Raw genomic sequence first — 57434 nt, forward strand, 5'->3', positions numbered from 1 at the left:
GACGGTCGTGGTGGGTCGCGGGTCCGTGAGGACGATGGTCGCCGCCGTTGGGTTCTCGGCCAGGTGGACTGGGCGCGCGATCACGGCGGGTACGCACACTTGGTGCAGGTTGACGGTCGTGGTGGGTCGCGGGTCCGTGAGGACGATGGTCGCCGCCGTTGGGTTCTCGGCCAGGTGGACTGGGCGCGCGATCACGGCGGGTACGCGCACCTGGTGCAGGTCGACGGTCGTGGTGGGTCGTGGGTCCGTGAGGACGATGGTCGCCGCCGTTGGGTTCTCGGCCAGGTGGACTGGGCGCGCGGCCACGGCGGGTACGCATACCGCTGAGACGGCGGCGTCCATTACTGGGATGACGGCCGCTGGGTCCAGGGCTGACCCTGGCCTCGCGCAACGCTTCGGCCGGGTCCGCGAGTCTTCGGCGCCATGCCGTTCCGGCAGGGCCCCGGCGCACTCCGTGTTCGACAGGGGACCAGGTCCGGGTTCCGACTTCTGACCACCTCGCGGTGCCGGCCGGGTCCACCGGGTCGGGGAGCCTGTCGGGTCCCCTCGGCGGACGAGGTGCGGGCGAGCCAGGTTCGCGCCTCGTCGTCGGACAGGATGCGGGTCAGCTTGGCCGTACCCGGGAGATGGGGAAAGAACCGGTCGGCGTTCCAACTGCGCCGGTAGAGCGGTTCGTCCAGCACGAGCAGGCGGTATCCCTCCACCACGGGGATGTCGGCGGGCAGCCCCTCGTTCCAGATCCGCTTCCCGTCAGGGGCGAGGAGTTCGAAGGCCCCGGTCGCGACGGCCTCGGTGCGTCCTCCGGCGGGCTCGGGGTCCGTGGCCAGGCGGACGCTCTCAGCCGAAGGGGCGGTGCCGGGCACGTGGCCGCCACCGACGAGCACGTGCGCGAGCAGCGTGTGCAACTGGAAGTTGTCCCCGATGCCGCTGATGCGCACCTCGAACCCGCTCCCGGTGGGCCGGTGCAGCACCATCAAGGGCTCGTCGTCCAGGACTGCCAGTGCGTAGGTCAGGCACTTGAGGTCATGCCGCTCCAGGGCCGCCAGCTCGCGGCAGGTGGGGAGGAGCGTGGATGCGTGCAGATGGCGTACGTCTGCGCTGCGGCACAGTACGGCCAGCGCGGGCGGCTGCCATTCCTCGACCGAGCACCAGGCCAGCGCCAACCGCGTGGCCTCGTGAGCGTCGTCGCCCAAGCGGGCCAGCAGCGCATCATCGATGATCTTCCCGTCGGGCTCCGGCAGTTCGTCCTCGGCTCCGCCGACAGCGGTCCAACGGCGGGCGAACTCCAGGGCGTCGAGCAGGTCCCGGTGGACTCCGCCGAGGACTGGCTCCGCGCAGGCCGCCGCATCGGCGCCGCTCTCGACACAGAAGCCGGCCGCCGAAGCCAGGAGCGGGCGCGGGCCGGTGGGCGGGAAGGAGGGGAGCAGTGCGGCCAACCGGGGTCCCGCCAGGACGAGTTCAATGTCCGTCGCCTGCCGCAGGCTCTTCAGCGCGGCGGTGAAGGCACGTTCGGTGCGGGCACCGTCGCGAGCGTCAACGGCCTGCTCCAGCTCGGATATGACGGTGTCGAGATCCGAGGTCTTCTGCTTCCTCTTGAAGATCACCGGTACACCTTAGTCCTCCGCGTTTGCAGTGGCCGTTCTGGCCATGTCCTGGCCAGAAATCGCATCGCGGCCTCTTCCATCGAGACCGGCGAGGCGACCTCTCACTCTCCCTCCAGCGGGTGCCAGGGGTCGTCGTGTTGCGGTGCGATGCGCGATGGCGTCGGCACCCGCAGGATGTGCAGAACCTGTGGTCCGACGCCGGGCTGCCGGGTGAAGTCGGTCTCCCCGCGCTGCAGGCTCCAGTCGTCACGGGCGCCGCTGTGCTGGGTGTAGAGGAGATCGCCGTCGGCGACACCGGTGATCACCGCTGCATGGTGGAAGGTGCCATCCGGCTTCTGCCAGAAGATGACGTCGCCGGGCCTGGCCTGGGACACCGGAATCTCCTGGGCGTGCACGGTTTGCGTGAGGTACCGGAACAGGTCCGGCGCGAACATCCAGCTCTGCGACCTCTCGTGGGCCGACATCCAGGGCAGGGCAGAGGGGGAGGAGTCATGCCACCAGTAGCTGGGCGTGTTGTCACCCGAGAGCGGCTGGAAGCCGGAGTGGCCCGGCCCTGTGGTCTGCGGCAGTCCTGCGGCGGCCAGCACGTCCGATACGAAGTTCGTGCAGTTGTCGTAGTTTTTGGGATCGTCTGATGTGTCGTTCGCGCGTTGATGCGCGATCTCGGCGATGCGGCGGTGGAAGTCGTCAGGGGGGACGTTGTTGGCGGAGGAGGTGTCGAAGAGGGAGCCGCCGCCCGCGAACCGGGTGGGCGACCCGGGTGCGCCGAGGAGAGGCGAGTCGTCACCGCGTGGGCCGGAGTCGGTTGTCATCGGCAGAGCTGCCGCCGTCTGGATCAGCGGCCCGGCGGTGGTATCGGTGGCAGCGGCGGCATCCGGTGCATCGGGAATCTGCCCGGTGCCCTGACGGTCCGTCTCCTCGATCGCCTGGATGACGGCCTGTGCCGCCTGTCCTATGCGGGACAGCGCCTGCCGCATGGCGGTCATCCGTTGCGTGAACTGTTGGCGCTCGCGGGCGAAGAGCTGCGCCGTCTGGCCTTGCCAACTGCCGGAGGACGACAGACGCTCAGCCAGGCTCTCCACACTCTTCGCCGCTACCTCGAAACGCGACACCGCCGCGGCGAACTCACGCGCACTGTTCGGGGCGCTTGCGCCTACCAGGACCTTCTCTGCCATTTCGCACCACCGTTCCGCTGAGTCACGCCCGCAGCGAGTGCCAGGTGTTCATGCCGGCGACGCCGTCCACGCGCAGGCCGTGGGCACGTTGGAACGGCTCCACCGCCGTGCGGCCCGTGTCCGCGATGTTCGCTGCCGACAAGCCGTCGTCCTCGCCTCCTTCCGTGCCGTTCCCCGGAGGGAGGCGAGGGCACGCGGTCGGCAGCTTCAGCCGCTGAAGCTGCCGATCTGCGCGGCACCCTGCGCGTCGGTGTTGTCGATGTTGGTGATGACCGTCTTCGCGCCCGTCGCCATCTTCTGCAGCGACTGCTCCATCAGGGCGGCCGCCTTGGCGAACGCCTGGAAGTCGGCGTCGAACTTCTGCGCCGACTTGCCCTGCCACTCGCTGGAGCTCGCCAACTTCTGCCCGGCCGAACGAACCTTGTTGACCTCCTGCGTGAAGGTCTGCACCGCCGAGAGGAACTGCTGCGCGTCGCTCTGCGCGTTCGCTCCGACCAGAACCTGAACCGCCATGGCGCTCTCCCTCTTCCTGTCGCCGGCCTCCCGAAGTCCGGTGCCGGTCGCCGTTGTCGATGGCTCGAAGGTAGGCGCAGGAGCGGTGCCGGCAGTAGCGTGCAGGGCGTCGGACGTATGCCGGACAGGGTGTGTGGTGCGAGGCACCACACACCCTGTCCGCCTGTCAGTCGTCAGGCACGGCGACCTGGACGGCGGTGAAGGAGCCGTCCGAGACGAGATATCCGCGCCCGGGCCGCATGGTGAGCGCGGGACGGCGCGGCAGGCCGACGCCCAGCAGGTCACCGTCGAGCGAGTCGGGCATCAGCAGCACCCCCGACCTGCTGCGCCGCACCGACGTCAGCCAGTGCATGCTGCTGCGCACCTCGCCGTCGTTGCGGGCCGCGGCGATGACGTGGATCCCGGGGTCCTGATGGGACGTCAGAGCAAGGAACACTCCGCTGAAGTCGTCGAACGCGTCCGCGTCGTCGATCAGCACCACAGGCGGCCGGTCGTTCTCCTGGACCAGAGCGGTGAGTTCCGTCAGGTCGGAGGCGAGTCGCACCGGGGCCGGCAGCCGGCGGACCGGTGACTCGCGTGGCGCGTAGGCGAAGACAGGGGCGTCCACGGCACCCCGCAGGCCGAGCGCGATGCTGGCCAGGAGTGTGCTTCGCCCGGAGCGGCGGGGACCGCAGATGAGCACGTGGTCGTGTTCGTGCACGGTCAGGTGAACCGGCTCCAGGCTCTCCTGCGCGACCCCGATGGGGATGGTCCACGGGTGCGCGTCGGCGCGCGCTCTCGCCTTCAGTCCCGCCAGCGGCACGGTCTGCGGCAGCACCTGGATGGCCGGAACATGGTGCGGCCCGGGCCAGGTGGCGCGTACCGCGGCCGCGGCTTCGGCGAGGTCCGCTCCCGGTGCCGCGACCTGCACGACCTGCCGCGTCGCCACGACGACGCCGCGTCCGGGGGCCGCCTCGGGCACCTCGCGCGCGGGCACGCCGAAGTGCCCGTAGTCCGAGACGTCGGCGAGCCGCAGGAGCACCTTCTGCGCCGTACGGCTCAGCCAGTTGCCCGGTATGCCGCCGGCCCGGTCGACGGTCCCGGCGAAAGCGATGCCGACGGCCGGGCCATCGGCGTAGACCTGCCCGAGCCGCCCCATCAGCTCGTCCAGCAGCAGGTCGTCCCCGGCCCCGGTGAGCAGTGCGCCGAGCCCGTCGACGGCCACCAGCCAGCGCGGGAAGTCCGCGCCGCCGCTGGCCTTGCGTCGCTCCAGTTCCTTGCCGAGCAGGCCGACCAGCCGCACCAGCCGCTCGCGGTCGGAGCTGCGGACATGGCCGCCGGTGTGCGGCAGCCGGGCCAGCGGGGCCAGGTCGCCCGCGCCGTGGTCGAGTACGTACAGGTGCAAGCGCTCAGGAGGCAGGACGCGCGCCCAGGCCAGCACCAGCGACGCCAGGGCTGTGGTGGTGCCCGAGCCGACCGCGCCGAAGACCAGGAGGTTACCGGCGTCCGGGTCCCAGCCCAGTGGTACCTGTCGCTGCCGGTCCGGATCGTCGGCGAGCACAAGGGCCGGCAGGCCCGCGGTGGGCGTCTGCAGGCCGGCCTCGGCGACGTCCAGGCCGGCGAGCGGGACGTGCCGCGGCAGCGGATCGGGCCATGGTCGGCGCGGTGCCGCGTACCCGCCTGCCGTGACGGCCGCGCGGGCCAGATCGACCAGGCGCCGCAAGTCGGTGGGGCCCGTCTCGGCATGTGACTCTTCGGTGCCCGGAGCGGTTGGCATACCGGGAGCGAAGACGAATGGGGCGACGCGGAGCCGCTCGCCTGCGGCCTCGGTCGCGGTGACGGTGGTCGCCAGAGCCGTCTGGACGGCCTCCACCTCGCCACCGGAGACCCGCCGGAAGGCCCGGCCCCACTGCCGCGGTCCGATCGCCGCCGCCGCGGGCGAGTCGATGACGGCGCGGGAGTCCTCTGGGGTCTCCACCCGCAGTGAGATCCGCAGCTTGACGTTGGCCTTGATGGCGTCGCTGACCGAACCGTCCGGCCGCTGCGTGGCCATCACCAGGTGGACGCCGAGCGCGCGGCCACGCTGAGCCACGTCCACCAGGGCGTCGACGAAGGCTGGCAGCGTCTTGACGAGCGTCGCGAACTCGTCGATCACCACCACCATGCGCGGCATGGGTTCCAGCTCCGGACGGCCGGTGTCCCGCAGCCGTTGGTACGTACGGAAGTCCGACACGCCGGCGGCCCGCAGCATCCGCTCGCGGTGCCGCAGCTCCGCCTCCAGGCAGCGCATCGCCCTGATGCTCAACTGCTCGTCCAGATCCGTGACCATGCCGACGACGTGCGGCAGGTCGGCGCACTTGTCGAGTCCGCCGCCGCCCTTGTAGTCGATGAGCACGAAGACCAGGTGGTCCGGGTCGTTCCCGACGGCCAGTCCGGTGACCAGGGTGCGCAGCAACTCGCTCTTGCCCGAGCCGGTGGTTCCCGCGATGAGCGCGTGCGGTCCGTCGTCGTCCAGGTCGATCTCGTACCGTCCGTCGTCGGTGACACCGAGCACGGTGCCTGCGCGCAGCGTGCGCGCCGCTGCCTGCCAGCGGTCCAGCAGAGCGCCGGCAGTCAGGTCCGGAAGGCCGAGCAGCGGCAGCAGAGGCGTGCGCGCGGGCAGGCCGGCCCCGGCCAACGCGATTTCGGGGTCCTCGAAGCGGGCCAGCGCCCGGGCGGTCGCGCGTGCGTGCGCCTCGCCGACGCCGGCGGTCAGCATGCTGCCGCGTCGCTCGCCGGTGGCCACGTGGCGCAGCTCCCCGGCGCCACCGGCGCGCACGCTCAGCACCACCTCGCACAGCGCCGGCAGCGGATCGGCGAGCACCACGGCCCGGGTGGCACCGGCCCGGCCGCCGATCAGGTCGCGCAACGGGCAGTTGCGGCCCTCCAGCAGGGCGGCGCCGTCGACGACCACCAGCAGCACACCGCGCTCGGCCTCGGGGAACGGATGGTGGGCCAGGAGATCGGCGGCGAGGCGGTCCGCTGCTGCGCGGCCGACCCCGATCAGCCGGCTCGTGCCCTCGGTCCGGTCGAACAGATGCGGCAGCCACTTCGTCCACTCCCACCGCGCCGACCAGGCCGAGTTGGTGAACACCGCGACCGCCAGGTCGGCCGGGCCCGCCGCCACCGCCGCCTGCAACAGCAGCGCCCGGGCCGCCGCGAGCGCGGCCTCCCGGTGTCCGTCGATCCCGAGCACCCGGGTCACGCCGAGATCCACGTGCACCGGGACGCGCGGCAGTTCCGCGTACCGGGCGAGCACCTCGGCGACTTCGGCGGGCAGTTCCCGGGCGCCGGAGGGCGGTTCGGCGAGCTGCGGCTGCCAGGGCTGGTCACCCACGCCGACCGCGAGCTTCAGGAAGTCCTCGGAACCCGCCCGCCGCTCCCACAGGGACGCGCCCGGTGCTTCGGCGCGGAACGCGACCTCGGCCGGATCGAGCCCCGCGGTCCTGCGGCGGGCGAGTTCCGCCCGATGCTCCCGTGCCACCTCGACCTCGAAGCGCTTCAGCGCGGCGAGGTAGGCACGATGCCCGCTGCGGCGTCCGGTCCGACCGCGCAGCCGCTCCTCGAACCCGGAGGCGAGGTACGCCAGCGGCGACAGCGCGGCGAACACGGCGAACCGCACGTCGTGGAAGAGCCACACCGTCAGGGCGGCCAGACCGATCGGTGCCAGAAGCGACGTGTACAGAAACGGCGAGCGCTGCCGACGCTCCGGCGCCTGGGGCACCGGCAACGGCACGGGTGCCGGCGGCGTCCTGCGGGCATGGCGGTGGAACGGTACGCGCCAGTCGTGCCGCACGCCGTGGACGGTGTCGACGCTCGCCCGTCGGTGTTCCTCCGGCGGGGTCACCACGCGCAGCACCGCGCCACCGCCGACACCGATCACGTCCTGCTCACCGACCGGCGTCGGTTCCGTGATCAACGTCCCGTTGACGTCGATGCCGTTACGGGAACCCTGGTCCGCCACCATGACCGGCCCGGCCGCCGCTACGGTGAGCACGCCGTGGCGACGGGAGACCGCGGGGTGATCGATCCGCACACCGCAGGCGGCGTCCCGGCCGACGGGCGTCTCGCCCGGGCGGAGGGGCAACCGACCGCCGGCGTCCGGACCGGCGATCACCCAGGCCTCACGTGCCGGCGGCTCGGGGCGGCTGTGCGCGACCGCGGTGGCCGGGCCTACGACCGACCCGGCCACCAGCCCGGAGGCGGGCAGCCCGACCGAGCCGGCCACCAGACGTCCGTCGATCACCAGGGCCACGGGCGGCTGCCCGAGCGCCTTCGCCAGGTCGCCGACCTCGGCGGTCGGGTCGGTGATCGTCAGGGCGTACTCGGTCCTGTGTCCGCCGCTGTCGAATACGAATTCCATGGGTGCCTACTCGGGGATCGGAAGCCGTAGTTCCACGGAGGTTCCTTCACCTGCGGCACTCTCGATCAGCACCGCACCGCCGACCTCGGTGAGCCGGCCGATGATCGACCGCCGCAGGCCGGTGCCGGCCGTCGGTTCGCCGTCGAAGCCGCGTCCCGCGTCGACGATCGTGAGCACGAGGCCGTGCGACCCGTGGTTGACGCGGAGGGTGGCGACATCCGTTCCCGCGTGTTTGACGACGTTGGTGAGGGCTTCACGGGTCGCCTCGACCAATGCCGACACGTGGGAGCGCGGCAGCCGGTCGTGCGGATTGCCGGCGGCGGCGAGCCCGGCGGTGTTGACCTCCACCCGCAGATGCTGCAGGGCGAAGGCGCGGGCCAGTGTCTCCAACTCGGCCACCAGATTGCCCGGTTCGCGCTCCCGGCCCGTCTCCACCAGGTCGCGCAGCCACGCCGCCTCCTCGGCGACCTGGCCGCGCACCCCCGTGTCGAACCGACGGTCACCGCGGGCCAGCATCTCCATGATCTGCAGGACCCGGTCGTGCAGGATCCGCTGATGCCGGTCGCGCTCCTGGGAGCGTGCCGCCTCCTCGGCGCAAGTGATCGCCGCCGCCGTCTGCCGGTCGAGTCCCCGTCCGGCCCTGCGAACGGCGCGCGCCGCCACCGCGGTCGGCAACGCGAAGGCGACTGCAGTCGTGCCCGCGGCGGCGCCGCCCCGCACACCGGCACCGGCGAGCCACCACACGAGCGGGCACACCGCCAGGGCCGTCCCCGCCGCGGTGCGCACCCATAAGGCCGCGAGCCGGCCGGCCGCCGTCACCCCCGTATCGGACATTGTCCGCTCTGTCCCGTTCCTCGCCCTTGTTCCGGCCCTTGTCCTGGCCCTTTTCCCGCAGTGTGTCTCAGGTGCGGCGCGCCGCCAGGGCGATCCTGGTCAGCTCCGCCTTGTTGCCTGCCTGCAGCTTGACGCGAATGCGCTCGACGTAGGTGTCGACCGTGGCCTTGGTGACGTTCATGCGCCTGGCGGCCTGGGCGTGGGTGAACCCGGCCGCGATCAGGTCCAGCGCCTCGCGTTCACGCGGCGACAGCAGGTCCGACGGGTCGTCGGGTACCGCCGGTGTCGCGGAGAGCGCGGCGGCCAGCACGTCCGCCAGCTGCGGCGAAAGCGAGAACCCGCCCGCCGCGACCGTCGCGAGGACCGCCAGCAGCGTCTCCTTGCCGGTGTCCTTGGTGACGTAGCCGCTCGCTCCGGACCGGACGACCGCCAGGACGTCGGCCGGGGCACGCGAGGCGGACATCACCAGAACCCGTGCCCAGGTGGCCATCTCGGAGACTGCCGGCGTCGACGGCCTGCCGTCCGCCAGGTACAGGTCGAGGACGACGACGTCGACCGAGCCGTCCCGGGGCACTGCGGCCGGGTCGTCCACCGAGGCCACCACGTCGAAGCCCGGACTGCTCGCCAGCAGTGCCGCGACACCTTCGCGCGTCACGGGATGATCATCGACAATCGCCACCCGTACATCCGCCACCGGACAATGGTCGCAGTGTGCTGATTTGCCGTCAACTCAACCTCCGGCGCAGGGGATTTCACGGGACATGGGGTCCTGGGCCAGGATGGGACCACAGTGCCGCGCGGAGCAGGGCGAGGGGGAATCATGGGCTCCGGACTGACCGATACCGACCTGGCAGTGCTCGGTGCGAGTCCGCTCACACCGGACGACCCGGCCAGAGTCGGGCGGTACCGGCTGGCCGCGCTGCTCGGCGCGGGCGGCATGGGGCGGGTGTACCTGGGGTGGGCGGACGGCCGTTTCGTAGCCGTGAAGGTGGTACGCCCCGAACTGGCGGGCAACGAGCAGTTCCGGCGCCGCTTCGCCCGCGAGCTCACGGCGCTCAGCCGGCTCGACGCCGCGTTCACCTCGGCCCTCGTGGACGCGGAACCCGACGCGAACCGGCCCTGGCTGGCGACGGAGTACGTGCCCGGGGTGCCGCTCGAGGACGCGGTCCGGACGGACGGGCCCCTGCCACCGACGGCGGCGTGGCGCCTGGCGGCCGGTGTGGCCACCGCGCTGGGGGCGATCCACACGGCGGGCATCGTCCACCGTGACCTCAAGCCGTCGAACGTGATCCTGGACCTCGACGGTCCGAAAGTGATCGACTTCGGCGTGGCCCACGCGGCCGATCTGAGCCAGGTGACGGTCACCGGGCAGCACGTCGGCACGCCCTGCTACATGGCGCCGGAACAGGCGCGGACGGGAGCCCTGGGTCCGCCGGCGGACATCTTCGCGCTCGGCGGGCTTCTGACCTTCGCCGTGACCGGCAAGCCGCCCTTCGGTGAGGGCACGGCCACCGAAGTCCTCTTCCGAGTCGTGCACGAGCCTCCCGATCTGACCGATCTGGCAGACGTCGACCGCGAGTTGCACGCGCTGGTCACACGCTGCCTGGAGAAGGATCCCGGACAACGCCCCGACGCCGCCGCCGTGGTCGCTGCGGCAGGGGCCACGCGCGCCACCGCTCCATGGCCGCAGCCCCTGCTGGCCCGCATCGAACGGCGCCGGGCGCTCACCTCACAAGCGCCGGCGGACGAACCGCAGTTACCGGGTGGCGGGCTCACCGGCGCCGACGACGCGGCCGGGTTGCCCCGCAAGGCGCCTGAGCGCGCCGCACGGCCTTCGCACCGGCGGCGCAACATCCTGGCGGCCGCGGCCGCAGTGGCCCTGGTGGCCTCGGCCGCCGTCACCGCCGGTGAGCTCGCTCGGCACAACGGACCGGCCGCCGGCGCCAGGGCCTCCGCGCGCAACTCCGGCGTCGCCCCGGCGGTGAGCTCGGCATCCGCAGGCCCGAGGTCCAGCGGGCCCGCCGCCGGCGGCACGTCATCGGGAGCCACGAGCGGCCACCCCGCGGATCCTGCCGGTGGCGCGAACGGCGCACCGCCGCCCGGCGTGACCGGCGGCCAGAACGGCCCCGGCGCACCACCGTCCGACGTGACCGGCGGTCAGAACGGCACCCACGCACCGCCTGGAGCCACCAGCCCAGCAGGGCAGGGCCCCGGCCCCACCTCGACGCACGCTCAACCAAAGGCCGGCTGGATCCCCGGGTCCGTCGCCTCGTCCAATGGCTGCGAGGCGTGGATGAACTACCGCCCGAGCGACGCCGGTGGATTCACCCAGGCCTTGCTGGAGTCCTGGGGCAACGACTGCAGAATGAACTACTTCCGCGGCCCGGAGTCGAGCAGCCAGAAATTCACCGACGCACGTGAGCAGCAGGGAGCGGGCACCCTCAATACCGACTTCTACTGGGACGGCCCCGGTGTCTACACCTGGGTGTGCGTATGGCGGGTCGGCGAGTACAAGCAGAACAGCTGCGGCGGCAAGTACTACGTGCAGGGTGGCACCTACCACACGGCGTGAACGCGGGCGCGCACTGCGGGTGCGGACAATTCATCGGGGTGGTCAGGCCAGTCGCGCACAGAGATCCCACAAGAACCGTCTCTACGGTGCCTCGGCGGATGTCGGCAACGAGGGGGAACACCGTGGATCGTTCACGTCGTCTGGGCGGACGCTACCGTCTGGAACACGTTCTGGGTCGCGGGGGGATGGCCGAGGTATGGCTGGCGTACGATCTGCTGCTGTTCCGCCAGGTCGCCGTGAAGGCGCTCCGGCCGGACCTGGCGGCCGATGCCGAACACTGGGTGCGTTTCCGCCGTGAGGTCGTCTCGACGGCCCTGCTGGGCCACCCGTCCGTCGTCGCCGTCTACGACGCGGGCGAGGACACGATCGACGGCCGCCTCGTCCCGTACCTCGTGATGGAGTACGTCAAGGGCACCACGTTGCTCCAATTCGTGCGCGAGGCACGGATCACCGGACCCGAGCACGCCCTGGAACTCACCGCCGGCGTGCTGGAGGCGCTCGATCACGCCCACCACCACGGCATCGTGCACCGGGACATCAAACCGGCGAACGTCATGCTCTCCCACGAGGGCAGCGTGAAGGTGACGGATTTCGGCATCGCCCGCTCGGTGGATCAGGCGGGTACGACCCTCACCCGCACCTCGGTGGTCGTGGGCACGGCCGAGTACCTTTCGCCGGAACAGGCCCGGGGCGAGCAGGTGGACGTCCGCACCGACCTGTACTCGACCGGCTGCCTGCTGTACGAGCTGCTCACCCGCCGCCCCCCGTTCACCGGTGACACCCCGTTGGCCGTGGCCATGAAGCACCTCTCGGAACCACCGGTGCCTCCCTCTGCCCACGTCCCGCAGCTGCCTGCCGCCTACGACACTCTGGTGCTGCGCGCGCTGGCCAAGGATCCTGCGGTTCGCTACCAGACCGCCGAAGAGATGCGCGACGCCATCGGGAAGGTACTGGCAGGCCGTGCCACGGCGGTGACCCCGCCCCTGCCCGTTCCACCCGCGACGGTCCGGCACACCCCACCGCCGCCGCCCCGGGATCCCCGGAAACAACGCCTTGTGCGCCGCGGGCGCATCCGCCGGCCGCTTCAGGCGATGGCGGTGCTGCTGGCGGCCGCCGTGGGCACCTACCTGATCATCGGATCCCACGCCCCTGCTCGTCCCCGGGTCGCGGCACCCTCGCTGATCGGCGAGACCATGACCGAAGCCCGGTCGAGTGCCCAGGCAGCCGGCGTACGCGTCCAGCCGATCCGACACCGGGAGTGCCCTCACCCCGGCACGCCCGTCGGCCGAGTATGCGAGCAGACACCTGGGCCCGGCAGCAAGGTGCCACGTCACGCCATCGTGCGGGTCATCCTGTCGCCCGGCACACCGCACCAGAGGTAGAGCGTCCCGCTTCCCTGGCGCATCGTCCGACTCCGTGAACCACCGGTGGAAAACCCTGTGGAAGCGGTGTCGGTGGTGCCGCTTATGCTGCACCGAACGATCACGCGGAACCTGGGGAGGGCGCGGCATGTTCGGCAAGCTGTTCGGCAGAGGTGGGGAGAGACCGGCGGCGGATCCGTACGCCCTTGCCGTCCCGCGCCGGAAGAAGAACGGGATGTACACGCTGCGCGCGCTCGGAGACTCGCGGGTGCTCGCGCTGGTCGAGGCGGCCGGCGCGGGTGACTGGGCGGCGGTCAAGGCGGCGCTGGCCCCCTTCGATCTCGGCCGCCAGGATCAGGTCCTCGGTGAGCTGGCCGACCTGGACGGTGTGCAGGAGTGGATCGGCCGGGCCGTCGAGGAGGACAAGGAGCACCGGGCGACCGCCCTGCTGATATCCGGGGCGCGCCACATCAACTGGGGCTGGGAGGCGCGCACCCGCGCGCGTGCCGCGGATGTCAAGCCGGAGCAGTGGCGGGTTTTCCACGAGCGGCTCCACATCGCCGAGGAGCGGCTGCTGGAGGCCGCCGAGCTGCGGCCGGAATGGGTCACACCATGGCGCCGCCTGCTCACTTCCGGCCGCGGCATGTCGCTGGGCCCCGCCGTCAACGAGACCCGGCTCGACGCCGCTCTGCGCCGCGACCCGCTGGACCTGGAGACCCACATCGAGTGGGTGTCGCAGTTGCAGCCCCGTTGGGGCGGCGAGCCCGGCGAGGCCCTGGCGTTCGCCCGTGAGGCCTTCGCGCGGGCACCCGATGGCCATCGCCTCGGCTGTGTGATCGCCATGGCACACATCGAGGACTGGGTCGAGTCCGACCGTAAGAACTGCCTCATCACCCCCGGCATCCAGGACGAGTTGCTGGAAACGGCCGAGCGCAGCATCCTCCACCCCGCCTACGTGCGTCGCCCGGGCTGGCAGCAGGACTTCAACATCTTCGCCATGGCCCTGTCCCTGGCCTCCGAACGCCTCGTGCTGCCGCGCGTCTTCCGCGAGTTGCAAGGCGCCTACACCTCGTGGCCCTGGAGGTACATGGCGAAGCCGGAAGAGATGTACGCCCGCGCCCGGCGCAACGCCTGAGCCCGCCACCCCACCCGCCGTCGCTCACCTCACCCCGGACTGCCCGATGACTCTCCCCGCGACCCCTTCGAGCCCGGCCGGCGCCGACCGCACCTTCCAGGTGGATCTGCGCGGCCTCGTCGATCTCCTCTCCCACCACCTCTACTCCAGCCCCCGCGTCTACCTGCGTGAACTCCTGCAGAACGCGGTGGACGCGCTGACCGCGCGGCACGGTCTCGAACCGGCCGCCCCCACCGGCGCCTTCGGTATCCGCCTGTACGCCGACGGCTCGGTCGTACGAGTCGAGGACGACGGCGTCGGTCTCACCGAGGCCGACGTGCACACCTTCCTCGCCACGATCGGCCGCAGCAGCAAGCGCGCCGAGCAGGTCGCCGAGCAACGCGCCGACTTCATCGGCCAGTTCGGCATCGGCCTGCTCTCCTGTTTCCTGGTCGCGGACGAGATCCATGTCCTGAGCCGCTGCGCCCGCACTGCCGACGCCCCCGCCGTGGAGTGGCGGGGACGCGGTGACGGCAGCTACTCCGTCCGCACCCTGCCCGCCTCCGCCCGCCCCGGCCCCGGCACCACCGTCACACTGACGCCGCGCGCCGACGCGGGCGAGTGGACCCGGCCGGCACAGGTGCACGCGCTGGCCCGGCACTTCGGCTCCCTGCTGCGCCATCCCGTGACCTTCGACGACGGCACGGGCGGCCCGGGCGCATCCGTCAACCCCGAGCCCGCACCCTGGGCGCGTGCGTACCCCACGCCCGGAGCACGCTCCCGCGCGCTGGCCGCGTACGGCGCGGAGGTGTTCGGGTTCACGCCGCTGGACACCATCGAGCTGGATCTGCCGGCCGTGGGCCTGAAGGGCATCGCGTGCGTGCTGCCGGAGGCGGTGCCGGCCGGGCGCCGCCACGGCCACCGCGTGCACGTCAAGGGCATGCTGCTGTCCGAGCAGGCCCAGGAGATCCTGCCCGAGTGGGCGTTCTTCGTCCGCTGTGTCGTCGATGCCGAGAGCCTGCGCCCGACGGCGTCCCGCGAGTCCCTGTACGAGGACGACACCCTCGCCGCCGTCCGTGACGCCCTCGCCGAACTGCTACGCGCCTGGATCGCCCGGACCGCCGCCGGCGACCCGGACCTCCTCGGCCGTTTCCTCCAGGCCCACCACCTGGCGGTGAAGTCGCTGGCGGTGCACGACGACGAGATCCTGCGGATGCTGCTGCCGTGGCTGCCGTTCGAGACCACCGACGGACACGCCACGCTGGACGAGTTCGCGCGCACCCACCGCACCGTGCTCGTGACCTCAAGCGTGGAGGAGTTCCGGCAGGTCGCGGCGATCGCCTCGGCCGCCGGGCTCGGCGTCGTCAACGGCGGCTACACCTACGACCGTGAACTGGTCCACCGGCTGCCGGAGATCAGGCCGGAGGTCAGCGTCGCAGACCTGGACCCGGCCACGCTCACCGCCCACCTCGACCCCGTCGACCGGGAGACGGAACTGGCCGCCGCGGCCTACCTCGCCCAGGCCCGCGACGCCCTCGCCGTCTTCGACTGCGACGTCGCGCTCCGCACCTTCCAGCCCGCCTCCGCCCCGGCCCTCCTCCTCGACAGCCGCGAGGCCCGGCACGAGCGCACCCGCTCCCAGCTCGCCCGCGAGCAGCAGGGCGGCCTGTGGGGCGACATCCTCGGCCACCTGCGGCAGGAGGCGCCGCGGGCCCAGCTGATCCTCAACCAGCTCAATCCGCTGGTCCGTACGGCCGTCACCATCGACGAACCCGAACTGGCCCGCACCAGCGCCGAAGCCCTCTACGGGCAGGCCGCGATGCTGTCCCGGCGCCCGCTCCGGCCCGCCGAATCGAGCCTCATCAACCGCTCCTTCCTCGACCTTCTCGCCCACGCCCTCCGCAAGGACAGCTGACGATGCCGACCGCACCCCAGAACACTGACGAGCTGTACCATGCGCTTCAGGAGAACGACCGGCGCCCCTACGGCCGTACCCGCACCGTCACGGCCGAGGAACTCGTGGACGCCGCCGAGCAGTTCGCGGAACCCGTCCCGCTCGTCCACGCACTCCTCGAACTCCAGGAGGCGTACACCTACGGCTCAGAACCCAGGAAGTCGCCCGTCGTCTTCGCCCGCCTGCTCACCCTCTTCGACGAGCAGCCCGACGTCTTCGACGAACGACTGCGCCACACGCTGTTCTGGCGGTTCAAGTGGGTGGCCCACGCCCTGCGCCAGCTGCCCGAGATTCCGCTGGCCAGCCTGCGCCAGTGGCTGACGGAGATGCGCGACCGGTACGAGAAGGCCGGACTCGGCCTCCAGCCCTACTACGGGCAGGCGTACCAACTCGCCGCACACGTCGGTGAGGACACCGACCTCGCCTTCGAGCTGTGGGCGGGCCGCACCCGCACCCGGCTCAGCGACTGCGAGGCCTGCGAGATCTGCGAGCGCGCCCGGTACCACCTCGCGGCGGGCGACGACGAGCGGGCCCTGCGCACCTGGGACCCCGTCCTGGCCGGGAAGGAGTCCTGCCAGGAGGAGCCCGCCCGCTCCATCTCGTACGCGCTGCTTCCCCTGCTGCGCACCGGCCGTACCGACCGGGCCCGCGAGCTGCACCTGGCCGGTTACCGCGGCTGCCGCCGCAACCCCTCGATGTCCGGGGAGGTCGGCCGGCACCTGGAGTTCTGCGCGCTGACCGGCAACGAGGCGCGCGGCCTGGAACTGCTCGCCGAGAACCGGAGCCTGTTCGACGACGTCGACTCGCCGCTGGACCTGCTCAGCTTCCTCACCGGCGTGGAGGTCCTCCTCCAGCGCGTCGAACTCCTCGGCCACGGCGAACTGCCCGCCGCCGGATGGGCGGGCCGCACCTGGACGGTGGCCGGCCTGCGCGCCGAGGTGCGTGGCCGCGCCGACGACCTCGCCGCCCGCTTCGACGCCCGCAACGGAACCACGGCCCACACCGACCGCCGCAGGGACCGCCTCGACCGCGCCCCCCTCCTGGACACACTGGAACTGACCCTGCGCACCCGCGGCCTCGACGAGGTGGCCCCGGCCACCCCGGCCGCCACCCCCGCCGCCCGCCCGGCCGCCACCGCCCCCGAGTCGCTGCCCGAACTCATCACCCGGGCACGGGAGTTGGACGAGGAGGGGCATCCGGACGAAGCGGGCTGCTGGGCACGGCTGCGCACGCTCGTCGCCGCCCCCGACTACGCCCACCCCGACGACCCGGCCGTGGGACCGCTCGTACGGCTGCGCGCGGACCTGCTGGCCGACGAGGCGGGCCGGGCGGGCGAGAAGGACCAGTTCGCCGCAGCCGCCGCCCGGTACGAAGAGGCCGCGAGCCTGTACGACGCGGCCGGAGCGCCGGGGCACGCGGTGCTCGCCCGCGCCTGCGCCCTGCTCGCCACGGGCGAGATCCCCACGGACGACGCAGCCGAGGCGAAGGCCGCCGCGCTGACCGCCGCCCACGCGGCCCTCGTCCGCCTGCACGAGGAGACGACCGGCCTCACCCCGTACCAGGAGGCCCGTCTGCTGCGGCTGCGGGCGACCGCGCTCGGCCTGCGTCTGCAGACGTCGCGGAGCGACGAGCACGTCGCGCCGGTCTTCGCCGAGGTGGACCTGCTGCTCGACTTCGCCACCCGGCACGACATCGCCGGACAGGTCTCCGGCGCGCTCTTGCTGCGGGCCAGTACGTACGCCCTCTCCGGCGATCTGCCCGCCGCGGCCACGGAGATCGACGCCCTCCTCGACCGGCTGAAGGCGCACGGCCCCGCCTGGCACCTGCCCCGCACGCTCGGCCTGCGCGCCCGGATCCAGCTCGGCCTCAGGGACGCGCAGGCCGCGCACGCGGACCTGACCGAGAGCCTGCGCCTGGCCGCCGACTGGCCGACCCACACGGTCGACACCGCCCGCCTCCACGGTGATCTGGCCCAGGCCTGCATGCACCTGGGCCGCCCCGACGAGGCGCTGCGGCACCTGACGCGCTCCGCGGAGCTGGAACTGCGCCACGGCAGCCGGACGGACGCGTTCTGCACCTACGGCAACGCCGCCCAGCTCAGCCTCGACCTGGGCCGCGTCGAGGACTGCATCGCTCTGCTCGACTCCGTCCTGGCCGAACCGGACGTCGCCGCCGGAGAGCTGGACGACCGGCTCGTCGCCCAGCTGCGCCTGACCCGCGCCCGCGCGCTGCACGCGGGGGAGGACCTCAAGGCCGCCACGGCGGAGTTCGCCGCCCTCGCGGCCGAGTCGGCCGGCTGGGACGACGACCCCGGGAGCCACGCCATGATCGCCGCGGAGACCGCCGTACTCCTCGCCGAGTCCGGCGAGTTCGGCCGGGCCCGCGAGGCCGCGGACCAGGCCCTCGCCGCCCACGCCCGGGCCCCGCGCTACGAGCAGCTCAGCAGCTGCCTGCGTGAACTCGCCCGCCTCCAGGCCCAGCAGCAGGGTCCCGAGGGCCTGGCCGACGCCTTCGCCTTCCTGGCCGACGCGGGCAGGATCGCAGACGAGGCCCGCGCTGCGGGGTACGAGGCCCGCGGCCGCTCCCTGGACCCTGCCCTGGCCTACGAACACGGACGGGTCAACGCCTACGGCCGTGAGTACGAGACCGCCCTGGCCGCCCTGGACAAGGCCCTCACCCTGCTCGGCGAACCGGGATCCGACGAGGACCACGCCGGCGAGTGGGCCGAATGCGTCCGCCTCGCGGGCGCCGTGGAGGGCATCTACCTGGAACGCCCCGCTCCCGCCCGCACCCGCCTCGACGCGGCGGTCGCCCGCCTCACCGCCCTGGGCCACACCGGGGAGACCGAGCCGCTGACCTCCCTGGCGGCCCGGCTGCGCGACGAGGGCTGATACGGCGGACCCGGTGCCGGGGCGACAGCCCGCCCCGGCGCCGGGCGCGCCGCCGGCCCTGTCCGTGTGCTTTCCGCCGAAGGGCTGTGACGGCCGCCCTGTCACACCGGTGTGTGTCATCCGGTCTTTTGTGGTGTCGAGCCACGAGCTGAGGCCTGCGCGGCCCGGAGACGCTTCCCGCCTGGTCGGACGGGACGCTGCCCCTGACCGGCGAACCGGGCGTCGGCCTGCCGCCTGCGCCGCCCCTGCCGCGACGTCACCTATTCAGGCTCCATCAGATCCTTCTTCCGTTCGGTGACGAGTTGGGGCTGCTCGGAGCCGAGCAGCACAGCGCACTGTCGGTGGCGCTGGGGTTCGGCGTCGGCCCGGTGGGTCAACTCGCGGCGCCGCAGCAGCGCGGCGCCGTGGCCGGAGCACGGCCGGGGCGCCCGCCCTGGGGGCTCAGCGCCTCGGTGCAGACGAAGACGGGCACAGGGCGGATGCCCCGTTCCAAGCGGCCGACGGCAACCGTCGAAGCATGCGCGGAGGCGGTCTTGGGCCATGTGGTGCAAGCTTCGAAGAGCAGGGCGGCACCTCGCCGGTGGGCGGCGGTGCCAGGTTCGCGGCACCTCGGCCCGCCCTGGACGGGATGACCTGTGCAGGGGTGATCATGAGTGTGAGGGATCCGAACGCCGGGCACGCGGCAGCTGCGGATCAGGGCGCCAGGGCGGCAGGCGCCGGCGTCGCCGACGGTGATGCGCCATTGACGGGATGCGCGGCGCTGGTGACGGGCGCGTCCAGCGGCATCGGTGCGGCCACGGCCTTGTCGCTGGCGCGGCAGGGCGCCGCCGTGGCAGTGGTGGCCCGCCGTACGGGGCGGCTGGAGGACCTGGCCGCGGTGATCCGTGATCGGGGTGGCTCGTGCAGGGTCCTCACCGCTGACCTCGAAGCCGTGGCGCAGGCACGTCGGGCCGTCGAGGACGCCGTGGAGTGCTTCACGCGGTTGGACGTGCTCGTGAACAACGCCGGTTACGTGGCCATGGGCACCATCGAGGAGGGTGACCCGGCCCAGTGGGAGCGGATGGTCGATCTCAACTTCAACGCGGTCCTGCACCTGTCGCAGGCGGCCTTGCCCCATCTGCTCCGCGCGGCGGCCGACGGCCCGCGCGGGGTCGCTGATCTCGTGAATGTCAGCTCGGTCGGAGGCCGGGTGGTGCGCAGGAACAACGGTGTCTATTCGGCGACCAAGCACGCGGTGGGCGCGTTCAGCGAGGCCCTGCGTCAGGAGGTGACGGGAAGGGGCATCCGGGTGGGGCTGGTCGAGCCGGGTATGACGGTGACGGAGATGGCGACGGGCCCCGGGGCCGCTGCCGCCCGTGGCCTGCCGCAGAACGCCTGGCTGGATGCCGAGGACATCGCTCGCGCCATCACCTTCATGATCACTCAGCCCCCGCATGTGGCGGTCAACGAGATCATGGTCCGCCCCACGGCCCAGGAACACTGACCGTCGGCTGAAGTCCGGTCCGGCAGGTGGAACTGCCCTCGTGCGGCCACGACCGTTTCCTCAGCGGGCAACTCACCCATCAGTAGCCAGAGTTGCCCCGCGGGCCGGCGGCGAGGGAGAGGCCGGCGCACGTGGCCCCTTGGTGGCCGGGGAGGGTGCGTTGCCGTACGAGGGGTGTTGACGGGCCACGGTGACACCTTAAGATCCCTGCTGCTCGAAGTACCGATCATCGATCGATATGTCGAACAAAGGAATGAGCCGCATGCCTTCAGAAGCCGGAGTGCCCCGCAGAACCGTCCTCACCGTCCTGGGCGCCGCCTCCCTCGCCGGGACCTTCGCCGCCGCTCCCGCCCGGGCCGCCCAGCTCGTCGGCACCACCGCAAGCGCCACCGGCGCGGACCTCCCCGCCGCAGCCGCCCACTGGACCTTCGACGAGGGCTCCGGCACCTCGGCCGCCGACTCCTCCGGAAACGGTCGTACCGCGACGCTCCAGGGGGCGGCCGGCTGGGACACCGGCAAGGTCGGAACCCACAGCCTGAACCTCAAGGCGGGCGGCAACGCCATGGCGTCCGGGCCGGCCCTCGACACCTCCAAGGCGTTCTCGGTGGGCGCCTGGGTCAACCTCGCTCAACTCGGCGGCTACCAGACCGCCGTCAGCATCGACGGCAAGGTCGTCAGCTCCTTCTACCTCGGGCTGCGCGACGACACCGGCACCTTCGCCTTCGCCCGGCTGGCCTCGGACGCCACCCAGAGTGCCGCGGTGGCGGCCGCCGCCTCCGCGCCCACCACCGACACCTGGACCCACCTGGTCGGCGTCAGCGATCCGACCGCCGGCGTCATCCGCCTCTACGTCAACGGCGTACTGGAGGGGGAGACCGCCTACACCGCGGGCTGGGCCGGCAGCGGCGACACCGCCGTCGGCCGTGCCCTCTACGGCGGTGGCCACGTCGATCAGTGGCACGGCTTGATCGACGACGTGTGGATGTTCCCGACCGCCCTCACCTCCGACCAGGTGGCGGCGCTGGCCGGGGTCCCGGTCGAGACCACGACGCCGCTGCTGAGCGTGGACGTCGGCAACCCGGCGCACGCCGTGTCGCCCATCCTCCCCGGTTTGATGTTCGAGGACATCAACCACTCCGGCGAGGGCGGCATCTACGCCGAACTGGTGCAGAACCGCTCGATGATGGCCAGTGACACCACGCCCGTCCACTGGTCCGCCGTCGGTGGAACGACCCTCGCACTCGACACCGCCACCCCGCTCAACGCGGCGCTCAACCGTTCCCTCAAGGTCGTACTGCCGAGCGGCACCGGGACCGGAAACCGGGCCGGCGTCGCCAACGACGGCTTCTGGGGCATACCCGTGCGGCCCCGAACCACCTACACCGCCCGGCTGTTCGCCAAGGCGTCGCGACGCATCGGCCCGCTCACGGTGGCCATCGAGTCGGCGGACGGAGCGACGGTGTACGCGTCCGCCCGCCTGCCCCACATCGGCACCGCCTTCCCTGACCGCCCGTTCGAGCTGACCCTGCGCACCGGTTCGCGCACCCCCGTGACCGGTGACGCCAGGCTGACCGTCACCACGGCCGACCCCGCCGCCGCGGGCGAGACCCTGTGGCTCCAGCACGTGTCCCTCTTCCCGCCCACCTACAACAACCGGCCCAACGGCCTGCGCGTCGACCTGATGGAGAAACTGGTCGCCCTGAAGCCGAAGTTCCTGCGCTTCCCCGGCGGCAACTTCCTCGAGGGCAACACCATCGCGACACGGTTCAACTGGAAGAACACCATCGGCCCGGTGTGGGAGCGCCCCGGCCACCAGGACGACGCCTGGGGCTACTGGTCCACGGACGGCCTCGGACTCCTCGAATACCTGCAATGGGTCGAGGACATGCACGCCCAGCCGGTCCTCGCCGTCTACGCCGGCTACTCGCTCAAGGGCGAACACGTCACCGGCGACGCCCTCAAGCCGTTCGTCCAGGACGCACTCGACGAGATCGAGTACGTCACCGGTCCCGTCACCAGCACCTGGGGCGCACGACGGGCCGCCGACGGGCATCCGGAGCCGTTCCCGCTGGAGTTCGTGGAGATCGGCAACGAGGACTGGTTCGACTCCTCGGGGTCGTACGACGAGCGGTTCGCGGCCTTCTACGACGCGATCAAGGCGAAGTACCCGCAGCTGAAGCTGATCGCCACGACGTCCGTGACGAGCCGCACCCCCGACCTGATCGACGAGCACTACTACCTCGCGCCGTCCGCCGCCCAGGCCTCCACCCACAAGTACGACAACCGGGACCGGAATTCGACGAAGGTGTTCGTCGGAGAGTGGGCCGCGCAGGAGGGCCGCCCCACCCCCGACCTCAACGCGGCGCTCGGCGACGCCGCCTGGCTGGCCGGTCTGATCCGCAACTCGGACCAGGTCCTCATGGAGTGCTACGCGCCGCTGTTCTCGCACGTCAAGAACAACGTCTGGGCCACCAACCTGATCGCATACGACAACCTGACCAGCTATGTGTCGCCCAGCTACTGGGCACAGCACATGCTGACGAGCAGGCTCGGCGACACCGTGCTGCCGGCCACCGCACGTGCGCTGCCCGGCCTCGCCACCGTGGCCACCCGCTCCGGAAACCGCCTCTACCTCGCGGTCGTCAACTGCGGCACGGAGAAGCTGAACCTGCCGGTCGAACTGAAGGGGCTGGCCAAGGGCGTCAGGAGGCAGGCCACCGCGACCGTCCTGACCGGCCCCTCGCGCACCACCACCAACACGCTGACGGCACCGGACACACTGGTGCCCAGGACGAGCACCGTCTCCGGCGCGGCAGCATCCTTCACCAGCACCGTGCCGCCGCTCTCGGTCACCGTGCTGGAACTGGTCCTGACCTGATCGCTCACGGTCCGACGCGCTGCTTCCCGGCGCACGCCGGTTCCGGAAGCAGCGCTCGCCCCGAGCCACCCCGACCCTGCCGTCAGCGGCCGACTTGTCCCTCGGACAGCCGATACGGCGCCACGGAAGCGAGGGCCTCGACCTCCTGGTCGGGGCCCTCGTCGTGCCGTCAGCCGCGCCGCCGGGCTTGTCCTGCCGTGCTGCCGACCCATGTCCTCACCCGGATGGCCGAACCGCCGGGCAGGCCCTCTCCCTGCCGACGACGGCGTGCGGCGGACCGGGTCGCAGCACCGCCACCGCTCTTGGGGGGCTGCTTTCGGCGGGTGATCTTGGCGCGGGCCTCGCAGGATGGTCCCGGCTGCTCAGCCGCGGGAGGACGGCGGCCGGGCGGCCGCTGAACGCCGCCCGACCCCCATATGCAGGGAGCAGCCCACAGATGGCGACGACGCAGACCTTGATACCGGCGCTCGAGGATGCCCACCACGCCCATGCCGAGGCACGCAACCGACTGCGAGCGGACGCGGCCGTCGCGCCGCCCGGCTCGCACCGGCAGCTGCTCGAGCGCCAGGCCGACGACATGCAGCAGCGGGTGCACCGCATCGAACGCCATGTCCGCGGACTGCGGCCCCGCGGCCTGCTCGAGGACGCGACCGACATGGCGCGGTTCGCCGCCCGCACCACCTGGAAAACGGCCACACTCCCGCTGACCATCGGGCAGAAGACCGTGACCGGGGTGATGCGCGGCCGCGGGCCGGCCGACGAGCGGCAGCTGCTGAGGAACACCGAGGACGAGTACGCGGCCGCTGCCCGCGCCCTCGCCGCCACCCGGGCCGGTGAGGTTCTCGCCGACCAGGCCCAGGACCGCGCCACCCTCGACCTGCTCCGGGAACTCCGCGACCAGGACCAGGAGCTGCTGGCCCTGCTCGAGGACAGCCTTGCCCGGCAGGCCCGATCCATGGCCGCCGGGAGCGACGGCTTCCGCGTGGAACCGACGGCCGACGGCGGCCTCGCCCATGCGGTCACCCGCACGCTGCGGGCCGTCGCCGACCGGATGCGCCACGCCGCACGAGCCGGACAGCATCCCGGCGGCGACGAGGAGCCGGCGGAAGAGAAACCGGAAACGATCTCCGCGGCCGAGCAGATCCAGGGAGCGGCCAGCAGCGAGGAGAGCCTGCCCATCGTCGGCTTCAGCCAGCTCAGCGTCGAGGAGATCGAGCGGCGCCTCCTCGGGCTGTCCGAGACCGAGCTGCGCGTTCTCGAGGGATACGAGCGCACGCACGCACACCGCAAGGGTGTCCTCGAGGCCATCGATCGGTTGAGCTCCAGCCGGTTCTGACCACTGCCACGGCCACAGGAGGTTGTGAACCGGGCGGCGAGAAGAGCGGGCGGCCGGCTGGTGTGGCGAAGGTGCCGGCCGCCCGGGCGCTGCCTGTCCTCGGCCTCGGGGGAGAGGATCGGCGTTCCGTCTTCCACCGTGCACGAGAACAGCGGTACCGGCGAGCCGGACTCGGCTACTGAGGTGATCCTCGCGAAACGCGGGCCTCCTGCCGGAAGCGCTTTCCGGCGTGCGCGAGCCCGTCGTTGGCGATGAGCGTCCCGATGCGCCCCGCACTGGCACTCCCGGCACAAGCGGATGGGCAGGAGCACCGCGTGTCCGGGCGGCTCACACCGGTCCCGCCGTGGTCTGCCCGACCCGGAGGGAACTGCGCAGCACCACCGTGCGCAGCGGCCGCTCCGTCCCGGCGATCCGGTCCAGCAGCAGGCCGGCCGCCGTCCGCCCCAGGTCGTACGCGGGCACCTGAACCGTGGCGAGGACGGGCCGCACCAGCGGCCCCCAGGGCACCTCGCCGAACGACAGCGCACGTCCCGCTGTGCGCGCTGGTGGGGGCGTTCTTCGGCTGAGCCGGTCCGCCCCGGACACCACCAGGAACCCAGGGCGCCCGCCCTGGGTTCCTGGTCTGCCGCGCGGCTGTGTCAGTGGGGGGCGCTACGGTCTGCCCCGTGAACGCAGTACGCGCGGCGCTCGATCATGTGCTGGGCCTCATCGCGGACGCTCCCTGGAGCGCGAGCCTGGTCCTGCGCGGCAGCATGGTGATGCCGGCCTGGGTGGGGGACGCGGCGCGCCAACCGGCCGATCTGGACTGGGTGGTGCTGGAGGACGCCGTCGGGGTCGACGCGCTGGACCCGTATCCGTACGTCGACCGGCTCGACGTCGTGCAGCAGTGGCCCGAGGCCGCCGCCGGCGCGGCGCGGTACGAGATGTGGACGTACGAGGAGTTCGACACCGGCGGGCAGCGGCCGCTGCTCCCGCCCGAGGGGCTGTACTGGCTCCCCGAGGAGGACGCCGTGGAGACCGAACCCCCCTACGCCGACCTGCTGGAACGCGTGGCACGGCACCCGGAGGCCGCCCCCGGCCTCCTCCTCGACGCGGACAAGGCGCGCGTCGACGGCACGTGGACCTACGCCGCCTACGACACACCGGGCGTGCGCCTGCTCATCCCCTGGCACGCCGACGGCCTGCCCTCCGGGGAGGTACGGCTGGACTTCGCCCGCGACGAGACACTGCCCGAACCCCCTGTCTGGACCCTGATACCACGCGGCGACGGCGGTGGCCCCGTCCCGGTGCGCACGGCGAGCCGGGAGCTGTCCCTGGCCTGGAAGCTGCTCTGGCTGCACAACGACAGCCGGGACGGAGGGCGCGCACAGGGCAAGGACCTGTACGACGCGGTCCTCCTCGCCGAGACGGAAGGCACCCGGCTCCCAGCGCGCCTGTTGCGGAAGGTCTTCGACCGGGCGTCCGGCCCCGCGGACCCGCACACCACCCTCGACCCGGCCGCGGTGCTCCGCTGGGACGTGGACTGGGCCGCGTTCCGGGACCGTTACCCGGCCGTCCGGGGCAGCGCGCAGGACTGGCTGCGCCGACTCGCCGGGGCGCTGGCTCCCTCGTGAGGCCGTACCGGAAAATCACATGCCCCCGGCCGCCTCCCTCTCGTACCGTCATCCCGTACCGAGCGCCGCCATCACCGTACGGCGGCGCCTGTCGTCCGACACAGAGGGGAGCCCGGCCGTGCGCGCACGCACCGCTGTCACCGCTCCTCGCTCCCGGTACGAGGTGATCCTCGTGTCCCGCACCGTCCGGTGCCCGCTGCGCGGCCAGCACCGGACGCCCGTGACGTCTTTCTGAGCTGGGACGCACGGGTAATCGCGCTGCCCTTTTCCTCGATTCAGACCTGGACGTCAGGCTGATCCGCAGAAAGGCCCTGGGCCGTGCGCACGAACCTCACCACCCTCGCCGCCGTCCGCAACCTCGGCATCCTCGCCCACGTCGACGCGGGCAAGACCACCGTCACCGAGCGGATCCTGTACGCGACGGGCACCACCCACAAGCGGGGCGAGGTGCACGACGGCACCACCGTCACCGACTTCGACCCACAGGAACGCGACCGCGGCATCACCATCTTCGCCGCCGCCGTCACCTGCGCCTGGGACGGGCACCGCATCAACCTCATCGACACTCCCGGCCACGTCGACTTCGCCGACGAGGTCGAGCGCTCACTGCGCGTCCTGGACGGGGCGGTCGCCGTGTTCGACGCCGTCGCCGGGGTCGAGCCGCAGAGCGAGTCGGTCTGGCGGCAGGCGGACCGGCACGGCGTGCCGAGAATCGCTCTTGTCAACAAGATGGACCGTGCGGGCGCCGATCTCGACCGGGCCGTCGAGTCCATCCGGCAGCGGTTGCATCCCGTACCGCTCGCCGTCCAGCTCCCCATCGGCGCGGAGGACGGGTTCACGGGTGTGGTGGACCTCGTACGGATGCGCTCGCTGGTCTGGGCCGACGGCGCGGGTACGGCCGTGGCGGGGCCCGTGCCCGAGGCGCTGGCGGAGGAGGCGGCACGGCGGCGCCGGGCGTTGGAGGAGACGGTCGCGGAGCTGCACCCGGCCGCGCTGGAGGAGTTCTGCGACCGGGAGACGCTCGGCGCCGACACGCTCGCGGGAGCGCTGCGCGACCTCACCCGCACCGGGGACGGCGTGGTCGTCCTGTGCGGCTCCGCCTACCGCAACCGCGGTATCGAGCCGCTGCTGGACGCGGTGGTGGCGTATCTGCCCTCGCCGCTGGACGTCCCCGCCGTGCGTGGTGTCCACGAGGGCGCCGGTCAGGAGCGGGCCGCCGACCCCGAAGTGCCGTTCGCGGGGCTCGTGTTCAAGGTGAGCGCGAGCGCCACCGGGCGGCTGGCCCATGTGCGCGTGTACTCGGGCACGCTCGAGAAGGGAGACACCGTGTGGGTCCCGGGCACCGGGCGCACCGAGCGTGTGGCGCGCATCCTGCGGGTCATGGCGGACCGGCACGTCCAGCTGGACCGGGCGGTCGCGGGTGACATCGTCGCGCTCGCCGGTGTGAAATCGGCTCGGGTCGGCTCCACGCTGTGCGAGCCCGGCGCCCCGCTGCTCCTGGAACCGCCGGTGGCCGCCGAGCCGGTGGTGTCCGTCGCGGTCGAGGCCCGCCGCGCCACGGACACCGGCCGGCTGGCGACGGCGCTGGCACGGCTGGCCGAGGAGGACCCCTCGCTGGTGGTGCGCACCGACGCCGAGACCGGGCAGACCGTGCTGTCCGGCATGGGCGAACTCCACCTGGAGGTCGCGGTGGAGAAGATCCGCCGGGACGGGGGACCGGAGGTGAGTGTGGGCCGGCCCCGGGTCGCCTACCGCGAGACGGTCGTCGAGGGCGTGACCGGGTTTGTGTTCCGCCACGTCAAACAGGACGGCGGCGCCGGGCAGTTCGCCCATGTCGTGCTCGATGTGGAACCGCTCGGCCCCGAAGTCGGCGCCATCGGCTTCGAGTTCCGCTCCGCGGTGGTCGGCGGAACGGTGCCGCAGGAGTATGTGCGCGCGGTGGAGGCCGGTTGCCGGGACGCGCTCGCCGAGGGTCCGCTGGCGGGGCACCCGGTGACCGGGCTCCGGGTCACGCTCACCGACGGCTCCACCCATGTGAAGGACTCCTCCGACACGGCCTTCCGCACCGCCGGCCGGCTCGGCCTCCGCGAGGCTCTGCGCGCCTGCGCGACGGATCTGCTGGAACCGGTGGCCGAGGTCACGGTGACCGTGCCGGAGGACGCCGTCGGCTCGGTCCTCGGCGACCTGGTGTCCCGGCGCGGCCGGATCGGCGGCTCCGAGACCCGGGGCGGCGCGGCCGTACTGACCGCGACCGTGCCACTGGCCGAACTGTTCGGCTACGCCACCAGGTTGCGCAGCCGCACCCAGGGCCGCGGCACCTTCACGACCCGTCCCACGGGCTACGCCCCGGCATCCCGACCGGTGCCGGTCCGGTAGCGGGGCGGGGCCCGCACCACCAGCCGATGCGGTGGGTGGTGCGGGCCCCTCGGGAAACACGTCCCGCGCAAGCGGGTGGCAAGCCCACGCCACTCCACCCCCGACTCTCGCACCTGCCTCCCCTCCACCGCCGCCCGCCAAGCGGGCCCCGTCGGCCGCTGCTGCGCCTGGCGGGGGCGGTGGCCGCCGGAGCTGAAGAACGCCGCGAGGGGGAGGACCGCAGCGCCGATGGTGACCGCGTCGGGGCCCAGCCGGCCCAGTTCGATGCGGCCCCGGCCCGCGGAGTGCCGCAGGGCCCGGGCAGCCACAGCAGCCGGCTCGGCCGGCCCGCGTCCGTGTCGAGCACGCCGGCCTCCTCCACCAGGCCGTCGGCGAGCAGTCCGGTCACGACGTTGCTGACGGAGCCTGAACTCTGGCCGGTCGCCGGGCCCAGCGCATGCCGGCTCATCGGCCCGTCGACATACAACCGTTGCAGAGCGGCGCCCCGGCTCTCCCGTCGCAGGTCACGCACCGTACGGCCGCCCACCGCTGCCACCTGGCCCCCCTGTTTCCGGACTGTCCGGCGGTTTGCCGCTGCCGGATCTCTTGACGAGCGTTTCTCCTGAGGTTTAACTCACGTCCTAAATTAAGCCATGAGAGGGCTTCGGGGGTGAACGGGTGTCAACCCCCGTGAGCAGCCTCGGGTCCTCGACTCCCGGAAAGGGACACCAGGAGCCATGCGCAGCATCCGAGCCGCGGCCACAGGCGCCGTCACCCTGTCTCTCGTCCTCGCGGCCACGGCCTGCGGAGGCGGCTCGTCAAGCGGCGGCGGGTCCAACGACTCGCCGAAGACGCTGACGTACTGGGCCTCCAACCAGGGCGCCAGCATCGCCGTCGACAAGCAGGTCCTCCAGCCCGAACTCGACAAGTTCCAGAAGCAGACCGGAATCAAGGTGAAGCTGGAGGTCGTGCCCTGGTCCGACCTGCTCAACCGGATCCTCACCGCGACCACCTCGGGTCAGGGCCCGGACGTGCTGAACATCGGCAACACCTGGAGCGCCTCGCTGCAGTCGACCGGCGCGCTGCTGCCCTGGGACGCGAAGAATTTCGCGAAGATCGGCGGCAAGGACCGGTTCGTCGACTCCGCGCTCGGCTCGACCGGCGCGGCGGGCAAGGACCCGGCCGCGGTCCCGCTCTACTCGATGGCGTACGCCCTCTACTACAACAAGAAGATCTTCGCCGACGCCGGGATCAGTCAACCACCCGCCACCTGGGCCGAGTTGGTAGCCGACGGCAAGAAGATCCAGGCCAAGGGCAAGTCCGCGCTCGGCGCCGAGGGCGCGAACCCGTCGGAGAACATCCACCACGTCTTCGTCTTCGCCAAGCAGCACGGCGCCGACTTCTTCACCGCCGACGGCAAGCCCGACTTCACCAACCCCAAGGTGGTCGAGGCGGTCAAGAGTTACGTCGACCTCATGGCGAAGGACAAGGTCATACCGACCGGCGACGCCGAGTACGCGCAGAACCAGTCCGTCAGCGACTTCGCCAAGGGCAAGCAGGCGATGCTGCTGTGGCAGTCCGCCTCCGCCAACCTCAAGTCCCAGGGCATGAGCGAGGACGCCTATGGCATCGCGCCCGTCCCCGTGATCTCCGGCACCCCCGGCACCGGCACCCAGGTGAACTCGATGGTCGCCGGCATCAACCTCGCCGTCTTCAAGAACACCCACAACCTGGACGGTGCCACCAAGTTCGTGAAGTTCATGACCTCCGACGACGAGCAGAAGATCCTCAACACGGCGTACAGCTCCATCCCGCCGGTCAAGTCCGCGCAGGCGGACGCCGCGTTCGGCGCCCCCGCCACCGCCGTGCTGAAGAACACCCTCGCCACCAGCGCGGCCGCCCTGCCGCAGGTCGCGTCCGAGTCGCAGTTCGAGACGGCGGTCGGTACGGCCGTCAAGGACCTGTTCGCCGATGCCGCCGCCGGTCGCGCGGTGACCACCGACTCGGTCAAGGCCGCGCTGCAGAAGGCCCAGCAGCAGATGCCGGCGGCGTGAGCACCAAGATGACGACCACCGCGTACAAGGAGCCGGTGGCGCAGGCACCGTCCGGTGCGGCGAAGCGCGAACCCCGCCGCCGCACCGGGCGGCTCCGCCGCGTCTGTCTGCCGTACCTCCTGCTCCTGCCCGCCCTGCTGCTCGAACTCCTCGTCCACCTGGTGCCGATGGTCATCGGCATCGTGATGAGCTTCAAGGAGCTCACCCAGTTCTACATCCGCGACTGGAGCACCGCGCCCTGGTCCGGCCTCGGCAACTACAAGGTGTCGGTGGACTTCAGCGCGCCCGTCGGGGACGCGCTGCTGCACTCCTTCTTCGTCACCGTCGGCTTCACCCTGCTGTCGGTCGGCCTGTGCTGGCTGATCGGCACCGCCGCCGCGATCTACATGCAGGACACCTTCCGCGGCCGCGGACTGCTCCGGGCCCTGTTCCTGGTGCCGTACGCCCTGCCGGTCTACGCGGCCGTCATCACCTGGGTGTTCATGTTCCAGCACGACAACGGCCTGGTGAACCACGTCCTGCACGACCAGCTGCACCTCACCGGCAAGCCCTCCTTCTGGCTCATCGGCGACAACAGCTTCTACGCGCTGCTGACCGTGTCGGTATGGAAGGGCTGGCCGTTCGCCTTCCTCATCGTGATGGCCGGTCTGCAGAACATCCCCCGGGAGCTGTACGAGGCCGCCGCGCTGGACGGGGCCGGCATGTGGCAGCAGGTCCGCCGCATCACCCTGCCGTCCCTGCGCCCGGTCAACCAGGTGCTGGTCCTGGTGCTCTTCCTGTGGACGTTCAACGACTTCAACACGCCGTACGTGCTGTTCGGCAAGTCCGCCCCCGAGGCCGCCGACCTCATCTCGGTCCACATCTACCAGGCGTCCTTCGTCACCTGGAACTTCGGCACGGGCTCCGCCATGTCGGTCCTGCTGCTGCTCTTCCTGCTCGTCGTGACGGGCGTGTACCTGATCTTCACCTCGCGCGGACGGAGGGCCGCCGATGTCTAGTCCGCCCCTCGCCTCACCGACGCGCAACTCGCCGATGGCGCCGCCGCGTTCCTTCATCTGGTCCCGGCGGATCTTCCTGACCCTGCTCACCGGTTTCGTGCTGATCCCGGTGTACGTGATGGTCTCCAGCTCCCTGAAGCCGCTCGCGGACGTCACCGGCAAGTTCCGCTGGCTGCCGAGCGGCCTGACCATCCGCCCGTACATCGACATCTGGTCGACGGTCCCGCTCGCGAAGTACTTCATGAACTCGCTGATCGTGGCGGGCGCGGCGACGATCTGCTCGGTCGTCATCGCGGTGTTCGCGGCGTACGCGGTCAGCCGCTACGACTTCCGGGGCAAGCGCGTCTTCACCGTGACGGTCCTGTCGACGCAGATGTTCCCCGGCATCCTCTTCCTCCTCCCCCTGTTCCTGATCTACGTCAACATCGGCAACGCCACCGGCATCGCCCTGTTCGGCTCCCGAGGCGGCCTGATCCTCACGTATCTGACCTTCTCCCTCCCGTTCTCCATCTGGATGCTCATCGGGTACTTCGACTCGGTGCCGCGCGACCTGGACGAGGCGGCGCTGGTGGACGGCTGCGGCCCGCTCGGCGCGCTGCTCAGGATCGTCGTACCGGCCGCGATCCCCGGCATCGTCGCGGTCGCCGTCTACGCCTTCATGACGGCGTGGGGCGAGGTGCTCTTCGCGTCCGTCATGACCAACGACACCACTCGCACCCTCGCCGTCGGCCTCCAGGGCTACTCCACCCTCAACGACGTCTACTGGAACCAGATCATGGCCGCCTCGCTGGTCGTCAGCGTGCCCGTGGTGGCCGGCTTCCTGCTGCTGCAGCGCTATCTCGTCGCCGGTCTGACGGCGGGCGCCGTCAAGTGACCCGAGCGACCAACACCCCTGATCCCGAAGGGACTTCCGTGTCCGAACGCATCGACCTCGCCGCACTCCCGCACGACTTCCTGTGGGGCACGGCAACCGCGGCGTACCAGATCGAGGGGGCCGTCGCCGAGGACGGCCGTACGCCCTCGATCTGGGACACCTTCTCGCACACCCCGGGGAAGACCGCGAACGGCGACACCGGCGACGCCGCCTGCGACCACTACCACCGCTGGCGCGAGGACATCGGCCTGATGCGGCAACTCGGCGTCAACGCCTACCGGTTGTCGGTGGCCTGGCCCCGCGTCCTCCCCGGCGGGACGGGGGCGGTCAACTCCAAGGGCCTCGCCTTCTACGACGAGTTGGTCGACGCACTGCTGGAGGCCGGCATCACCCCGTCCATCACCCTCTACCATTGGGACCTGCCACAGGTGCTCCAGGACCGCGGCGGCTGGCCCGAGCGGGACACCGCCTTCGCGCTCGCCGAGTACGCCTCGGCGGTCGCGGCCCGCCTGGGCGACCGGGTCAAACTCTGGGCCACTCTCAACGAGCCGAGCTGCTCGGCCTGGATCGGCCACCTGGAGGGCAAGATGGCCCCGGGCTGGACGGACCTGACCGCCGCCGTACGCGCATCCGTCCACCTGCTGCTGGGCCACGGCCTCGCCACCCAGGCGATCCGCGCCGCGGCGCCCGGCGCCCAGGTCGGCATCGTCAACAACCTCTCCACCGTGCACGCGGCCACCGACCGCCCCGAGGACATCGCGGCCGCCCGCCGCCACGACGGCCATGTCAACCGCTGGTGGCTCGACCCGGTGCACGGCCGCGGCTTCCCGTCCGACATGGTCGAGACCTATGGCGTCGAACTCCCGCTACGAGCAGGCGACTTGGCGACGATCGCGACCCCGCTGGACTGGCTGGGCCTGAACTACTACTTCCCCGCGTACATCTCCGACGCCCCGGACGCCCCGGCGCCGTACGTCCGCGCGGTGCGCCGCGAGGGCGTTCCGCGCACCGGCATGGACTGGGAGATCGACGCGAGCGGCATCGAGACGCTGCTGCTGCGGCTCGCCGAGGAGTACGGCGCCCGGAAGCTCTACGTCACCGAGAACGGCTCCGCCTTCCCGGACGTGGTCCGCCCCGACGGCAGCGTCGACGACCCCGAGCGCAGGGACTACCTGGAGCGCCATCTCGCCGCCTGCGCCTCGGCCGCGACCAAGGGCGCCCCGCTCGCCGGCTACTTCGCCTGGTCCCTGCTGGACAACTTCGAGTGGGCGTACGGCTACGACAAGCGCTTCGGCCTGGTCCACGTCGACTACCGCACCCAGGCGCGCACGATCAAGAGCAGCGGACACCGCTACGCGGACATCGTCCGCGTCCACCGCGACCAGGCACGCCGGGCCGCCTGAGCCGGGCCCGGCGGCCGGTGGGCACGGGAGGGGAGCCCGTGCCCACCGGCGCCGTACCATCCCTGACATCCCTACGATGCGTCGCGCGCACCGTGCGGAGGTCCGGGCCTCTCGGCTACTCCGGGGGCGTGGGGGTCTCGGGGGTGCGGTACATCGCCTGGACGTCCAACTCGAGCTGGATGGTCGGGCCGACGACCGCGATGCCGCGTGCCAGCATCGAACGCCAGTTGAGAGTGAAATCCTCGCGGTGCAACTCCGTCTTCGCCAGTGCCGCGCAGCGGAGTTCCTGCTCGTAACCGCCGTTCACCGTACCGAGGTACGTCGTGTCTAGGCCCACGGATCGGCTCATGCCGTGCATGGTGAGCGTGCCGTTCAGCATCCACCTGGAGCCACCGCGGTAGACGAACCGGGTGCTGGCGAAGTCGATGTACGGATAACGCTCGACGTCGAGGAAGTCCGCGGAACGGAGGTGGTTGTCGCGGGTCTTGTTGCCCGTGGTGACGCTGGAGGCGTCGATGCGCACCGACACCTGGGAGTCGGCCATGTCCGGCGCGATGCGGATGCCTCCGTCGAAACGGGTGAAGCGGCCGTGGACGTGGGCCATGCCCACGTGCTTGGCGATGAACCGTATCGCGGTGTGCGGTGGGTCGAACAACCAGGTGCCGGGCGGCGGAAGTTCCAGCTGACGGGCGGGCAGCAGCGCGATACGGGACAGGGAGTGGACGAGCCCGGCGGCGATGTCGACGTTCTCGCGGGCGGGCGTGAGCCCCTCCGACATGGCCATCACGCTGTAGGAGCCCGGCGGCAGCGTCACCATGAACAGGCCGTACGGGTCAGTGGTGCCGCGAGTCACGACGCGGTGGCTGTCCAGCGCGGTCACCGTGACCTCGGCACCGCCCATGGGCTGCCCCAGGGGATCCACGACCTCGCAGCCGTAAGCGCCCGCACCGGCTGGCAGTGATACAGACAGACCCGCGGCACCGGAAGCACCGCGGGAACGCCGACGTCGGAGCAGTCCGAGGACCATGCTGTGCGCCTTTCTTCACGCCTGTCACCACTGCGAGGCCCGCTCATCTGTCGGCGTTCGTGGTCACCGAGATGGTCCAGGTTCTGGTTGCAGTCGCGATGAGATTTATGATTCAACGATCATAGGGCAGGCGGTGGGGAGTAGTGCTTCACTTGTGCCGGAGCCGCAGCAAGGCTCACTGAAGCAGTCGACTACGGCGTATGGCCTCAACTACAGGCGCTGTCAAGATGTTTCGGGTTCGCTGCTTTGCACCGCTGCTGCGGGGAAGGGGACCGGAACTGTCGCGACGTTCACGCACTGCCCGCGATGTCGCCACACACACCACACACCACACATCCACCGCCGCCGCAACCTGCCGCTGGCGGTTGGACGGGAGAACGGACCCAGGTCCCGCTCCGGGGAACCGCTTGACGCCGGAGTGATGTGCCGCGAGGTGCTCTTCGGGCACGACAAGCTGTGCGTGGAGAGGGCGGACCGGGTCAGCGCACCCCGGACCATCGCCAACACGTGCTGGTGGGCAGGCGGGGTCTTGGCGCCGTCGTCCCCTCGCAGGAGTACCGGGCCGAGGCCGTCACCGACGGCCATGGGGTTCGCCGGACCAGGAGACGTACGGCTGTCGCGAGCCCTGATGCAGGCGATGAAGAGCAGGCAGCGTTCGGACATGAGGTCCGTCCCGAGCTGCTTGGCGTCCGCCTCTGGCGGCGTGACCGCTTTCGGGAAGGGCAGCGCGCCGTCGTTGGTGTCGATCACCGCGACGCAGCGGAACTCCAGACCCTCGAACGAGTGCATGGTCCCGACTCGCACGACCTCCGCTTCCCCCGCGGCGTCGACGGGTCGCAGCGGTGCGGCGGGGATGCCGGCGGCCTTGATGCGGGCCACGGTCCTGGCGCACGCCCGTCTTCGGCCGCTCCACGCTTCTCGGCGCCTATGCGGCCGGTGTCATCTCCGGTGGCGTGTACACCGACGACGGCAACACGACCTACACCGCGAGCGACAACACCTGCTCGCAGGAGTACTCCCAGATCTCGCAGGAGCCCAACGGCGGCACCGTCCACAGAGACCTCTTCATGAAGGCCTGCCTGAACAACGTCAATGACACCGCCAAGACCGATCCGGCACCTTGACCGGCGGGGCGTGGCGGAAGGAGCACCCCGCCCGGCGGGTCCGAGGACGGACGCGCGGCCCCTGCCGGCCCCGCCGCTGAACAGCACATCCATGCCCCACGTATCACCCAACCGTGGCAGGATCCCTCACCATGAGCGCGTCACCGGCGGTGAAGAGTCTGCGTGCCGCGGTGTTCGCCGCGGTGTGTGTGCTGCTCGCCGCCGCAGGGCACGGGCTCGCCATGGGCGACATGCCGCCGCTGTGGGCCGACGCGGCAGGTTTCCTGGCCGTGTTCGCGCTCGGCTGGCTGTTGGGCGGCCGGGAGCGGTCGCTGCCCGGCATCGGCCTGGCCATGCTCCTCACCCAGGCCGGGCTGCACCTCGGGTTCGACGCCGCGCACCCGGTCACCGGGCGCGTGGCCATGTCCGGCCACGCCATGGCCGCGATGCACGGCCACGCGGCGGCCATGAGTGACGTACCCGCGACCGCGCACCCGCACCTCACCGTCCACGTCACCGCCGCCCACCTCCTCGCCGCGCTGGTCGCCTCCTGGTGGCTGCGGCGGGGCGAGGCCGCGCTGTGGTCGTTGCTGCGGCGGGCCGCCGCGCTCGTTCCCGGCCTCGTCGCCTGGTGGCGCGACACGCCGTTGGCGGCCCCTGTCGATCATGCCCCGTGCTTGCCGGCGGCCTCCCAACCGCTGCGCCTGACCGTACTGCGGCACGCCGTCAGCAGACGTGGACCCCCGACCCCGATCCCGTACTCGTTCTGACCCTGAACACCAACGTCATCCGTACGGAGATCGACTCACCCATGTCCGCATCCACATCACATCTCATCGGCCGCCGCGCCGGAACCGTCGCCGCCCTCGCGGCGACCACGGTCCTGCTCGCCGCCGGTGCCGCCTCCGCGCACGTCACCGTCCATCCCCAGAGCTACGCCAAGGGAGCCACCGACGGCGTGCTGACCTTCCGCGTCCCCAACGAGGAGGACAGCGCCTCCACCACCAAGGTGCAGGTCTTCCTGCCCACCGACCACCCCGTGCTCGGCGTGCTCGTGCACCCGCAGGACGGCTGGACCGCCAAGGTCACCACCAGCAAGCTCAAGACGCCGGTCAAGACCGACGACGGCACCATCACCGAGGCCGCCTCCGAGATCACCTTCAGCGGTGGGAAGATCGGTGCCGGGCAGTACGAGGACTTCACCGTCGCCTTCGGCCAGCTTCCGGACGATACCGGACAGTTGGTCTTCAAGACCCTGCAGACCTACTCCGACGGCAAGGTCGCGCGCTGGATCGAGGAGCCGGCCGGCGGCGACGAGCCGGAGAACCCGGCGCCGGTGCTGAAGCTGACGGCCGGTGACGCGAGCGGTGCACCGGCGTCCGCCAAGACCGCCTCCGCCTCCGCCACCAAGACCGTCGACGCGAGCGACTCCACGGCCCGCGGCCTCGGCATCGCCGGGCTGGTCGTCGGTGTGCTCGGGCTCGCGGCCGCCGCGTTCGCGCTCGTACGGAGCCGGGGCGCGCGGTCGTAACCAGCGAGGACGTCAGGAAGGGCCCGGACCGGCAAACGGTCCGGGCCCTTCCCGATGCCAGGGGCCCCGATGCCAGGGGCCCCGATGCCAGGGGCCCCGATGCCAGAGGCCGTCGCTCAACGCCCCACCAGCTCCAGCACCTTTCCCTCCCCGGCCACCGCCTCCACGGAGATGCGCGAGGTGCGCCACAGCCATCGCACGTCCCGGCCGAAGGACCACAGCAGTGAGCCCAGGGCGACGAGTACGACCGCCAGGTTCGCCAGGTGGGGGAGGAGTTCGGCGCCGGCCAGGAGCAGGGCGATGCCCTGGATCGCGGCGACGGTCTTGCGGGCGAAGGACGGCGGCAGCGGGGCGTTCAGCCAGGGGGCGATCCGGGCCGCGGCGACGAAGGCGTAGCGCATGCCGCCGATCAGCAGCACCCACGGGCCGAGTTGCGTGGACACGTACACGCTCAGCACCAGGATCAGGAACGCGTCCACCTCCATGTCGAAGCGCGCGCCCAGCGCGGTCGACGTCCCGGTGCGGCGGGCCACCTTGCCGTCCACCCCGTCCAGCAGCAGCGCCACGGCGGTCAGGCCGACCAGCAACGTCACCGGCGGCGTGCTCTCGAAGGAGTCCGCGACCAGGGCGGTCACTCCGCCCACCAGGGTCGCCCGGCCGAGCGTCACGCGGTTGGCGGGGCCGAAGGTGCGCAGGCAGGAGCGGTGCAGGGCCCGGGACAGGACCGCCCAGGTGGCGAACGCGAACGCCAGGCCCGTGAGCCAGCCGGCCGGCCCCATGCCTATCGCCGTCCCGAGCAGGGCCAGCAGCAGGAGCTGTATGCCCGCTCCCACCGCGGTCTCCTGCTGAGGCCTGGCGTCATACGTGTTGTTCAGGGCCACCGCACACCCTCCGGCCGAGTGACAGAGTCGATCAACGCCGCGTACTGTGCGCGGCCTGTGCACTTCTCGGTACGTGAACAACTTCCCTACTGTTCAGGAGGATGCCGATGAACCGCTCGGCCCGCGCGTTCTGGCTTCGCTCACCGGGCCACGGCGAGCTGCGCGACATCACCCTCGCGGAGCCCGCCGAGGACGAGGTCCTGGTGCGCGCCCTGTACTCCGGGGTGAGCCGCGGCACGGAGACGCTCGTGTTCCGGGGCGGGGTGCCGGAGAGCCAACACGCCGCGATGCGGGCGCCGTTCCAGGAGGGCGACTTCCCGGGCCCGGTGAAGTACGGCTACCTCAGCGTCGGCGAGGTGGAGGAGGGCCCGGACGAATTGGTCGGGCGTACGGTCTTCTGCCTGTATCCGCATCAGAGCCGTTACGTCGTTCGGGTGAACGCCGTGACCGTCGTGCCCGAGCGGGTGCCCGCCGAGCGGGCCGTGCTCGCCGGGACGGTGGAGACCGCCGTGAACGCCCTGTGGGACGCGGCGCCGCTGATCGGCGACCGGATCGCGGTGGTCGGCGGCGGCATGGTCGGCTGCTCGGTGGCCGCCCTGCTGGCCCGCTTCCCCGGCGTCCGGCTGCAGCTGGTCGACGCCGACCCCGAACGCGCCAAGACCGCCGAGGCGCTCGGCGTGGACTTCGCGACGCCCGACTCCGCCCTCGGCGACTGCGACCTCGTCGTGCACGCCAGCGCCACCGAGGCCGGTCTCACCCGCGCGCTGCAACTCCTCGCTCCCGAGGGTACGGTGGTGGAACTGAGCTGGTACGGCGACCGACGCGTCGCCCTGCCGCTCGGCGAGGCGTTCCACTCCCGCCGGCTCACCGTGCGCAGCAGCCAGGTCGGCACCGTCTCCCCGGCCGCCCGCGCAGGCCGCGGTTACGCCGACCGGATGGCGCTCGCCCTCGACCTGCTGGCCGACCCGGCGCTGGACGCGCTCATCACCGGGGAGAGCGCCTTCGAGCAACTCCCGGACGTCATGCCGAGGCTCGCCTCGGGCGAGATCCCCGCCCTGTGCCACCGGATCCGGTACGCGGGACGGGCCTGACCTGAGAAAAGAGTGAGAGTGGGCTGAACACGGGGAACCGAAGAGCCGTACTACACGGCATCCCCCGGCGGGTAAGGACAGGGGGACCAGACGCGTCGTACCTGGAGGGTCGTCCGTTGTTCAGCATCACCGTCCGCGATCACATCATGATCGCCCACAGCTTCCGCGGCGAGGTGTTCGGGCCCGCCCAGCGCCTGCACGGCGCCACGTTCCTCGTGGACGCCACCTTCCGCCGCGAGCAGCTGGACGAGGACAACATCGTGGTCGACATCGGCCTGGCCACGCAGGAACTGCGCCTCATCACCGCCGAGCTGAACTACCGCAACCTCGACGACGAGCCCGACTTCGCCGGCGTCAACACCTCCACGGAGTTCCTCGCCAAGGTCATCGCAGACCGGCTCGCCGAACGCGTCCACAAGGGCGCGCTCGGCGAGGGCGCCAAGGGCCTCGCGGGCATCTCCGTCACCCTGCACGAGTCGCACATCGCCTGGGCGAGTTACGAGCGTGGCCTGTGACCGGGGCGACCACGGAGCGGTCACGGCTGTCCTACGTCCCGGCGCAGCTCACAGCCGCTGCCGTCGAGAAGGCCGGAATCATCCCCATGTCCCTGCGCACCGTGCACTTCGTCCTGCCGGGCGGCATCGACGACCCGGCCGCGCCGAGCGGCGGCAACGCCTACGACCGCCGGGTCTGCCTGGACCTGCCCGGCTTCGGCTGGCAGGTCACCCGGCACGCCGCGCCCGGCTCTTGGCCGCGCCCCGACCAGGCCGCCCGCGACCACCTCGCCCGCATCCTGGGGGACCTGCCGGACGACGCGGTGGTGCTGCTGGACGGGATCGTCGCCTGCGGCGTCCCGGAGGTCGTCACCCCGCACGCCGACCGGCTGCGCCTCGCCGTGCTCGTCCACCTCCCGCTGGGCGACGAGACGGGCCTCGACCCGGCCGTCGCCGCCGACCTCGACGCCCGCGAGCGCGCCGTGCTGCGCGCCGCGCCCGCCGTCGTCGCCACCAGCGACTGGGCCGTACGGCGGCTCGTCTCCCATCACGGACTGGCCCCCGAACGGGTGCATGTCGCCGCGCCCGGCGCCGACATCGCGCCCCTCGCGCCCGGCACCGACGGCGTCTCCCGGCTGCTGTGCGTGGCCGCCGTCACCCCGCGCAAGGGCCAGCACCGGCTCGTGGAGGCCCTCGCGGCGGTACGGGACCTGCCGTGGACCTGCGAGCTGGTCGGCGGACTCGGCCACGATCGCGCGTACGTCGCACAGTTGCGCGAGACGATCGCCGGTTACGGCCTCGCCGACCGGCTGCACCTGACCGGCCCGCGCTCCGGCGCCGACCTCGACGCCACCTACGCCGCCGCCGACCTGATGGTCCTCACCTCCTACGCCGAGACCTACGGCATGGCGGTCACCGAGGCCCTGGCCCGCGGCATCCCGGTGCTCGCCACCGACGTGGGCGGCCTGCCGGAGGCCGTCGGCCGCGCCCCCGACGGCGGGGTGCCCGGCATCCTCGTCCCGCCGGAGGACCCTGGCGCGCTCGCCACCGAACTGCGCGGCTGGTTCGGCGAGCCCGACGTACGCCGCAGGCTCAAGTCCGCCGCCCGCGGCCGCCGCGCCGCGCTCGACGGCTGGGCCGCGACCGCCCGCAGCCTGGCCGGAGTCCTCGCACGGCTCCCCGAAGCTCCGAGGAGGGCGGCATGACCGCGCAGGAGACCACGACGAACGGCATGGCGTCGATCCCGGCCCAGGCCGGACCGAGGGAGGTGGGTCCGGTGCGCAGGGCCGAGGACGAGCGGAACCCGGTACGCGAGGCCGGTCACGAGGAGCTTGGGGTCCCGGGCGGCCCGACGGCTTCGGAGGCGTCCGGTACGGGGGAGGAGGGCGGCGCCCTCGGGGCGGCGAACGGTACTGCGGCCCCGGGTCGAGAGGTGGTGTCCGGAAGGAGCCCCGTGACGCGCGGGACGGCGGCGGGCGGTGCCGGGCGGTTCGACGGCGCTGCCGACGACGGGGAGCGCGCTGCGGATGCCTCGGTCGTCGCCGGGGCCGGGCCCGTAGGCCGGCCCGGTGAACGGGCCACCGTACGGCTGCGGCACGGTGAACCCGAGGAACCGCCCCGGTACGCGCCCGAATGGCTCAGGTTGCGGGAAGGGGCCGACGCGGCCGCCCGCGCACAGGACCTGCTGGACCCCTTGCGGATCCGGTTCGCGAACCCGCCGGGCCGCACCGGCGCGCTCGCCGTGCACGACCTGGGCTGCGGCACCGGCTCCATGGGGCGCTGGCTCGCGCCCCGCCTGGACGGCGCCCAGCACTGGGTGCTGCACGACCGCGACCCCTACCTGCTGCACTTCGCCGCCGTGGGCTCCCCGCACTCCGCCGCCGACGGCAGCAGCGTCACCGTCGAGACCCGGCGCGGTGACGTCGCCCGGCTGACGCCGGACGCGCTGGCCGGGGCCGCGCTGGTCACCGCCTCCGCGCTGCTCGACGTGCTCACCCGCGAGGAGATCGGCACCCTCGTCGACGCCTGCGCCGGGGCCGGCTGCCCCGCGCTGCTCACCCTGTCGGTCGCCGGACGCGTCGAACTCACCCCGGCCGACCCGCTGGACACGGAGATCGCCGAGGCGTTCAACGCCCATCAGCGACGCGCCGGGCTGCTCGGCCCGGACGCGGTCACCGTGGCCTGCGAGGCGTTCGCCGCACGCGGGGCCGCCGTACGCGTGCACCCGAGCCCTTGGCGGCTCGGCCCCGAGCAGGCGGCGCTCACCGAGCAGTGGCTGCGCGGCTGGGTGGGCGCGGCTGTGGAACAACGGCCCGAACTGCACGACCGCGCCGAGCGGTATCTGCGGGACCGGCTCGCCGCCTGCACGGCCGGTGAGCTGCGGGTCGTGGTCCACCACAGCGACCTGCTGGCCCTGCCCCGGCCGACGGGCGGCGCGTCATGAGTTCGCGGCCGGTGACGCCCTCCGGCATGGCGCACGCACGCGTGCACGATCCGGGAAGGGGCCACGCGCGCGTGCAGGACGGCGGTCCGGCGGATGTGTGCGTGTACGGCGCCGGCACGATCCACGCGCGCGTGCCGCGTGGGGGCACGGCGCAGGCTGAACGACCGTCCTCGCACCCGGAGCCGTCGTCGTCCTCGCTCTTGGTACCGCCGGCCGCTGAATCCACCCCCGAGCCCTCGCAACCTCCGCAGGCCCCCGCCCCCCGGCGCCCGCGCTTCCGTGCGCTGCGGACGCACTTCGGCACCGCTGCCGGTGCGGTCATCCTCGGGGCCCTGTTGTGGCGGCTGGGTACGGGCGTGCTCGTCGACGGGCTGCGGCGGATCGACACGGTGACGGTGCTGGCCGCGCTGGGCATCGGCGTGGTGACCACCGTGCTCAGCGCCTGGCGCTGGCAGTTGGTGGCCCGAGGTCTGCGCATCCGGCTGCCGCTCGGCCCCGCCGTCGCCGACTACTACCGGGCGCTGTTCCTGAACGCGACGCTGCCCGGCGGGATCCTGGGCGATGTGCACCGGGCGGTCCGGCACGGACAGAGCGCCGGTGACCTGCGGCGCGGGGTGAAGGCCGTCGTACTGGAACGCGTCGCCGGGCAGCTCGCGCTGGCCGTGCTCGCCGTGGCGGTGCTGCCGACGCTGCCGTCGCCGGTGCGCGCCGAGGCCCGCGACTTCGCTCCGCTGGTCGCCCTCGGGTTGGCCGGCGCGCTCGCCGTCGTCCTGGCCGTGCGGATGAACCACGCGTCCGCCCGCCGGGCCGGTGGTCTGCGCACCGCCTTCGGCGAGGCGCGCCAGGGTCTGTTCTCCCGCCGGGGCGGGCCGGGTGTCGCGCTGTCCTCGGCCGTCGTCCTGGCCGGGCACGTGGCGATGTTCGTCGTGGCGGCCCGGGTCGCCGGCTCCGCCGCGTCCGTCGTGCAGCTGCTGCCGCTCGCGGTCCTCGCCCTGGTCGCCATGGGGCTGCCGCTGAACGTCGGTGGCTTCGGGCCCCGCGAGGGCGTCACCGCCTGGGCGTTCGGCGCCGCGGGGCTCGGTGCGAGCACCGGAGTCGCCGTCGCCGTCGTGTACGGCGTGCTGAGCTTCGTGGCGAGCCTGCCCGGCGCCGTCGTCCTCGCCGTGCGCTGGTACGCCGGCCTGCGCGCCGACTCCGCCACGGCGGACCCCGCCACGACCGATCCCGCCAAGACGGACCCCGCCAAGATGGACAAGGCCGCGCCCGAACCGACGGACCCCGACCCGGTCTCCGCGCCCGACGATCCACGGCCCGCGCAGCACCCCGCGCCCGGACCGGGCACCGGGTCCGCGAAGGACTACCCGCGCCGCGCCCCGGACGTGAGCAATGCGAAATACGACTCGAAGGATTCCGCCAGGCTCGCCAGCAGTTCCTTCCCCTTTTCCGCCGACCCCAGGGAAGGACGGCCGATGACGCCCGATTCGGTATAGGCGGACATTCCCACTGTGAGCAGATGACGACGGTCGTCAGCGGTGAAATCGGCGGACTCGTAACCAGGGCGGACGAATTCGGGATGAGCGTGCAGAAGAATCGAGGTCTCGATTTCCCCAGCGTGCATGTCGGTGAGCAGCGAGGTGCGCACCCCCGCCCGTTCCCGGGCCGACTCCCAGTCCTCGGCGGCCGGGAACAACGCCATCCGCTCACCGCGCGCGAAGGCCTCCTGGACGACGTTGCCGAGCACGTAGTTGCCGCCGTGCCCGTTGACCACGACGAGCGCGTCGACGCCCGAGCGGCGCAGCGACGCCGCGATGTCCGAGACCACCGCATGGAGGGTCACGGCGGAGATGCTGACGGTCCCCGGCCAGTCCGCGTGCTCGTGCGAGCAGGAGACCGTCACCGGCGGAAGGAGGTGCACCGGGTACGCGGCGGCGATCTCCCGCGCCACGGCGCAGGCGACGAGCGTGTCGGTCGCCAGCGGAAGGAACGGACCGTGCTGTTCGAAACTGCCCACGGGAAGGACGGCGACCTGTGCTGAAACGCCCGCCCCCCGCGTCCGTACCTCTTCGGTGGTGTCCGTCGGCAACACACCGTACGCCACGCTGTTTGTCTCCCCACCTGCCGCCGCACGCGCGCCCGAACCACTCATCGTTTCACGGCCTTTCGTCTCTGCTTAGGAATCAGATCATGACAGAAAACTCCGGCGTCAACATGGGCGTACTCGGCAAGAAGTCCCCGCGGCGTTCGGGCGCGGAACGCGTCGTGAATGCACCGCTGCCCACCGTGTACGGGAAATTCCAGGCGATCGGCTACCTGGACCACGACCGCGGTGACGAGCAAGTGGCCCTGGTGTACGGGGACATCGGCGCCGAGAACGTGCTGACCCGGCTGCACTCCGAATGCCTGACCGGCGACGCGTTCGGCTCCCGGCACTGCGAGTGCGGTGACCAGCTGGAGGCCGCGCTGCGTGCCGTCGTCGCCGAAGGCAGCGGGATCGTCGTCTACTTGAGGGGCCACGAGGGCCGCGGCATCGGACTGCTCGCCAAGCTGCGCGCCATGGCCCTCCAGGCGGAGGGCCTGGACACCGTGGAGGCGAACCTCGCGCTCGGCCTGCCCGTCGACGCCCGCGACTACGGCATCGCGGCTCAGATCCTGCACGACCTCGGGGTGCGCTCGGTACGCCTGATGTCCAACAACCCGCGCAAGCGGGAGGCGCTGGTCCGGCACGGCATCCAGGTCGCGGAGCAGGTGCCGCTGCTGATCGAGCCGTGCGAGAGCAACATCACGTATCTGCGCACCAAGCGGGAGCGGCTGGACCACATCCTGCCCCATCTGGACGCCGTCGCCCACGGCTCCTGAAGCCGGCCGCTCCGGCGTCCGCCGCCTCCCCCCACGGGCGGCGGGCGCCCCCCGCGGTCAGTCCATCAGCGCCTCGTGCACCAGCCGCCGCAGCTCCGGGAAGATCTTCAGCGTCTTCGGGCGTACCTGCGTCATGAACTGGACCGTCAGCTCATGGCCCGGATCGACCCAGAACGCGGTCGTGGCGGCACCGGTCCAGCCGTACGTGCCGAGGCTGGAAGGGGCCAGGGTGCGGGACGGGTCGGTCACCACCGAGACGTTGAAGCCGAAGCCGAGCCCGTCGTTGCCGGGCTCCTGGTGAGCCGGGGCGCCGAAGGAGCGCAACGCCGCGTCGCCGGGCAGCTGGTTGCGGGTCATCATGCCGACGCTGTCCGCCGACAGCAGCCGTACGCCGTCCAGTTCACCGCCCCGGCGCAACATCTCCATGAACCGGTGGAAGTCGTACGCCGACGAGACCAGTCCCCCGCTGCCGGACAGGAACCTCGGCCGTCCGCGCACCGGCAGCCCCGGCACCGGCTCGATGCCGCCCTGTTCGGTCTCCACGTACAACTCGGCGAGCCGATCCGCCTGTTCGGGTTCGATGTGGAAACCGGTGTCGGCCATGCCGAGTGGGCCGAGGATCCGTTCGGTGAAGAACGCGTCCAGGGGCTGCCCGGACACCACCTCGACGACCCGGCCCAGCACGTTCGAGGCGACCGAGTAGTTCCACTGCGTACCCGGGTCGAACTGCAACGGCATCCGCGCGTACACCTCGACCGTCTCCGCCAGATCGGCGCCGGGCGGCACCGAGTACTCCAGGCCGGATTCCCGGTAGAGCGCGTCGACGGGGTGCTTGTAGTAGAAACCGAAGGTCAGGCCGGCGGTGTGGGTGAGCAGATGCCGGATCAGGATCGGGCCGGCGGCCGGGCGGGTGCGCATGTCGGCGCCCGAACCGCCGTCGTACACACAGGGGTTGGCGAACACCGGCAGATGGCGTTCCAGCGGGTCGTCCAGGTGCAGCGTGCCCTCCTCCACCAGCAGCAGTACCGCGACCGCGGTGACCGGCTTGGTCATGGAGTAGATCCGCCACAGCGTGTCCGCCTCGACCGGCAGCCCGGCCGCGACATCGCGGCGGCCGTACGTGCTGAGGTGGGCTACCCGGCCGCCGCGCGAGAGGGCCACCAGAAAGCCGGGCAGCCGCCCCTCGTCGACGTAGTGCGCGATCTGCCGGTCCAGGCGGTCCAGCGCCTTGACGTCCAGCCCGGCCTCGCCCGGGTCGACTTCCTGCCGCAGCCGTGCCATCGCTCTCCTCCCGTCGCCTGCAACGCGATGCACCCGGCTGCCCGCCGTGACGCATCCGCTGCTCATCGTCGCCCAGGAACCCCACCATGGACCCGTTCATCAGCGGTGTTTGTGATCGACGCGACGCAGGGCGGTCGCGGGAATGCGTGGCCCGCTCCGTCGAGTTGACCGTGTCATGAGCGAAGACTCCACCTCGGCCCCCACGCAGGACGCGCTGCTCGAACTGCTCGCCGAAGGCGACGCCGGCGTCCTGGTCACCCTCAAACGCGACGGCCGCCCCCAGCTGTCCAACGTCAACCACGCCTACTACCCCGACGAGCGCGTCATCCGGATCTCCGTCACCGACGACCGCGCGAAAGCGCGCAATCTGCGCCGCGACCCCCGCGCCTCCTACCACGTCACCAGCGCCGACCGCTGGGCGTTCACCGTCGCCGAGGGCACGGCCGAACTCTCCCCGGTCGCCCAGGACCCGCACGACGACACCGTCGAGGAACTGATCCGCCTGTACCGGGACGTGCAGGGCGAGCATCCGGACTGGGACGATTACCGGGCCGCGATGGTCCGCGACCGCCGCCTGGTGGTGCGGCTGCACGTCGAGCGGGCGTACGGTATCCCGAAGCGCTGACCCGCCCCGGCTCCGGCTACGACGCCCCGGCGGTCCGTGTCTCGATCGCTCGCAGTACGGCGACCATGTCCTCGCCGCCGTACCCCTGGGCCACCGTCTCCTCGAACAGGGTGTGGCACACGTCGAGGAGCGGTGAGGCCAGGTGTGCCTTGCGGGCCGCCTCGGCGATGAGCCGGTTGTTCTTCAGGACGTCCAGCGCGGCCGCCTGCACCGCGAAGTCCCGGTCGAACAGCTTCGGCGCCTTCATCCGGGAGACGTCGCTGGCCATGGGGCCCGCGTCGAGGACGTCCAGGAACAGCCGCCGGTCCAGGCCCTGACGCTCGGCGAAGTGGAACGCCTCGGTCAGCCCGGTCACCTGGGTGATCAGGAACAGGTTCACCGACAGCTTCATCAGCAGCGCGCTCGGCGCCGGGCCGCACACGAACGTCTCCCGGCACATCGGCGCGAGCAGCGGCCGTACGGCGTCCACGGCGTCCGCTTCCCCGGCGAGCATCGCCACCAGCTGCCCCTCCTCCGCCGGTACCCGTGATCCGGAGACGGGTGCCTCGACATAGCGGCCGCCGGCGGCCCGGATGTCCGTCTCCAGGGCGTGGGAGTACTCGGGGGAGGTGGTGCCCATGTGGACGACCGTGCGCCCGGTGACCCGGGCCGCCAGCGCGGGCGTGCCCCGGCCGAGGACCGTGTCGACGGCGGCCTCGTCGGCGAGCATCAGCAGCACCACGTCCACCCGGGCGAACACCTCGTCGGCGTCCGCGGCGACCGTGGCGCCGGCCGCGCGCAGGGGTGCGGTGCGTTCCGGGGTCCGGTTCCAGACCACCAGGGGGGTGCCGGCGGACACCAGGCGCTGAGCCATGGGCCGGCCCATCACTCCGAGACCGATGAAACCGACGTCCACGGGGACCGTCCTTCGCTGCGGCAGCCGACTATGACCGCGGTCATAGTAGCGGCCGTTATGACGCCGGTCATAGAGTGGGGAGGCGAGGATCTGGAGGTCGACGATGAGCGAGACGCGACACGGGCCGCGGGAGCGGATGGTCTTCAGCGCGGCCCAGCTCATCCGGCGTGACGGTGTCGCCGCGACCGGCATGCGGGAGGTCGCCGCGCACGCCGGCGCACCGCGCGGCTCGCTCCAGCACTACTTCCCGGGCGGGAAGGAACAGCTGGTCAACGAGGCGGTCGGCTGGGCAGGCCGGTATGCGGGCAAGCGCATCGCGCGCTTCCTCGCGGGGCTGGAGGAGCCGACGCCGAGCGGTGTGTTCGCGGCGATGGTCGCGCAGTGGACCGACGAGTACGCGGCGCACGGTTTCGCGGCCGGTTGCCCGGTCGCCGCGGCCACCGTCGACTGTGCCTCGGCCGGCGGCTCGACCCGTGAGGCCGTGGCCGCAGCGTTCACCACCTGGCGGACTCCGCTCGCCGAGGCCCTGACCGGCATGGGCGTCCCCGCGGCCCGCGCCGAATCCCTGGCCACGCTGATGATCAGCACCCTGGAGGGCGCGATCCTGATGGCCCGCGCCGAACAGGACACAGGGCCCTTGACCACGGCGGTACGGGAACTCGGGCCGCTGCTCGACTCGGCGGTGGGCCCGCCGGGGTGACGCCACGGGGGCCACCGGCCGGAGCTTGTCGGCGACAACGGCGGTTCGCGGGTCGCCCGGTGCTTGTCCGGCCCTCCTCGGCGCACTACCCTCCGCCCGTGATCAACGGTGCACATGTGGTGCTCTACAGCCGGGACGCGGAGGCGGACCGAGTCTTCCTGCGCGACACCCTCGGGTGGGCGCACGTCGACGCGGGCCACGGATGGCTGATCTTCCGGGCGCCGCCCACCGAGGTGGCCTGTCACCCCACCGACGGCGAGCCCGCGCACGAGCTGATGCTGATGTGCGACGACCTCGATGAAACGCAGCGTGAACTCGCCGAGCGGGGAGTGGAGTTCACCCGGCCGGTGGAGGAGGCCCGCTGGGGCCGGGTGACCGCCCTGCGCCTGCCGGGCGGCGGCGAACTCGCCCTGTACGAGCCGCGCCACCCGACACCCTGAGCGGACGGTCCCCGGCCGTGGACGCACCGGGCGCACCTCGGACCGGGCCGGTCTCAGGCAGTCACCCGTTCCGCCCGCTGCGCCTCCCGGCCCGGGCGTTCGCCGAGCAGTTCCGTCGGGACCCTGTGCGTCTCGCGGGCGGTGAGTGCGGCCAGGGCCGGCGGGAGGCACAGCGCGGCCGTGAACAGGGCCACCGCCGACCAGTCGTCGCCGCCCGGACCGGCGATCCCGGCGGCGAAGGTGACCGCGAACCCGGCGACCGCGAAGCCGATCTGCGTGCCGATGGCCATGCCCGACAGCCGTACCCGGGTCGCGAACATCTCGCCGTAGAAGGCGGGCCACACACCGTTCGCGGCGCTGTAGACGAGACCGAAGGCGACGATCCCGAGGAGCAGGGTCAGCGGGCGGGAGCCCGTGGAGATCGCCCACAGATAGCCGGCCATCGAGGCCGCGCTGCCCACCGCGCCGATCAGGAACACCGGCCGGCGCCCGATCCGGTCCGACAGCGTGGCCCACAGCGGGATCGCGGCCAGCGCGAAGAGGTTGGCCAGGGCGCCCACCCACAGCATGAACGTGCGGGACATGCCGACCGCGTCACTGGTGGCGTACGCCAGCGCCCACACCGTGAAGATCGTGCTGACCGAGGCGATGAGCGCGCCCGCGATCACCCGGAGCACATCCGCCCAGTGCTCGCGCATCAGCACCGCGAGCGGCAGCCGGACCACGCCCTTGGCCGCCGCCTGCCGGGTGAAGGCCGGGGTCTCGCGCAGCCGGCGCCGGATGACGTAACCGGCGACGGCGACCGCCACGCTCAGCCAGAACGGCACCCGCCAGCCCCAGGAGAGCAACTGGTCCTCGGGGAGCCTGGAGACGGGGATGAAGACCAGCGTGGCGATGAGCTGACCGCCCTGGGTGCCGCTGAGCGTGAAGCTGGTGAAGAACCCGCGCCGGCCCGGAGGCGCGTGCTCCAGGCTCATCGAACTCGCGCTCGCCTGCTCTCCGGCCGCCGATATGCCCTGCAGCACGCGGCAGAGCACGAGCAGCACCGGGGCGAGCGAGCCGGCCTGGGCGCGGGTGGGCAGACAGCCGATCAGGAAGGTCGACAGGCCCATCAGGATCAGTGTGAAGACCATGATCTTCTTGCGGCCGAGCCGGTCGCCGACGTGCCCGAGGACCAGTGCGCCGAGCGGCCGGGTGGCGTAGGCGACGCCGAAGGTGGCGAGCGACAACAGGGTCGCCGTCGCCCGGTCGGAGGAGTCGAAGAACACCTTCGGGAAGATCAGTGCTGCGGCGCTGCCGTACACGAAGAAGTCGTAGTACTCCAGCGCGCTGCCGATCCAGGCGGCCGTCGCCGCCTTCCAGGGCTGGCCCGGTGGGGCCTCGGCGGCGGGCGCGGGGGTGGCGACGGACACGGCGGTGCTCCTTCGGGGAAACTCCACCCTAGGGAAGGGCGGGGTGAGCGACGAGGGGAGGGAGCGGGCGAGTGCCGGATCTCGGCTGCTAATTAACCCACTGGATAGTTAGTCGTGGTGGGTGGGATGTTGCGCCCGTGTTTCCCCGCTGTCAAGAGTCCTGGGGGCAGTCCGTACGGCGACGCGCGCCCGCCGGGTCAGCCGGCCGCGCGCTCCGCCGTCAGGTAGGCGATCACCATGTCGCCGAGCATGGTCCGGTAGCGCTCCCGCTGGGCCGGGTCCACCAGGTCCCGGCCGAACAGGGCGCCGAAGGTATGCCGGTTGGCGACCCGGAAGAAGCAGAAAGAGCTGATCATCGCGTGCAGGTCGACCGCGTCCACGTCGGCCGTGAACAGCCCCGACTCCTGCCCCGCGGTGAGGATCCGGCGGATCACCTCCAGGGCCGGGGAGCCGATCCGCCCGAGCTTCGCGGAGGCCGCGATGTGCTCGGCGCCGTGGATGTTCTCGATGCTGACCAGGCGGATGAAGTCCGGGTGCCGTTCATGGTGGTCGAAGGTCAGCTCGGCCAGGCGGCGGATCGCGGCGACGGGGTCCAGATGCTCGACGTCCAGCTGCTGCTCGGCCTCGCGGATCACCCCGTACGCCCGCTCCAGCACGGCCGTGAACAGCTGTTCCTTGCCGCCGAAGTAGTAGTAGATCATCCGCTTGGTGGTGCGGGTGCGGGCCGCTATCTCGTCGACCCTGGCCCCGTCGTAGCCGGCCCGCGCGAACTCCTGCGTGGCCACATCCAGGATCTCGGCCTGGGTGCGGGCCGCGTCGCGCACCCGTCCCCCGGGTCGTACGGGTTCTTCGACGCTGGTCATCGCTGTCCTTCGGGCCGGTGTACGCCTGGGCGGCACGCTCGCTGTGCGTGCCGGTGATTGTAGAAGCAGGACCCCCGACCGTCGCCGAGGTCTTCCTCACGACATCCGCGACTGATATAGCTAACGTACTAGTTCGTACATTAGCGCCGCCTTGGGAGGCCCGCATGGCCAAGGACTCGTATCTCGTCGGGCTGATCGGGGCCGGGATCGGCCCCTCCCTCAGCCCCGCCCTGCACCAGCGGGAGGCGGACCGGCAGGGCCTGCGCTACCTCTACCGGATCCTCGACATCGACGTCCTCGGCCGCGCGCCGGAGGCGGTCGGCGATCTGGTCCGCGCCGCCCGCGAGCTCGGCTACGACGGGCTGAACATCACCCACCCCTGCAAGCAGCTGGTCATGGACCACCTCGACGCGCTCGATCCGCGGGCCGAGGCGCTCGGCGCGGTCAACACCGTGGTCTTCGAGAACGGCCGGGCCGTGGGCCACAACACCGACGTGACCGGTTTCGCCGCCTCCTTCGCGCGCGGCCTGCCGGACGCCCCGCTGGAGCGGGTCGTCCAGCTCGGCGCGGGCGGCGCGGGCGCGGCCGTCGCGCATGCCGTGCTCACCCTGGGCGCCGGGCGGGTCACCGTCGTCGATGCGCTGCCCGAGCGAGCGGCCGCGCTCGCCGACTCCTTGGTCCGGCACTTCGGCCCGGGGCGGGCGGGCGCGGCGACCGTCGATCGGCTTCCGGCGCTGCTCGGCGAGGCCGACGGCTGTGGGGGGCTCGTTCACGCCACACCCACCGGCATGGCCGCGCATCCCGGGCTGCCCCTGTCCGCCGAGCTGTTGCATCCCGGTCTGTGGGTGGCGGAGGTCGTCTACCGGCCGCTTCGGACGGAGTTGCTGCGGGTCGCCCACTCGCGGGGCTGCGCCGTTCTGCCCGGAGGAGGGATGGCCGTGTTCCAGGCCGCCGACGCGTTCCGGCTGTTCACGGGGAGAGAGCCGGACAGCGGGCGGATGCTGCCCGACTTCGCGGAGCTGGTGGGCGTCGAGCGCTCGGGGAGTGCTGTCGGATGACGAAGAACACAGGCATGCGCACCTCAATCGCCACCGTTTCCCTGAGCGGTACCCTCACCGAGAAGCTCGCCGCCGCCGCGCGTGCCGGGTTCGGCGGGGTGGAGATCTTCGAGAACGATCTCCTCGCCTGCCCGCTCGCTCCCGAGGAGATCCGAGCGCGCTGTGCCGACCACGGGCTGAACATCGATCTGTATCAGCCGATGCGGGACATCGAGGGCGTGCCCGACGAGGTCTTCGTACGCAATCTGCGGCGCGCCCGGCACAAGTTCCAGCTGATGAACCGGCTCGGCGCCGACACCGTGCTCGTGTGCTCCAGTGTGTCGCCGGACGCCGTGGACGACGACGCACGAGCGGCCGGTCAACTCGCTCGACTGGCAGCGCTGGCCGAGGAGTTCGGGATACGGGTGGCGTACGAGGCGCTGGCCTGGGGGCGGCATGTGAACACCTACGAGCACGCGTGGCGGATCGTCGAGGCCGCCGACCACCCGGCGCTCGGCGTCTGTCTGGACAGCTTCCACATCCTCTCCCGCGGCTCCGACCCCAAGGGCATCGAGGACATCCCCGGCGAGAAGATCTTCTTCCTGCAGCTCGCCGACGCCCCGCTGCTCGCGATGGACGTCCTGCAGTGGAGCCGCCACTACCGCTGCTTCCCCGGCCAGGGCGGCTTCGACGTCGCCGGACTGCTGCGCCACGTGCTCGCCGCCGGATACCGCGGGCCGCTGTCCCTGGAGGTCTTCAACGACGTCTTCCGGCAGGCCGACGCCGGCTACACCGCCGTCGACGCCCACCGCTCCCTGCTGCTTCTGCGGGAGGCCGTCGGCGCCGCCGAGCTGCCGCCGCCCGTCGTGCCCACCGGCGTGGCCTTCGCCGAACTCCTCACTGCGGACGCCGAACCCGTCACCGCGCTGCTGACCGCGCTCGGCTTCACCCGCACCGCCCGCCATCGCGGCAAGCCCGTCGACCTGTGGCAGCGCGGCGAGGCCCGCGTCCTGGTCAACACCGCCGCCACCGCCCGCCGCGACGGCACCAGGCTGGCCGCGATCGGCCTGGAGTCCCCGGACCCCGCCGCTGCCGCCCGCCGCGCCGAGGCACTCCTCGCCCCCGTCCTGCCCCGCCACCGCGCGCCCGGGGACGTCCCGCTCGACGCCGTCGCGGCCCCCGACGGCACGGAACTGTTCTTCTGCGCCACCGGCGACACCGAACTCCCCGACTGGCGGGCCGACTTCGCCGACCTGGCGGACGGCCCGGCGCCCTCCGCGACCCGCATCGACCACCTCGCCCTCACCCAGCCCTGGCACCACTTCGACGAGGCCACGCTCTTCCACCGCAGCGTCCTCGGCCTCACCGCACAGGAGAGCGTCGACGTCGCCGACCCCTACGGGCTGATGCGCAGCCGCGCCGTCACCGACGCCGACGGCAGGGTCCGTATCGCCCTCGGCGTCGGCGCGGCACCCACCGACGACACCGTGCACGCGGCGCACATCGCGCTGGCCACCGACGACGTGGTGGCCGCGGCCCGCGCCTTCCGCGCCGCGGGCGGCCGGCTGCTGCCGGTGCCGGCCAACTACCACGACGACCTCGCCGCCCGGTACGACCTCGCCGACGACGAGCTGGAGACCTACCGGGAGCTCGGCATCCTCTACGACCGGGACGCGGGCGGCGCCTTCCGGCACTGCTACACCGAGACCGTCGGCCGGGTCTTCTTCGAACTCGTCCAACGCGATGACGGCTACCGTGGTTACGGCGCCGTGAACGCCCCGGTCCGTCTGACGGCCCAACACGCCGGACGATTCTTGCGCTGATCCGACCAGGCTCTTACCAGGTCTCCGGCAGGGGTGAGAGGCCGGTGAGACCTCCATGGGGTTCAACTCCGCTTCAGGTTCCGTACATGTCCGGGCGCGGATACTCCGCAAGATCCGGTATGCGCGCTGCGCCCGGATCACTCCGTTTCCGGGAGCCTGAAAGGCCGTCCATGCTGAGCACCCCCACCGAGTCGGCGGTCCGTGACGACGGACCGACGTCCGTCGCTCCGCCCCGCCCGCGCGCCAGCCGGTACGAGCGTCCCGCGCTGCTCGCCGTAGCCGCGCTCGCCGCCCTGCTGTCCCTGTGGGGCCTGAACCACAGCTCGTACCACGGTTTCTACGCCGCTGCGGTGCGCAGCATGACGGACAACCCGGTCGCGTTCTTCTACGGCTCCTTCGACCCGGGCAACACCCTCACCATCGACAAGCTGCCCGGATTCCTGTGGCCGCAGGCCCTGTCGGCGCTGGTTCTCGGTTTCCACCCGTGGGCGCTGGTACTGCCGCAGGCGCTCGAAGGGGTGGCCTCGGTGGTTCTGCTCCACGTGCTGGTGCGCCGCTGGGCGGGCGTGCCGGCCGGGCTGCTGGCGGCCGCCTTCCTCGTCCTCACACCGGTGATCGTCGGCCTCGGACGCTCCGTCACCGAGGACGCGCCGTTCGTCCTGTTGCTGATGCTGGCCGCCGAAGCCGCCTGGCGGGCGACCGAGCGGGGCCGGATGGGCCCGCTGCTGCTGGCCGGCTTCTGGGTCGGCGTGGCCTTCCAGTGCAAGATGCTGGAGGCCTGGGCGGTGCTGCCCGCACTCACCGCCCTCTACCTGGTCGCCGCTCCGGTGAGCCTGCGCCGCCGGCTGCGCGACCTCGCTGCGGCCGCCGCGGTGATGCTCGTCGTGTCGGTGTCGTGGATGCTGGTGGCCGCCCTCACCCCGGGCTCCGACCGCCCGTGGCTCGACGGCACCACCGACAACTCGCCCTTCGGCCTGGTCGTCGGCTACAACTTCCTGACCCGCTTCCACGGGGTCGGCATCGACGCGGCCAGCACCGGCAGTGTCGCGCCCAATGCGAGTCTGCGGGCGGCCGGGACGGGCCCCGGCATGGGCGACAGCGTCTGGAAGATGTTCAGCCCCGGGCTCGCCACCCAGACTGGCTGGCTCTACCCGCTGGCGGCACTCGGACTCGTGGGCGGCGCGCTGGCCCTGTGGCGGCGACGTGCGCCCCGTACCGACCGCGTGCTCGCGGGCCAGGTGCTGTGGGGGGTCTGGCTGGCCACGTTCTTCCTCGTCTTCAGCTTCGGCAGCGTGACCGGGCACACCTACTACATGGGTGTGGTCGCGGTGCCCCTCGCCGCATTCTCCGCCGCCGGTGTCGTACGGGCCTGGCGGGCGGGACTGCGGGGCGGCCGACGGGCCTGGGTGCTGCCGGCGGCGCTGGCCGGGAACGCCGCCTGGTGCGTGGCGCTGACCCTGTGGTACCCGCACTTCCTCCCGTGGTCGGCTCCGACCGCGACCGCCCTCGCCGTCGTCGCGCTGGTGCTGACCGCGCTGCGCCGCCGTCCGCGTGCCGTCAGCGCCGGCCTGGCCCTGGGCCTGGCCGCGGCCCTGCTCGTGCCCGCCGCCTGGTCGGCGTCGGCGATGTCGTTGCGCTACAACCAGCCCGGTTCCCTCGCCCGCGTCGGCCCCACCAACCACCGGCAGGGCAACCCGCTCGCGAAGCTCACCCCCGCCCAGCGGCGGCTGCTGGCCTACCTCACCGCGCACCGGGCCGGCGCCGAGTACCTGGCCGCGGTCCCCGGCTGGTGGGCGGCCGCGCCCTATGTCATCTCGGCCAACGCGCGCATTCTGCCGATGGGCGGCTTCACCGGAAGGGTCCCGTCCCCCTCGGCCGCCCGCTTCCACCAGCTGATCGACTCCGGCCGGCTGCGTTACCTCCTGCTGCCTGGCAGCGACGCCAGGGCCGCCCGCCGGCACCGGCCGAGCACCCTCGTCGGCCGGCTGGAGCGATGGACCGTGGGGCACTGCACCCACGTCCCGGCCGCCGCGTACGGCTCCCTGGACGCGACGCATCTCCTCTACGACTGCGGCCCGGCCCACCAGAGGTGAACCGGGCCGCGGACGACGGGACGTGCGGACGAAGAGCCGTTACGGCCGTCTGTTCCACTCGGCGATCACGGGCCGCCCGTGCTCGGTCGACAGCCGGCTGACCGTGCCCGTGGCCAGCTGGAACAGCCGGCCCTCGGCGGGCGGCAGGCCCAGCCGGCGGGCGGTGAGCACCCGCAGGAAGTGGGCGTGGGCGACGAGGACCACGTCCCCCTCCGCCAGGGCCGGGGACAGCCGGGCCAGCACCCGGTCGGCGCGTGCGCCGACCTGCTCGGGCGACTCGCCCGGGTGCCCCTCGGGGCCCGGCGGCACACCGTCGGTCCACAGGTCCCAGTCGGGGCGCGTCCGGTGGATGTCGACGGTCGTGACACCCTCGTAGCCGCCGTAGTCCCACTCGTGCAGACCGGGGTCGGGCACGACCCCGGTCAGGCCCGCGAGTTCGGCGGTGCGCAGCGCGCGGTCCAGCGGGCTGGCGAGCGCCAGGGCGTAGGTCCGGCCGGTGAGGAGCGGGGCGAGGGACTTGGCCTGTCGCTCGCCGTCCTCGGTCAGGGGCAGGTCGGTCCAGCTGGTGTGCTGTCCCGACCTGCTCCACTCCGTCTCACCATGGCGGACCAGCAGGAGGTCCCCCACGGCGGTCAGTCCTTCTTCTCGACCGCGTGGCCGCCGAACTGGTTGCGCAGCGCCGCGATCATCTTCATCTGCGGCGAGTCGTCCTGCCGGGAGGCGAACCGGGCGAACAGGGAGGCGGTGATCGCGGGCAGCGGTACGGCGTTGTCGATGGCCGCCTCGACGGTCCAGCGGCCCTCGCCGGAGTCCTCCGCGTAGCCGCGCAGCTTCTCCAGGTGCTCGTCCTCGTCCAGGGCGTTGACCGCGAGGTCCAGCAGCCAGGAGCGGATGACGGTGCCCTCCTGCCAGGAGCGGAAGACCTCGCGCACGTTCTCCACCGAGTGCACCTTCTCCAGCAGCTCCCAGCCCTCGGCGTAAGCCTGCATCATGGCGTACTCGATGCCGTTGTGGACCATCTTGGAGAAGTGCCCGGCGCCGACCCGGCCCGCGTGGACATAGCCGTACGGGCCCTCCGGCTTGAGCGCCTCGAAGAGCGGCTCCAGCGGCTCCACGTGCTGCTTGTCGCCGCCGACCATGAGCGCGTAGCCGTTCTCCAGGCCCCACACACCGCCGGACACACCGGCGTCGACGAAGCCGATGCCCTTGATGCCGAGGGCGGCGGCGTGCTTCTCGTCGTCCGTCCAGCGGGAGTTGCCGCCGTCGATCACCGTGTCGCCGGGCTCCAGCAGGTCGCCGAGCTCGTCGATGACGGTCTGCGTGGCGGTGCCGGCCGGGACCATCACCCACACATGGCGGGGCGCGTCCAGCTTCTCGACCAGTTCGGCGAGGGACTTGACGTCGGAGACCTCGGGATTGCGGTCGTAGCCGATGACGGTGTGGCCG

General features: G+C 72.1%; 46 protein-coding genes and 3 pseudogenes (1 of these 49 only partly in view). 29 read left to right on the plus strand and 20 right to left on the minus strand.

The genetic code is table 11. The features are described 5' to 3' along the window. The 8 genes from ACZ5NH_RS05760 to ACZ5NH_RS05795 all read right to left on the minus strand — a co-directional run. A partial coding sequence (locus tag ACZ5NH_RS05760; RefSeq protein ID WP_468773137.1) for a hypothetical protein occupies positions 1-306 on the minus strand: 306 nt, incomplete at its 3' end. 35 nt (positions 307-341) lie between these two features. Beyond that, entirely contained in the window at positions 342-1604 is a 1263-nt protein-coding gene (locus tag ACZ5NH_RS05765; RefSeq protein ID WP_468773138.1) for a hypothetical protein, read from the minus strand. A 101-nt stretch (positions 1605-1705) separates the two neighbouring features. Beyond that, a complete protein-coding gene (locus tag ACZ5NH_RS05770) occupies positions 1706-2779 on the minus strand; it encodes an amidase domain-containing protein (RefSeq protein ID WP_468773139.1) in 1074 nt (357 codons plus the stop codon). A gap of 22 nt (positions 2780-2801) precedes the next feature. After that, positions 2802-2921, minus strand: a complete 120-nt coding sequence (locus ACZ5NH_RS05775; protein WP_468773140.1) for a peptidoglycan-binding domain-containing protein — start codon at positions 2919-2921, stop codon at positions 2802-2804. Positions 2922-2986: 65 nt separating this feature from the next. Further along, entirely contained in the window at positions 2987-3292 is a 306-nt protein-coding gene (locus ACZ5NH_RS05780) for a WXG100 family type VII secretion target (RefSeq protein WP_388627111.1), read from the minus strand. Positions 3293-3458: 166 nt separating this feature from the next. After that, on the minus strand, positions 3459-7673 hold the full coding sequence (locus ACZ5NH_RS05785; RefSeq protein ID WP_468773141.1) for an FtsK/SpoIIIE domain-containing protein: 4215 nt from the start codon (positions 7671-7673) through the stop codon (positions 3459-3461). A 6-nt stretch (positions 7674-7679) separates the two neighbouring features. Next, positions 7680-8507 carry a sensor histidine kinase gene (locus ACZ5NH_RS05790; RefSeq protein WP_468773142.1) on the minus strand — a complete coding sequence of 276 codons (828 nt, stop codon included), beginning with the start codon at positions 8505-8507 and terminating at the stop codon, positions 7680-7682. 67 nt (positions 8508-8574) lie between these two features. Next, the gene (locus ACZ5NH_RS05795; RefSeq protein ID WP_468773143.1) at positions 8575-9201 is read right to left on the minus strand and encodes a LuxR C-terminal-related transcriptional regulator; all 627 of its coding nucleotides are present in this window, start codon (positions 9199-9201) and stop codon (positions 8575-8577) included. Positions 9202-9327: 126 nt separating this feature from the next. Between ACZ5NH_RS05795 and ACZ5NH_RS05800 the strand changes: the two genes are divergently transcribed. The 8 genes from ACZ5NH_RS05800 (at position 9328) to ACZ5NH_RS05835 (ending at position 24096) form a co-directional block, all read left to right on the plus strand. After that, entirely contained in the window at positions 9328-11079 is a 1752-nt protein-coding gene (locus tag ACZ5NH_RS05800; protein ID WP_468773144.1) for a serine/threonine protein kinase, read from the plus strand. 98 nt (positions 11080-11177) lie between these two features. Beyond that, positions 11178-12461: a protein kinase domain-containing protein gene (locus ACZ5NH_RS05805; protein ID WP_468773145.1), complete on the plus strand. Its 1284-nt coding sequence runs from the start codon at positions 11178-11180 to the stop codon at positions 12459-12461. A gap of 127 nt (positions 12462-12588) precedes the next feature. Continuing rightward, positions 12589-13575: a hypothetical protein gene (locus tag ACZ5NH_RS05810; protein WP_468773146.1), complete on the plus strand. Its 987-nt coding sequence runs from the start codon at positions 12589-12591 to the stop codon at positions 13573-13575. A 46-nt stretch (positions 13576-13621) separates the two neighbouring features. Next, on the plus strand, positions 13622-15469 hold the full coding sequence (locus ACZ5NH_RS05815) for an HSP90 family protein (protein ID WP_468773147.1): 1848 nt from the start codon (positions 13622-13624) through the stop codon (positions 15467-15469). A 2-nt stretch (positions 15470-15471) separates the two neighbouring features. Then, the gene (locus tag ACZ5NH_RS05820; RefSeq protein WP_468773148.1) at positions 15472-18399 is read left to right on the plus strand and encodes a tetratricopeptide repeat protein; all 2928 of its coding nucleotides are present in this window, start codon (positions 15472-15474) and stop codon (positions 18397-18399) included. A 649-nt stretch (positions 18400-19048) separates the two neighbouring features. Further along, entirely contained in the window at positions 19049-19882 is an 834-nt protein-coding gene (locus ACZ5NH_RS05825; protein WP_468773149.1) for an SDR family oxidoreductase, read from the plus strand. A gap of 262 nt (positions 19883-20144) precedes the next feature. Beyond that, positions 20145-22760: a LamG-like jellyroll fold domain-containing protein gene (locus tag ACZ5NH_RS05830; protein ID WP_468773150.1), complete on the plus strand. Its 2616-nt coding sequence runs from the start codon at positions 20145-20147 to the stop codon at positions 22758-22760. Between the two features lie 436 nt (positions 22761-23196). Continuing rightward, positions 23197-24096: a hypothetical protein gene (locus ACZ5NH_RS05835; protein ID WP_468773151.1), complete on the plus strand. Its 900-nt coding sequence runs from the start codon at positions 23197-23199 to the stop codon at positions 24094-24096. A gap of 327 nt (positions 24097-24423) precedes the next feature. Here ACZ5NH_RS05835 and ACZ5NH_RS05840 read toward each other — a convergent pair whose 3' ends face one another. Then, positions 24424-24603 carry a substrate-binding domain-containing protein gene (locus ACZ5NH_RS05840; RefSeq protein ID WP_468773152.1) on the minus strand — a complete coding sequence of 60 codons (180 nt, stop codon included), beginning with the start codon at positions 24601-24603 and terminating at the stop codon, positions 24424-24426. A gap of 158 nt (positions 24604-24761) precedes the next feature. Here ACZ5NH_RS05840 and ACZ5NH_RS05845 point away from each other — a divergent pair, with 158 nt between their 5' ends. Next, positions 24762-25709 carry a nucleotidyl transferase AbiEii/AbiGii toxin family protein gene (locus ACZ5NH_RS05845; protein ID WP_468773153.1) on the plus strand — a complete coding sequence of 316 codons (948 nt, stop codon included), beginning with the start codon at positions 24762-24764 and terminating at the stop codon, positions 25707-25709. A 318-nt stretch (positions 25710-26027) separates the two neighbouring features. Beyond that, positions 26028-28085 (plus strand): elongation factor G, encoded by a 2058-nt coding sequence (gene fusA, locus ACZ5NH_RS05850; RefSeq protein ID WP_468773154.1) that lies wholly within the window; start codon positions 26028-26030, stop codon positions 28083-28085. A 307-nt stretch (positions 28086-28392) separates the two neighbouring features. Here the strand turns inward: fusA and ACZ5NH_RS05855 are convergent. Next, positions 28393-28620 (minus strand): annotated as a pseudogene (locus ACZ5NH_RS05855) (sugar kinase); the annotation flags it as partial. 181 nt (positions 28621-28801) lie between these two features. Here ACZ5NH_RS05855 and ACZ5NH_RS05860 point away from each other — a divergent pair. Genes ACZ5NH_RS05860 through ACZ5NH_RS05875 form a run of 4 tightly spaced genes read left to right on the plus strand, consistent with a single transcriptional unit; the run spans position 28802 to position 33393 of the window. Beyond that, positions 28802-30118, plus strand: a complete 1317-nt coding sequence (locus ACZ5NH_RS05860; protein ID WP_468773155.1) for an ABC transporter substrate-binding protein — start codon at positions 28802-28804, stop codon at positions 30116-30118. Between the two features lie 8 nt (positions 30119-30126). Continuing rightward, entirely contained in the window at positions 30127-31116 is a 990-nt protein-coding gene (locus tag ACZ5NH_RS05865) for a carbohydrate ABC transporter permease (protein WP_468773502.1), read from the plus strand. Positions 31117-31150: 34 nt separating this feature from the next. Beyond that, entirely contained in the window at positions 31151-31990 is an 840-nt protein-coding gene (locus ACZ5NH_RS05870) for a carbohydrate ABC transporter permease (protein WP_468773504.1), read from the plus strand. Positions 31991-32028: 38 nt separating this feature from the next. Next, positions 32029-33393: a GH1 family beta-glucosidase gene (locus ACZ5NH_RS05875; protein WP_468773156.1), complete on the plus strand. Its 1365-nt coding sequence runs from the start codon at positions 32029-32031 to the stop codon at positions 33391-33393. Positions 33394-33508: 115 nt separating this feature from the next. Here ACZ5NH_RS05875 and ACZ5NH_RS05880 read toward each other — a convergent pair whose 3' ends face one another. Then, positions 33509-34420, minus strand: a complete 912-nt coding sequence (locus ACZ5NH_RS05880) for a YceI family protein (protein ID WP_468773157.1) — start codon at positions 34418-34420, stop codon at positions 33509-33511. Positions 34421-34991: 571 nt separating this feature from the next. Beyond that, a pseudogene (locus tag ACZ5NH_RS05885) lies at positions 34992-35311 on the minus strand (3'-5' exonuclease); the annotation flags it as partial. 62 nt (positions 35312-35373) lie between these two features. On the opposite strand from ACZ5NH_RS05885, the gene ACZ5NH_RS05890 reads away from it, so the two are divergent. From ACZ5NH_RS05890 to ACZ5NH_RS05900, 3 genes are all read left to right on the plus strand, one after another. After that, the gene (locus ACZ5NH_RS05890) at positions 35374-35544 is read left to right on the plus strand and encodes a hypothetical protein (RefSeq protein ID WP_468773158.1); all 171 of its coding nucleotides are present in this window, start codon (positions 35374-35376) and stop codon (positions 35542-35544) included. A 131-nt stretch (positions 35545-35675) separates the two neighbouring features. Continuing rightward, positions 35676-36293, plus strand: a complete 618-nt coding sequence (locus ACZ5NH_RS05895; protein ID WP_468773159.1) for a hypothetical protein — start codon at positions 35676-35678, stop codon at positions 36291-36293. Positions 36294-36334: 41 nt separating this feature from the next. Beyond that, positions 36335-37054, plus strand: a complete 720-nt coding sequence (locus tag ACZ5NH_RS05900; protein WP_468773160.1) for a YcnI family copper-binding membrane protein — start codon at positions 36335-36337, stop codon at positions 37052-37054. A gap of 116 nt (positions 37055-37170) precedes the next feature. Here ACZ5NH_RS05900 and ACZ5NH_RS05905 read toward each other — a convergent pair whose 3' ends face one another. Continuing rightward, complete coding sequence (locus tag ACZ5NH_RS05905) at positions 37171-37935, minus strand: CDP-alcohol phosphatidyltransferase family protein (protein ID WP_451557575.1); 765 nt, start codon at positions 37933-37935, stop codon at positions 37171-37173. Positions 37936-38042: 107 nt separating this feature from the next. Between ACZ5NH_RS05905 and ACZ5NH_RS05910 the strand changes: the two genes are divergently transcribed. From ACZ5NH_RS05910 to ACZ5NH_RS05930, 5 genes and pseudogenes are all read left to right on the plus strand, one after another. Beyond that, positions 38043-39026 carry a zinc-dependent alcohol dehydrogenase gene (locus ACZ5NH_RS05910; RefSeq protein ID WP_468773161.1) on the plus strand — a complete coding sequence of 328 codons (984 nt, stop codon included), beginning with the start codon at positions 38043-38045 and terminating at the stop codon, positions 39024-39026. A 116-nt stretch (positions 39027-39142) separates the two neighbouring features. Then, positions 39143-39541, plus strand: coding sequence for a 6-pyruvoyl trahydropterin synthase family protein (locus ACZ5NH_RS05915; RefSeq protein WP_388627085.1), 399 nt, complete (start codon positions 39143-39145; stop codon positions 39539-39541). Next, positions 39538-40725, plus strand: coding sequence for a glycosyltransferase family 4 protein (locus ACZ5NH_RS05920; RefSeq protein ID WP_468773162.1), 1188 nt, complete (start codon positions 39538-39540; stop codon positions 40723-40725). The genes ACZ5NH_RS05915 and ACZ5NH_RS05920 overlap by 4 nt, the downstream gene beginning before the upstream one ends. Positions 40726-40973: 248 nt before the next feature. Continuing rightward, complete coding sequence (locus ACZ5NH_RS05925) at positions 40974-41963, plus strand: class I SAM-dependent methyltransferase (protein ID WP_468773506.1); 990 nt, start codon at positions 40974-40976, stop codon at positions 41961-41963. A gap of 26 nt (positions 41964-41989) precedes the next feature. Beyond that, positions 41990-43051 (plus strand): annotated as a pseudogene (locus ACZ5NH_RS05930) (lysylphosphatidylglycerol synthase transmembrane domain-containing protein); the annotation flags it as partial. Positions 43052-43320: 269 nt separating this feature from the next. On the opposite strand, the gene ACZ5NH_RS05935 reads toward ACZ5NH_RS05930, so the two are convergent. Then, positions 43321-44109 (minus strand): creatininase family protein, encoded by a 789-nt coding sequence (locus ACZ5NH_RS05935; RefSeq protein ID WP_468773163.1) that lies wholly within the window; start codon positions 44107-44109, stop codon positions 43321-43323. Between the two features lie 38 nt (positions 44110-44147). On the opposite strand from ACZ5NH_RS05935, the gene ribA reads away from it, so the two are divergent. Further along, positions 44148-44819 (plus strand): GTP cyclohydrolase II, encoded by a 672-nt coding sequence (gene ribA, locus ACZ5NH_RS05940; protein ID WP_388627081.1) that lies wholly within the window; start codon positions 44148-44150, stop codon positions 44817-44819. A 57-nt stretch (positions 44820-44876) separates the two neighbouring features. Here the strand turns inward: ribA and ACZ5NH_RS05945 are convergent, their stop codons facing one another. After that, on the minus strand, positions 44877-46100 hold the full coding sequence (locus ACZ5NH_RS05945) for a serine hydrolase domain-containing protein (RefSeq protein WP_468773164.1): 1224 nt from the start codon (positions 46098-46100) through the stop codon (positions 44877-44879). A gap of 175 nt (positions 46101-46275) precedes the next feature. Between ACZ5NH_RS05945 and ACZ5NH_RS05950 the strand changes: the two genes are divergently transcribed. Beyond that, positions 46276-46725, plus strand: coding sequence for a PPOX class F420-dependent oxidoreductase (locus ACZ5NH_RS05950; protein WP_468773165.1), 450 nt, complete (start codon positions 46276-46278; stop codon positions 46723-46725). Between the two features lie 16 nt (positions 46726-46741). Here ACZ5NH_RS05950 and ACZ5NH_RS05955 read toward each other — a convergent pair whose 3' ends face one another. Next, entirely contained in the window at positions 46742-47812 is a 1071-nt protein-coding gene (locus ACZ5NH_RS05955) for an NAD(P)-dependent oxidoreductase (RefSeq protein ID WP_468773166.1), read from the minus strand. Here ACZ5NH_RS05955 and ACZ5NH_RS05960 point away from each other — a divergent pair. Continuing rightward, a complete protein-coding gene (locus ACZ5NH_RS05960; RefSeq protein WP_468773167.1) occupies positions 47724-48320 on the plus strand; it encodes a TetR/AcrR family transcriptional regulator in 597 nt (198 codons plus the stop codon). The two genes, ACZ5NH_RS05955 and ACZ5NH_RS05960, sit on opposite strands and share 89 nt — an antisense overlap. A 98-nt stretch (positions 48321-48418) precedes the next feature. After that, a complete protein-coding gene (locus tag ACZ5NH_RS05965; RefSeq protein ID WP_388627072.1) occupies positions 48419-48760 on the plus strand; it encodes a VOC family protein in 342 nt (113 codons plus the stop codon). Positions 48761-48813: 53 nt separating this feature from the next. Here ACZ5NH_RS05965 and ACZ5NH_RS05970 read toward each other — a convergent pair whose 3' ends face one another. Both ACZ5NH_RS05970 and ACZ5NH_RS05975 read right to left on the minus strand, forming a co-directional pair. Then, positions 48814-50172 carry an MFS transporter gene (locus ACZ5NH_RS05970; RefSeq protein WP_468773168.1) on the minus strand — a complete coding sequence of 453 codons (1359 nt, stop codon included), beginning with the start codon at positions 50170-50172 and terminating at the stop codon, positions 48814-48816. Positions 50173-50369: 197 nt separating this feature from the next. Continuing rightward, positions 50370-51035 (minus strand): TetR/AcrR family transcriptional regulator, encoded by a 666-nt coding sequence (locus ACZ5NH_RS05975; protein ID WP_388627069.1) that lies wholly within the window; start codon positions 51033-51035, stop codon positions 50370-50372. 164 nt (positions 51036-51199) lie between these two features. On the opposite strand from ACZ5NH_RS05975, the gene ACZ5NH_RS05980 reads away from it, so the two are divergent. From ACZ5NH_RS05980 to ACZ5NH_RS05990, 3 genes are all read left to right on the plus strand, one after another. Beyond that, positions 51200-52093 carry a shikimate dehydrogenase gene (locus ACZ5NH_RS05980; protein ID WP_468773169.1) on the plus strand — a complete coding sequence of 298 codons (894 nt, stop codon included), beginning with the start codon at positions 51200-51202 and terminating at the stop codon, positions 52091-52093. A gap of 14 nt (positions 52094-52107) precedes the next feature. Beyond that, complete coding sequence (locus ACZ5NH_RS05985) at positions 52108-53895, plus strand: bifunctional sugar phosphate isomerase/epimerase/4-hydroxyphenylpyruvate dioxygenase family protein (RefSeq protein WP_468773170.1); 1788 nt, start codon at positions 52108-52110, stop codon at positions 53893-53895. Between the two features lie 170 nt (positions 53896-54065). Continuing rightward, positions 54066-55988 (plus strand): glycosyltransferase family 39 protein, encoded by a 1923-nt coding sequence (locus ACZ5NH_RS05990; protein ID WP_468773171.1) that lies wholly within the window; start codon positions 54066-54068, stop codon positions 55986-55988. Between the two features lie 39 nt (positions 55989-56027). Here ACZ5NH_RS05990 and ACZ5NH_RS05995 read toward each other — a convergent pair whose 3' ends face one another. Together ACZ5NH_RS05995 and gnd are read right to left on the minus strand one after the other, a co-directional pair. Next, on the minus strand, positions 56028-56615 hold the full coding sequence (locus ACZ5NH_RS05995; protein WP_388627064.1) for a histidine phosphatase family protein: 588 nt from the start codon (positions 56613-56615) through the stop codon (positions 56028-56030). 5 nt (positions 56616-56620) lie between these two features. Further along, positions 56621-57434, minus strand: partial view of a phosphogluconate dehydrogenase (NAD(+)-dependent, decarboxylating) gene (gene gnd / locus ACZ5NH_RS06000; protein ID WP_468773172.1) — the 3' portion only. It continues 65 nt past the right edge of the window; the window shows 814 of its 879 coding nt (coding positions 66-879); the start codon falls outside the window, past its right edge — the gene reads right to left on this strand; its stop codon occupies positions 56621-56623.

It is taken from the genome of Streptomyces sp. NPDC031426 (assembly GCF_055581585.1).

Bases quoted from the DNA above. Each gene is read 5' to 3' on its own strand.
- ACZ5NH_RS05770 (WP_468773139.1), bottom strand. From the start codon at position 2,779: ATGGCAGAGAAGGTCCTGGTAGGCGCAAGCGCCCCGAACAGTGCGCGT.
- ACZ5NH_RS05780 (WP_388627111.1), bottom strand. From the start codon at position 3,292: ATGGCGGTTCAGGTTCTGGTCGGAGCGAACGCGCAGAGCGACGCGCAG.
- ACZ5NH_RS05785 (WP_468773141.1), bottom strand. From the start codon at position 7,673: ATGGAATTCGTATTCGACAGCGGCGGACACAGGACCGAGTACGCCCTG.
- ACZ5NH_RS05790 (WP_468773142.1), bottom strand. From the start codon at position 8,507: ATGTCCGATACGGGGGTGACGGCGGCCGGCCGGCTCGCGGCCTTATGG.
- ACZ5NH_RS05800 (WP_468773144.1), top strand. From the start codon at position 9,328: ATGGGCTCCGGACTGACCGATACCGACCTGGCAGTGCTCGGTGCGAGT.
- ACZ5NH_RS05805 (WP_468773145.1), top strand. From the start codon at position 11,178: ATGTCGGCAACGAGGGGGAACACCGTGGATCGTTCACGTCGTCTGGGC.
- ACZ5NH_RS05810 (WP_468773146.1), top strand. From the start codon at position 12,589: ATGTTCGGCAAGCTGTTCGGCAGAGGTGGGGAGAGACCGGCGGCGGAT.
- ACZ5NH_RS05815 (WP_468773147.1), top strand. From the start codon at position 13,622: ATGACTCTCCCCGCGACCCCTTCGAGCCCGGCCGGCGCCGACCGCACC.
- ACZ5NH_RS05820 (WP_468773148.1), top strand. From the start codon at position 15,472: ATGCCGACCGCACCCCAGAACACTGACGAGCTGTACCATGCGCTTCAG.
- ACZ5NH_RS05825 (WP_468773149.1), top strand. From the start codon at position 19,049: ATGAGTGTGAGGGATCCGAACGCCGGGCACGCGGCAGCTGCGGATCAG.
- ACZ5NH_RS05830 (WP_468773150.1), top strand. From the start codon at position 20,145: ATGCCTTCAGAAGCCGGAGTGCCCCGCAGAACCGTCCTCACCGTCCTG.
- ACZ5NH_RS05835 (WP_468773151.1), top strand. From the start codon at position 23,197: ATGGCGACGACGCAGACCTTGATACCGGCGCTCGAGGATGCCCACCAC.
- ACZ5NH_RS05860 (WP_468773155.1), top strand. From the start codon at position 28,802: ATGCGCAGCATCCGAGCCGCGGCCACAGGCGCCGTCACCCTGTCTCTC.
- ACZ5NH_RS05865 (WP_468773502.1), top strand. From the start codon at position 30,127: ATGACGACCACCGCGTACAAGGAGCCGGTGGCGCAGGCACCGTCCGGT.
- ACZ5NH_RS05870 (WP_468773504.1), top strand. From the start codon at position 31,151: ATGGCGCCGCCGCGTTCCTTCATCTGGTCCCGGCGGATCTTCCTGACC.
- ACZ5NH_RS05880 (WP_468773157.1), bottom strand. From the start codon at position 34,420: ATGGTCCTCGGACTGCTCCGACGTCGGCGTTCCCGCGGTGCTTCCGGT.
- ACZ5NH_RS05895 (WP_468773159.1), top strand. From the start codon at position 35,676: ATGAGCGCGTCACCGGCGGTGAAGAGTCTGCGTGCCGCGGTGTTCGCC.
- ACZ5NH_RS05900 (WP_468773160.1), top strand. From the start codon at position 36,335: ATGTCCGCATCCACATCACATCTCATCGGCCGCCGCGCCGGAACCGTC.
- ACZ5NH_RS05910 (WP_468773161.1), top strand. From the start codon at position 38,043: ATGAACCGCTCGGCCCGCGCGTTCTGGCTTCGCTCACCGGGCCACGGC.
- ACZ5NH_RS05935 (WP_468773163.1), bottom strand. From the start codon at position 44,109: ATGAGTGGTTCGGGCGCGCGTGCGGCGGCAGGTGGGGAGACAAACAGC.
- ribA (WP_388627081.1), top strand. From the start codon at position 44,148: ATGACAGAAAACTCCGGCGTCAACATGGGCGTACTCGGCAAGAAGTCC.
- ACZ5NH_RS05945 (WP_468773164.1), bottom strand. From the start codon at position 46,100: ATGGCACGGCTGCGGCAGGAAGTCGACCCGGGCGAGGCCGGGCTGGAC.
- ACZ5NH_RS05950 (WP_468773165.1), top strand. From the start codon at position 46,276: ATGAGCGAAGACTCCACCTCGGCCCCCACGCAGGACGCGCTGCTCGAA.
- ACZ5NH_RS05960 (WP_468773167.1), top strand. From the start codon at position 47,724: ATGAGCGAGACGCGACACGGGCCGCGGGAGCGGATGGTCTTCAGCGCG.
- ACZ5NH_RS05955 (WP_468773166.1), bottom strand. From the start codon at position 47,812: ATGCCGGTCGCGGCGACACCGTCACGCCGGATGAGCTGGGCCGCGCTG.
- ACZ5NH_RS05975 (WP_388627069.1), bottom strand. From the start codon at position 51,035: ATGACCAGCGTCGAAGAACCCGTACGACCCGGGGGACGGGTGCGCGAC.
- ACZ5NH_RS05980 (WP_468773169.1), top strand. From the start codon at position 51,200: ATGGCCAAGGACTCGTATCTCGTCGGGCTGATCGGGGCCGGGATCGGC.
- ACZ5NH_RS05985 (WP_468773170.1), top strand. From the start codon at position 52,108: ATGCGCACCTCAATCGCCACCGTTTCCCTGAGCGGTACCCTCACCGAG.
- ACZ5NH_RS05990 (WP_468773171.1), top strand. From the start codon at position 54,066: ATGCTGAGCACCCCCACCGAGTCGGCGGTCCGTGACGACGGACCGACG.